This window comes from Streptomyces sp. NPDC001985 (assembly GCF_040296845.1).
GTDB lineage: Bacteria > Actinomycetota > Actinomycetes > Streptomycetales > Streptomycetaceae > Streptomyces.
The window spans coordinates 1-56,526 of record NZ_JBEOYB010000017.1 but is presented as its reverse complement, the minus strand read 5'-3'; the positions used below and the strand labels follow the sequence as shown (position 1 = coordinate 56,526).

49 protein-coding genes, 1 tRNA gene and 5 pseudogenes (1 of these 55 only partly in view) are annotated in these 56,526 nt (G+C 72.1%); 23 read left to right on the top strand and 32 right to left on the bottom strand.

From position 1 onward, the window contains the following. The 6 genes and pseudogenes from ABT122_RS10365 to ABT122_RS10340 all read left to right on the top strand — a co-directional run. Window positions 1-655: pseudogene (locus ABT122_RS10365) on the top strand (glycosyltransferase family 4 protein); its annotated part reaches 512 nt to the left of the window's first position; the annotation flags it as partial. 216 nt (window positions 656-871) lie between these two features. Continuing rightward, window positions 872-1,672, top strand: a complete 801-nt coding sequence (locus ABT122_RS10360) for a class I SAM-dependent methyltransferase (RefSeq protein ID WP_351548307.1) — start codon at window positions 872-874, stop codon at window positions 1,670-1,672. Next, complete coding sequence (locus ABT122_RS10355) at window positions 1,669-6,096, top strand: alpha-(1->3)-arabinofuranosyltransferase domain-containing protein (protein WP_351548432.1); 4,428 nt, start codon at window positions 1,669-1,671, stop codon at window positions 6,094-6,096. The genes ABT122_RS10360 and ABT122_RS10355 overlap by 4 nt, the downstream gene beginning before the upstream one ends. Continuing rightward, window positions 6,093-7,469: a condensation protein gene (locus ABT122_RS10350; protein ID WP_351548304.1), complete on the top strand. Its 1,377-nt coding sequence runs from the start codon at window positions 6,093-6,095 to the stop codon at window positions 7,467-7,469. Before ABT122_RS10355 ends, ABT122_RS10350 begins: the two co-directional genes overlap by 4 nt. Continuing rightward, window positions 7,466-8,284: a class I SAM-dependent methyltransferase gene (locus tag ABT122_RS10345; protein ID WP_351548301.1), complete on the top strand. Its 819-nt coding sequence runs from the start codon at window positions 7,466-7,468 to the stop codon at window positions 8,282-8,284. The genes ABT122_RS10350 and ABT122_RS10345 overlap by 4 nt, the downstream gene beginning before the upstream one ends. Window positions 8,285-8,424: 140 nt before the next feature. Next, window positions 8,425-8,670: a Trm112 family protein gene (locus tag ABT122_RS10340; protein WP_351548299.1), complete on the top strand. Its 246-nt coding sequence runs from the start codon at window positions 8,425-8,427 to the stop codon at window positions 8,668-8,670. 54 nt (window positions 8,671-8,724) lie between these two features. Here the strand turns inward: ABT122_RS10340 and ABT122_RS10335 are convergent, their stop codons facing one another. Continuing rightward, window positions 8,725-9,927, bottom strand: coding sequence for an MFS transporter (locus tag ABT122_RS10335; RefSeq protein ID WP_351548296.1), 1,203 nt, complete (start codon window positions 9,925-9,927; stop codon window positions 8,725-8,727). A gap of 93 nt (window positions 9,928-10,020) precedes the next feature. On the opposite strand from ABT122_RS10335, the gene ABT122_RS10330 reads away from it, so the two are divergent. Further along, window positions 10,021-10,626 (top strand): TetR/AcrR family transcriptional regulator, encoded by a 606-nt coding sequence (locus tag ABT122_RS10330; protein ID WP_351548293.1) that lies wholly within the window; start codon window positions 10,021-10,023, stop codon window positions 10,624-10,626. Between the two features lie 63 nt (window positions 10,627-10,689). On the opposite strand, the gene ABT122_RS10325 is transcribed toward ABT122_RS10330, so the two are convergent. From ABT122_RS10325 to ABT122_RS10255, 15 genes and pseudogenes are all read right to left on the bottom strand, one after another. Then, complete coding sequence (locus ABT122_RS10325; RefSeq protein WP_351548290.1) at window positions 10,690-12,255, bottom strand: carbamoyltransferase C-terminal domain-containing protein; 1,566 nt, start codon at window positions 12,253-12,255, stop codon at window positions 10,690-10,692. Window positions 12,256-12,316: 61 nt separating this feature from the next. After that, entirely contained in the window at window positions 12,317-13,156 is an 840-nt protein-coding gene (gene hisN / locus ABT122_RS10320) for a histidinol-phosphatase (protein ID WP_351548287.1), read from the bottom strand. 78 nt (window positions 13,157-13,234) lie between these two features. Beyond that, a complete protein-coding gene (locus tag ABT122_RS10315) occupies window positions 13,235-13,924 on the bottom strand; it encodes a methyltransferase (protein ID WP_351548285.1) in 690 nt (229 codons plus the stop codon). A 26-nt stretch (window positions 13,925-13,950) separates the two neighbouring features. After that, entirely contained in the window at window positions 13,951-15,240 is a 1,290-nt protein-coding gene (locus tag ABT122_RS10310) for a DegT/DnrJ/EryC1/StrS aminotransferase family protein (RefSeq protein ID WP_351548282.1), read from the bottom strand. 71 nt (window positions 15,241-15,311) lie between these two features. Then, window positions 15,312-16,334: a Gfo/Idh/MocA family protein gene (locus ABT122_RS10305; protein ID WP_351548280.1), complete on the bottom strand. Its 1,023-nt coding sequence runs from the start codon at window positions 16,332-16,334 to the stop codon at window positions 15,312-15,314. Between the two features lie 96 nt (window positions 16,335-16,430). Then, the gene (locus ABT122_RS10300; RefSeq protein WP_351548278.1) at window positions 16,431-16,904 is read right to left on the bottom strand and encodes an NUDIX hydrolase; all 474 of its coding nucleotides are present in this window, start codon (window positions 16,902-16,904) and stop codon (window positions 16,431-16,433) included. A gap of 714 nt (window positions 16,905-17,618) precedes the next feature. Further along, a complete protein-coding gene (locus ABT122_RS10295; protein ID WP_351548276.1) occupies window positions 17,619-18,476 on the bottom strand; it encodes an SAM-dependent methyltransferase in 858 nt (285 codons plus the stop codon). Window positions 18,477-18,932: 456 nt separating this feature from the next. Next, on the bottom strand, window positions 18,933-19,334 hold the full coding sequence (locus ABT122_RS10290) for a peptidase inhibitor family I36 protein (RefSeq protein ID WP_351548274.1): 402 nt from the start codon (window positions 19,332-19,334) through the stop codon (window positions 18,933-18,935). A 13-nt stretch (window positions 19,335-19,347) separates the two neighbouring features. Continuing rightward, complete coding sequence (locus ABT122_RS10285) at window positions 19,348-19,719, bottom strand: beta/gamma crystallin family protein (RefSeq protein ID WP_351548271.1); 372 nt, start codon at window positions 19,717-19,719, stop codon at window positions 19,348-19,350. A 737-nt stretch (window positions 19,720-20,456) separates the two neighbouring features. Then, the gene (locus ABT122_RS10280) at window positions 20,457-22,172 is read right to left on the bottom strand and encodes a sensor histidine kinase (protein WP_351548269.1); all 1,716 of its coding nucleotides are present in this window, start codon (window positions 22,170-22,172) and stop codon (window positions 20,457-20,459) included. Between the two features lie 5 nt (window positions 22,173-22,177). Further along, window positions 22,178-22,987, bottom strand: coding sequence for a response regulator transcription factor (locus ABT122_RS10275; protein ID WP_351548266.1), 810 nt, complete (start codon window positions 22,985-22,987; stop codon window positions 22,178-22,180). Beyond that, window positions 22,984-23,835 (bottom strand): intradiol ring-cleavage dioxygenase, encoded by an 852-nt coding sequence (locus tag ABT122_RS10270; protein WP_351548429.1) that lies wholly within the window; start codon window positions 23,833-23,835, stop codon window positions 22,984-22,986. The genes ABT122_RS10275 and ABT122_RS10270 overlap by 4 nt, the downstream gene beginning before the upstream one ends. A 174-nt stretch (window positions 23,836-24,009) precedes the next feature. Continuing rightward, window positions 24,010-24,720, bottom strand: a pseudogene (locus tag ABT122_RS10265) (FAD:protein FMN transferase); the annotation flags it as partial. Window position 24,721: 1 nt separating this feature from the next. Beyond that, window positions 24,722-25,129 (bottom strand): FMN-binding protein, encoded by a 408-nt coding sequence (locus tag ABT122_RS10260; protein ID WP_351548263.1) that lies wholly within the window; start codon window positions 25,127-25,129, stop codon window positions 24,722-24,724. Window positions 25,130-25,204: 75 nt separating this feature from the next. Continuing rightward, complete coding sequence (locus ABT122_RS10255; protein WP_351548262.1) at window positions 25,205-26,542, bottom strand: ferredoxin reductase family protein; 1,338 nt, start codon at window positions 26,540-26,542, stop codon at window positions 25,205-25,207. A gap of 152 nt (window positions 26,543-26,694) precedes the next feature. On the opposite strand from ABT122_RS10255, the gene ABT122_RS10250 reads away from it, so the two are divergent. Both ABT122_RS10250 and ABT122_RS10245 read left to right on the top strand, forming a co-directional pair. Continuing rightward, window positions 26,695-27,384, top strand: coding sequence for a response regulator transcription factor (locus ABT122_RS10250; RefSeq protein WP_351548259.1), 690 nt, complete (start codon window positions 26,695-26,697; stop codon window positions 27,382-27,384). 44 nt (window positions 27,385-27,428) lie between these two features. Beyond that, a complete protein-coding gene (locus tag ABT122_RS10245) occupies window positions 27,429-28,895 on the top strand; it encodes a sensor histidine kinase (RefSeq protein WP_351548426.1) in 1,467 nt (488 codons plus the stop codon). 68 nt (window positions 28,896-28,963) lie between these two features. Here ABT122_RS10245 and ABT122_RS10240 read toward each other — a convergent pair whose 3' ends face one another. Further along, window positions 28,964-30,103, bottom strand: coding sequence for a PucR family transcriptional regulator (locus ABT122_RS10240; RefSeq protein ID WP_351548256.1), 1,140 nt, complete (start codon window positions 30,101-30,103; stop codon window positions 28,964-28,966). Between the two features lie 87 nt (window positions 30,104-30,190). Between ABT122_RS10240 and ABT122_RS10235 the strand changes: the two genes are divergently transcribed. The 3 genes from ABT122_RS10235 (at window position 30,191) to ABT122_RS10225 (ending at window position 33,297) form a co-directional block, all read left to right on the top strand. After that, entirely contained in the window at window positions 30,191-31,246 is a 1,056-nt protein-coding gene (locus ABT122_RS10235; protein WP_351548253.1) for a ferredoxin reductase, read from the top strand. A gap of 7 nt (window positions 31,247-31,253) precedes the next feature. Further along, window positions 31,254-32,372: a fatty acid desaturase family protein gene (locus ABT122_RS10230; RefSeq protein ID WP_351548250.1), complete on the top strand. Its 1,119-nt coding sequence runs from the start codon at window positions 31,254-31,256 to the stop codon at window positions 32,370-32,372. Window positions 32,373-32,493: 121 nt separating this feature from the next. After that, window positions 32,494-33,297, top strand: coding sequence for an IclR family transcriptional regulator (locus tag ABT122_RS10225; protein WP_351548247.1), 804 nt, complete (start codon window positions 32,494-32,496; stop codon window positions 33,295-33,297). A gap of 218 nt (window positions 33,298-33,515) precedes the next feature. Here ABT122_RS10225 and ABT122_RS10220 read toward each other — a convergent pair whose 3' ends face one another. The 7 genes from ABT122_RS10220 to ABT122_RS10190 form a co-directional block, all read right to left on the bottom strand. Beyond that, a complete protein-coding gene (locus ABT122_RS10220; RefSeq protein ID WP_351548244.1) occupies window positions 33,516-34,742 on the bottom strand; it encodes an NAD(P)/FAD-dependent oxidoreductase in 1,227 nt (408 codons plus the stop codon). Beyond that, window positions 34,742-34,960, bottom strand: coding sequence for a ferredoxin (locus ABT122_RS10215; protein ID WP_351548241.1), 219 nt, complete (start codon window positions 34,958-34,960; stop codon window positions 34,742-34,744). The genes ABT122_RS10220 and ABT122_RS10215 overlap by 1 nt, the downstream gene beginning before the upstream one ends. Window positions 34,961-35,021: 61 nt before the next feature. Next, the gene (locus tag ABT122_RS10210) at window positions 35,022-35,813 is read right to left on the bottom strand and encodes an SDR family NAD(P)-dependent oxidoreductase (RefSeq protein ID WP_351548238.1); all 792 of its coding nucleotides are present in this window, start codon (window positions 35,811-35,813) and stop codon (window positions 35,022-35,024) included. Next, window positions 35,810-36,793, bottom strand: coding sequence for an ornithine cyclodeaminase family protein (locus ABT122_RS10205; protein ID WP_351548235.1), 984 nt, complete (start codon window positions 36,791-36,793; stop codon window positions 35,810-35,812). Before ABT122_RS10205 ends, ABT122_RS10210 begins: the two co-directional genes overlap by 4 nt. 41 nt (window positions 36,794-36,834) lie before the next feature. Beyond that, window positions 36,835-37,182, bottom strand: coding sequence for a hypothetical protein (locus ABT122_RS10200; RefSeq protein ID WP_351548233.1), 348 nt, complete (start codon window positions 37,180-37,182; stop codon window positions 36,835-36,837). Beyond that, window positions 37,183-37,731 (bottom strand): aromatic-ring-hydroxylating dioxygenase subunit beta, encoded by a 549-nt coding sequence (locus ABT122_RS10195; RefSeq protein WP_351548230.1) that lies wholly within the window; start codon window positions 37,729-37,731, stop codon window positions 37,183-37,185. Continuing rightward, entirely contained in the window at window positions 37,728-39,071 is a 1,344-nt protein-coding gene (locus tag ABT122_RS10190; protein ID WP_351548228.1) for an aromatic ring-hydroxylating oxygenase subunit alpha, read from the bottom strand. Before ABT122_RS10190 ends, ABT122_RS10195 begins: the two co-directional genes overlap by 4 nt. A 360-nt stretch (window positions 39,072-39,431) precedes the next feature. On the opposite strand from ABT122_RS10190, the gene ABT122_RS10185 reads away from it, so the two are divergent. The 3 genes from ABT122_RS10185 (at window position 39,432) to ABT122_RS10175 (ending at window position 42,919) form a co-directional block, all read left to right on the top strand. Then, the gene (locus ABT122_RS10185; protein WP_351548225.1) at window positions 39,432-40,448 is read left to right on the top strand and encodes a dihydrodipicolinate synthase family protein; all 1,017 of its coding nucleotides are present in this window, start codon (window positions 39,432-39,434) and stop codon (window positions 40,446-40,448) included. Window positions 40,449-40,482: 34 nt separating this feature from the next. Beyond that, window positions 40,483-41,928, top strand: a complete 1,446-nt coding sequence (locus ABT122_RS10180; protein ID WP_351548222.1) for an NAD-dependent succinate-semialdehyde dehydrogenase — start codon at window positions 40,483-40,485, stop codon at window positions 41,926-41,928. Window positions 41,929-42,019: 91 nt separating this feature from the next. Next, window positions 42,020-42,919 (top strand): VOC family protein, encoded by a 900-nt coding sequence (locus ABT122_RS10175; RefSeq protein ID WP_351548219.1) that lies wholly within the window; start codon window positions 42,020-42,022, stop codon window positions 42,917-42,919. Between the two features lie 223 nt (window positions 42,920-43,142). Here ABT122_RS10175 and ABT122_RS10170 read toward each other — a convergent pair. Then, window positions 43,143-43,370: pseudogene (locus ABT122_RS10170) on the bottom strand (IclR family transcriptional regulator domain-containing protein); the annotation flags it as partial. A gap of 232 nt (window positions 43,371-43,602) precedes the next feature. Here ABT122_RS10170 and ABT122_RS10165 point away from each other — a divergent pair. After that, window positions 43,603-44,466, top strand: coding sequence for a lamin tail domain-containing protein (locus tag ABT122_RS10165; protein ID WP_351548216.1), 864 nt, complete (start codon window positions 43,603-43,605; stop codon window positions 44,464-44,466). Between the two features lie 896 nt (window positions 44,467-45,362). Next, the gene (locus ABT122_RS10160; RefSeq protein WP_351548213.1) at window positions 45,363-45,698 is read left to right on the top strand and encodes a hypothetical protein; all 336 of its coding nucleotides are present in this window, start codon (window positions 45,363-45,365) and stop codon (window positions 45,696-45,698) included. A gap of 235 nt (window positions 45,699-45,933) precedes the next feature. Here ABT122_RS10160 and ABT122_RS10155 read toward each other — a convergent pair. Continuing rightward, window positions 45,934-46,010: transfer RNA gene (locus tag ABT122_RS10155), tRNA-Pro, on the bottom strand. A 124-nt stretch (window positions 46,011-46,134) separates the two neighbouring features. Here ABT122_RS10155 and ABT122_RS10150 point away from each other — a divergent pair. Beyond that, window positions 46,135-46,608 carry a DUF309 domain-containing protein gene (locus ABT122_RS10150; RefSeq protein ID WP_351548210.1) on the top strand — a complete coding sequence of 158 codons (474 nt, stop codon included), beginning with the start codon at window positions 46,135-46,137 and terminating at the stop codon, window positions 46,606-46,608. Between the two features lie 14 nt (window positions 46,609-46,622). On the opposite strand, the gene ABT122_RS10145 is transcribed toward ABT122_RS10150, so the two are convergent. Genes ABT122_RS10145 through ABT122_RS10135 form a run of 3 tightly spaced genes read right to left on the bottom strand, consistent with a single transcriptional unit; the run spans window position 46,623 to window position 49,007 of the window. Next, window positions 46,623-47,390, bottom strand: coding sequence for a sulfite exporter TauE/SafE family protein (locus tag ABT122_RS10145; RefSeq protein WP_351548207.1), 768 nt, complete (start codon window positions 47,388-47,390; stop codon window positions 46,623-46,625). Beyond that, on the bottom strand, window positions 47,387-48,124 hold the full coding sequence (locus tag ABT122_RS10140) for a nucleotidyltransferase domain-containing protein (protein ID WP_351548204.1): 738 nt from the start codon (window positions 48,122-48,124) through the stop codon (window positions 47,387-47,389). The genes ABT122_RS10145 and ABT122_RS10140 overlap by 4 nt, the downstream gene beginning before the upstream one ends. Window positions 48,125-48,179: 55 nt before the next feature. Further along, entirely contained in the window at window positions 48,180-49,007 is an 828-nt protein-coding gene (locus ABT122_RS10135; protein WP_351548201.1) for an SAM-dependent methyltransferase, read from the bottom strand. Window positions 49,008-49,183: 176 nt separating this feature from the next. On the opposite strand from ABT122_RS10135, the gene ABT122_RS10130 reads away from it, so the two are divergent. The 3 genes from ABT122_RS10130 (at window position 49,184) to ABT122_RS10120 (ending at window position 50,872) form a co-directional block, all read left to right on the top strand. Further along, complete coding sequence (locus ABT122_RS10130; RefSeq protein ID WP_351548199.1) at window positions 49,184-49,981, top strand: SMI1/KNR4 family protein; 798 nt, start codon at window positions 49,184-49,186, stop codon at window positions 49,979-49,981. A 254-nt stretch (window positions 49,982-50,235) separates the two neighbouring features. Further along, window positions 50,236-50,574, top strand: coding sequence for an imine reductase family protein (locus ABT122_RS10125; RefSeq protein ID WP_351548196.1), 339 nt, complete (start codon window positions 50,236-50,238; stop codon window positions 50,572-50,574). A 22-nt stretch (window positions 50,575-50,596) separates the two neighbouring features. Next, window positions 50,597-50,872 carry a hypothetical protein gene (locus ABT122_RS10120; protein WP_351548194.1) on the top strand — a complete coding sequence of 92 codons (276 nt, stop codon included), beginning with the start codon at window positions 50,597-50,599 and terminating at the stop codon, window positions 50,870-50,872. Here ABT122_RS10120 and ABT122_RS10115 read toward each other — a convergent pair. From ABT122_RS10115 to ABT122_RS10105, 3 genes and pseudogenes are all read right to left on the bottom strand, one after another. Beyond that, window positions 50,869-51,572: pseudogene (locus ABT122_RS10115) on the bottom strand (Tn3 family transposase). The gene ABT122_RS10120 and the pseudogene ABT122_RS10115 sit on opposite strands and share 4 nt — an antisense overlap. A 52-nt stretch (window positions 51,573-51,624) precedes the next feature. Beyond that, window positions 51,625-53,697, bottom strand: a pseudogene (locus ABT122_RS10110) (DUF4158 domain-containing protein); the annotation flags it as partial. A gap of 206 nt (window positions 53,698-53,903) precedes the next feature. Beyond that, on the bottom strand, window positions 53,904-54,038 hold the full coding sequence (locus tag ABT122_RS10105) for a hypothetical protein (protein WP_351548440.1): 135 nt from the start codon (window positions 54,036-54,038) through the stop codon (window positions 53,904-53,906). Here ABT122_RS10105 and ABT122_RS10100 point away from each other — a divergent pair. Beyond that, window positions 53,995-54,948, top strand: a complete 954-nt coding sequence (locus ABT122_RS10100; protein ID WP_351548191.1) for a hypothetical protein — start codon at window positions 53,995-53,997, stop codon at window positions 54,946-54,948. The genes ABT122_RS10105 and ABT122_RS10100 overlap by 44 nt on opposite strands. A gap of 227 nt (window positions 54,949-55,175) precedes the next feature. Next, the gene (locus tag ABT122_RS10095) at window positions 55,176-56,108 is read left to right on the top strand and encodes a serine hydrolase domain-containing protein (RefSeq protein ID WP_351548189.1); all 933 of its coding nucleotides are present in this window, start codon (window positions 55,176-55,178) and stop codon (window positions 56,106-56,108) included. Window positions 56,109-56,526: the final 418 nt, after the last annotated feature.

The following is a 56,526-nucleotide window of genomic DNA, read 5'->3' as shown; positions in this document are numbered from 1 at the left end:
CGCGGTGTCCCCGTCCACGGCCGGGGCGCTGCGCGGGATCGGAGTCGACCAGGACCGGATACGCGTGGTGCACAACGGTGTCGAGGAGCCCGGGCCCCGGCATCCGCGCTCGCCCCGGCCGCTGTTCGTGGCGCTGGGCCGGCTCGTGGAGTACAAGCGGATCGATCTGCTGCTGCGGCTGTGGGAACGGGTGCGGCCGGTGACCGGCGGCCGGCTCGTCATCGTCGGGGACGGTCCGGAACGGGCCCGGCTGGAGCGGCTCGCGGGCGCCGGTGTGGAGTTCGCGGGCCATGTCACGGAGGCGGAGAAGCACCGGCTGCTCTGCGCCGCCTGGCTGCTGGTGCATCCGTCGGCCGTGGAGGGGTGGGGTCTGGTGGTCACGGAGGCCGCCATCCGGTCGACTCCGGCGGTCGGCTTCGACGTGCCGGGGCTGCGGGACTCGGTGGACGACGGGGTGACCGGGGTGCTGGCCCGGGGCGAGAGTTCGTTCGCCGCCGCCTGGTGCTCGCTGGCGCTCAGCGAGGAGCGCCGGACGGCGATGGGGCGGGCCGCGCGCGAGGCGGCGGCCGGGTACACCTGGGCCAGTACGGTACGGGCGTTCCGCGAGGTCGCCGTGGAGGCGGCCGCCCAGGGCCGGGACCGGGGCCACTCCCCCGGCGGAGACCGGGCCCGCGCCCCGGGCGGGGGCGGCTCCCCCGGCGGAGACCGGGCCCGTCTGTCCACGGTGCCCGAGCCGGGCGCTCCCCCGCCGGGCGCCGTCCCGCCCCTTCCCACCACCACCGCCGGCCGGCCGGGCGGCCGGCGGACCGAACCCCGGGAGAGTCCGCGACCCGCGCGGACCGCCGCGCGCTCCCGGCGGAAGTGAGGATCGATGCCAGCCCCCGCTCCAGGTGTCCGCGCCACCGCGGGCACCCCCGGTGTCCCGCGGACCGACGGCCGCCGCGCGTCACCGAAAGACCCCTCCTTCCGGCGTTCGCTGGCCCTGTTCCGGGCCTTCATGCGGGAACAGGACGACCCCCGGGCGTGCTACACACTGCTGGCCCGGGACGCCGCCGACCAGGTCGAGGCGTACGGCGGGCCGGTCCGCGGGCGTACCGTCGTCGACATCGGCGGCGGGGGCGGGAACTTCACCGAGGAGTTCCGCCGGCGCGGGGCGCACAGCTTCCTCTTCGAGCCGGACGCGCGGGAGCTGGGGCCGAAGCCGCCCGAGGGGGCGGTCGTCGCGGACGGCTATCTGCTGCCGCTCGCGGACGGTTCGGCCGATGTGTGCTTCTCCTCCAACGTCCTGGAGCATGTGGACGATCCCGAGACCTTCCTCAGTGAGATGATCCGCGTCACCCGCCCCGGCGGCCTGATCTATGTCTCGTTCACCAACTGGCTCTCCCCCTGGGGCGGTCACGAGTGGGCGCCCTGGCACTATCTGGGCGCCGCGCGGGCTCGGGCCCGCTACGAGCGGCGCACCGGCCGTCCCGCCAAGCACGTCCTCGGCGAGAACCTCTTCGCCGTGCACATCGGTCCCACCCTGCGCCAGGTACGGGCCAGGACCGACATCACCGTGGTCCGCGCCCGCTCCCGCTACTGGCCGTTCCTGGCCGCCGCGGTCACCCGGGTGCCCGGCCTGCGTGAGTTCGCTACCTGGAATCTCCTCCTCATTCTTCGGCGGTGTCCATGACCAGTACGGCCCCAGCGGCCCAGGCTCCCCCTCCGGCGGCCGTCCGGACCACCGGCACGGCCCAGGACCCTCCCGAGGGGCCACGGTCGCGGCGATGGCTCCTGGCGTTCTGGGCCGTGGTGTTCGTGCTCTTCCTGGCGGTGTCGCCGGGGCGCATGACGTTCGAGACCAAGCTCGGTGTCACCACCGATCCCTGGCGGTTCATGGCCGACCTCGGGACGCTGTGGCGGGACACCGGCGGTTTCGGCGGGCTCACCAACCAGTACATCGGGTACGCGTTCCCGATGCTGCCCTTCCACGGCCTCGCCGATCTGCTCCAGGTGCCGGTGTGGCTGGCGGAGCGGCTGTGGCTGTCGCTGGTGGTGACCACCGCGTTCTGGGGGGCGCTGCGGCTGGCCGAGCGCCTGGCCGTCGGCACCCGTTCGACACGGCTGCTCGGCGCGGTGGCGTACGCGCTGTGGCCGACGTTCACCATCGTCGTCGGCTCCACTTCGGCCGCCGCCCTGCCCGGCGCGCTGCTGCCGTGGGTGCTGCTGCCGCTCACCGACGACCGGTACAGCGCGCGGGTCGCGGCGCTGCGCTCCGCCCTGCTGATCCCCTTCATGGGCGGGGTCAACGCGGCGTCCACCCTGGCGTCCCTGCTGCCGGTGGGGCTGTATCTGCTGTCCCGGCCGAACGGTCCGCGGAAGCTGAGGCTCATTCTGTGGTGGGTGCCGGGGGTCCTGCTGGCGACGCTGTGGTGGGTGATCCCGCTGCTGCTCCTCGCCGTGTACGGGGAGAACTTCCTTCCGTACATCGAGACATCCCAGGTCACCACGGACACGATGGCGGCGACGGAGACCCTGCGGGGCGCCGGCAACTGGGTGGCGTATCTGAACTTCGGTGAGGCGTGGCTGCCCGCCGGGTGGAGTGTCGCGGCGTCGGTCCCGGTCGTCGTGGGTTCGGCGCTGGCCGCCGCGCTGGGGCTCGCCGGGCTCGCCCGGCGGGATCTGCCCGAGCGCCGCTGGCTGGTGCTGACCGTGCTGACGGTCGCGCTGCTCACCCTCGCCGGGTACGCGGGGAAGTTCGGCGCGCCGTTCGCGGGGCCCGTGCGGGATCTGCTGGACGGGCCGCTGGTGCCGTTCCGGAACATCTACAAGTTCCAGCCGGGTCTCGCGCTCGCGCTGGTGCTCGGGCTCGTCCATCTCACCGCCGTCGCGGTGCGGGAGCGCGGGGCGCGGCCGGGGCACGGGGTGCGGTGGGGCCGGCGGTACGCCCCGCTGATCGCGGCGCTGCTGGTGCTGCCCGGGCTCGCCCTGCCGTATGTCAACGGCGCCATTCTCCAGCCGGGTTCGTTCACCAGGCTGCCCACGCACTGGGAGTCCACGGCCGACTGGCTGGAGGAGCACTCGCCGGACAGCCGGGCCCTGGTGGTCCCGGCGACCGCGCACGGCATCTACACCTGGGGCTCGCCCATCGACCAGCCCCTCGACGTGCTCGCCGACTCCCCCTGGGCCCAGCGCGACTATGTGCCGTTCGGTACGGCCGGCAACCGGCGCGCCCTGGACGCCGTGGAGCAGGCCCTCCTCACCGGCGCCGCGATACCGGGGCTGCGGGACTATCTGGGCCGGGCGGGGCTGCACTATGTGGTGGTCCGCAACGACCTGGACCCGGACCAGATCGGCTATGTGCCGACCCCGACCGTGAAGCGGGCGCTGGAGCAGTCCGGCTACCAGCGGGTCAAGGGCATCGGTCCCGTCATGACCGGGGGGCGCATCGCGGACGACACCCCCCTCCAGGTCGAGGGGCTGTACCCGAGGCAGCGGGCGGTGGAGATCTTCGCGCCGGGCGGGGGCACCCCGCCGCCCGGCCGGGCCGCGATCCACGCCGCCGCCGACACCGCCGTGGTCTCCGGCGGACCGGAGTCGCTGCTGCCGCTCGCCGCCGACCCGGCGCTGCGCGGCCGGCCCGCCGTGCTGACCGGGGACGAGCACCCCGGCGTCGACCGGCCGGCGCTCCAGGTCACCGGTGACGGGCTGCGGCGCGCCGACACCCGGTTCGGCCTGGTGAACACCAACACCTCGTACACGTACACCGAGGACGAGCGCAATCACCCCGACAGCGCGCAGGCAGCCGGGGAGGCGCCGCACCAGATCCTGCCGACGAAGGGCATCGAGCGACAGACGGTGGCCGAGCTGCGCGGGGCGCGCGAGGTGACGGCGTCCTCCAGCGGCAACTGGCTGTTCCACCTCCCGCAGTACGATCCGGTGAACGCCTTCGACGGCGACCCCGGCACGGCGTGGGCCGAGGGAGCGCACGACAGCGCGAAGGGGCAGTGGCTGCGGATCGCGTTCGACGGGAAGAAGCGGATGCCGTCGTCGCTGGAGGTGACCCCGCTCCCCCAGGACGGGGTGCGGTCCGCCGCGACGCGGGTGAAGGTGGAGACCGAGCAGGGCAGCGCGGTCAGTCCGCTGGCGACCGGCGGGAAGACCCAGGAGATCACGTCGCCGGCGGGTGGGACGAGGTGGCTGAAGCTCACCATCCTGGACGTGGAGACCGGGCGGCCCGGGCTGATCGGTGCCGGGTTCTCCGAGATCTCGATTCCCGGTGTCACGGTGACCCGGATGCTGAAGCTGCCCGCTGACGGGGCGGGTTCGGACGCGGCGGCCGACATGGTGTCGCTGCACCGGTCGGCCGACCCGGGCGGGCTCTCCCCGGCCGGCACGGAGTCGGGGCTGCACCGCTCCTTCGCCACCGACACGGCCGGAGCGCGGAACATCGAGGTCAGCGCGGTGCCGGTGCCCGGCGCCGAGCTGGACCGGCTGCTGTACCGGGTGGCGCCCGAGCAGGCGGGGCGGATCGTCGCCACAGCCGGCTCCACGGCCAGGCTCGGCGCCGGGCTGTCGGCACGGAATCTGACCGACGGCGATCTGACGACCGCCTGGATCGCGGGGAACAAGCCGGTGATCCATCTGAGCTGGTCCGGCCGGAAGTCCGTGGACTCGCTGGTGCTGGCCGGCGCGGGCGGGCTCTCGGCCCGGCCCACGAAGATCGAGATCAGCTCCCCGCACGGCGCCGCGATCGCGGACGTCGACGACAACGGCTGGGCCCGCTTCGAGCCGATCACCACGGACCGGCTCGACATCACCGTCACCAGGACCGCGCCGGTGACCCTGCACAACCCGCTCGCCGGCGACGATCTCCAGCTCCCCGTGGGCCTCACGGAGCTGCATGTCCCGGCGCTCGCGGACCATCGCACGAAGCAGCCGGCCGGGGACCGTCCGTTCACCCTGAAGTGCGGCGAGGGCCCGGACCTGGCCATCGACGGAACCCTGCACGCGACCGGCGCCAAGGGCACCGTCAGGGACCTGGTCGAGCGGCGTCCCGTCGAGGTGACGCTCTGCCAGCGGGGCAAGGAGCGGCCGACGATGGACCTCGGCGCGGGCACCCATGTGGTGGAGGCCGGGGACGCGGGTCCGCTGGCGATCACCGGGGTGACCCTCACCCGGGGCGAACCGGCGGCGGCAGCCTCCGGCAGCCGGCGGCTCACCGTCGGCGACTGGTCCCCCGACCGCCGTGAGGTGACAGTCGGCCCGGGTGCCACCGCGTATCTGACGACGTACGAGAACGTCAACGACGGCTGGAAGGCCACGCTGAACGGTGAGGAGCTGTCGCCGCTCCGGCTCGACGGCTGGCAGCAGGGCTTCGAGATCCCGGAGGGCGAGGGCGGCGTGGTCAAGCTGTCGTACGAACCCTCCCGGGTGTACGGCATCGGGCTGATCGCCGGTGGTCTCGCCCTGCTGGCGCTGATCGGCCTGACGCTGTTCCGCAGGCGCGAGGAGAACCCCGAGCACGCGGACGGGACCGCCCCGGCGGTGCCGAACGGGCCCGGGACGGTCCTCGGGGTGGTGGCGCTGACCCTGGTGGCCGTGGTGGTCGCGGGCTGGCTCGCGCTGCTGGTCCCGGCGCTCGCGCTGGTCGCTCTCCGGCGTCACGCGCTGCTGGTGCCGATCGCGTTCGCCGCGATGGCGGGGGCGGGGATCGCCGCGGCCACCGGGGCCGGGGAGGCTCCGGCCGCCGGGGAGGGCGCGTTCGGGTACACGGCCCAGCTCCTGGCGTTCATCGCGCTGTTCGCCGCCCTGGTGACGGTGACGGGGTCCGCACGGCGCGGCGGGCGGGTACGGACGGTCGCGTCCGGCCCCGGGTCCGAAGCCGGTGCCGGGTCCGATGCGGGGTCCGATGCCGATGCGGGTGCCGGGTCCGATGCCGGGTCCGGTGCCGGGTCCGGTGCCGGGCGGGGCTTCCGGTTCCGCTTCGGGGCGGGCCGGGGCAGGGCGTCCGGCCCGGACACCCGGCAGACCGCCGGGCCCCCGGCGGACGCCGCCGCTCCCGCGAGCCCGGCGGGTCCCGCGGCTCCCGGCGCCCCCGGAGGTGGCGGGCGGTGACCGCTGTGGATGGTCCCGCGCGCCCGGTGCGGGCCGGGCGGCCCGCCCTCGTGCCGTTCCCCGTGGTCGACGAGATCACCCGGCACTGTCTCCGGGAGGAGGAGCCCGAGACCATCCACATCGAGATCCGGCTGCCGGGGCGGCCCGACCCGGCGCGGCTGCGGCGGGCGTTCACCGGGGCGCTGGACCGCCACCCCCGCGCCCAGGTGCGGCAGGCACCGGGCCCCTGGTACCGGCGCCGCTACTTCTGGGAGCCGACCGGGGAGCCGGAGCCGGGCCTGGAGGTGGTGACGGCTCCGGCGCCGGGGCCCTCGGCGCTGGAGCGGGCCAGGGAACGCTGTCTGGCCTCGGCTCCCCCGCTGTCGGTGTCCCCGCCCGTCCGCCTCGACATCGTCGCGGACCCCGAACGGCCGGGCGGTACGGCCCTGTTCCTCACCGCCAACCACACCGCGCTGGACGCCCCCGCGTGTCTGCGGGTCCTGGCCACGGCCGCCGAGCTGTACGGCGGCCGGGACAGCACCCCGGCGGCGCCCCCGGTCCGTACCGCCCCCGGCGGCCGGGGCGCGCCGGCGGCGGGGCCGTCCCCGTGGACACCGTCGGCCCGGGTGGCGCGCGGCACCCCGTCCGGCCCTCCGGGCAATGGCGTGCTGGTGGCCGGCCTGGCCGTACCGCGCCGCCCGCCGGGCGCCGCGTACACCGTGAACGACCAGCTCATGGTCGCCACCGCGCTGATGATCGCGCGGTGGAACCGGGAGCGCGGCGCCCCGCCGCGCCCGGTGCGGATCACGATGCCGGTGGACGACCGGCCGCGCGGCCCCGGCATGCCCATCGGGAACGGCACCCGGCTCGTCGACGTCCCCTTCACCGTGGCCGAACTGGCGTCCGGCGCGCGGGGCGCCGCCACCGGGGACGCGGAGGCCATGGGTGCGCTGCTGCGCCGGACCGCCGACCGCACCCGCGCCCTCAAGTCCGTGCCCCGGCCGCAGCTCGGGCACGGGGCGGCCCTGCTGACGGCACCGGTGGTGCCGGTGGCATGGCGGGCCGCCGCGGTCCGCGGTCTGCGGCGGGCGGCCGGCCCGTGGTCGTCGACGGCGCTGCTGAGCAATATCGGACGCGTTCCCTACGCCCTGGACTTCGGCGACGCGGGCCGCGCGGACGCCGTGTGGTTCTCCGCGCCCGCGCGGATGCCCCGGGGGCTCAGTGTGACGACGGCGTCCACCGCCGGGCGGCTGCATCTCGTGCTGCGCTGGTCGAGGACGCTGCTCGCCCGGCGGGACGGGGCGAGGCTGCTGGAGCTGTTCGAGCGGTGTCTGGCCGCGACGGAGACCGCCCCGGCCGGGAACGGCGGGGCGGCGGAAGGGGGTACGGGATGACGGCGACCGCCCGGTCGAGCGCGGACCCGAGCACGGACCCGGACACGGGCCCGGGGGCGGACACGGACACCCGGCCCCCGGGCGCGGGCGGCGGTGACGCGCCCCGGGGGCTCCGGGAGTTCTACGAGAATCCCGCCGTGCCCGTCGCGTCCGGGGACGCCCGCACACTGCGGCAGGCCCGGATGCTCGCCGCCGCGCTCGGCCCCGCCGCCGCGCGGCCCGCCGTCGTCCTCGACGTCGGCTGCGGTGACGGCACGGCGGCGGCCACGGCGGCGCCACTGCTCGCCGGACACCGGATCGTCGGCGTGGACTGGTCGCAGGACGCCCTGCGCCGGGCGCGGACCCGGCTCCCCGATGTGGTGCGCGGCGAACTCGGCACCGGGCGGCTGCCGTTCCGGTCCGGTGCGGTGGACGCCGTGCTGTTCAGCGAGGTCATCGAGCATCTGGTGGACCCGGACAGCGCGCTGGACGAGCTGCGGCGCGTACTGCGCCCCGGCGGTCATCTGATGCTGTCCACCCCGAACCTGGCCGCCTGGTACAACCGGGCCCTGCTGCTCGCCGGGGTCCAGCCCGTCTTCTCCGAGGTCAGTCTGCGCGGTATCCACGGCCGTCCCGGCAGCGAGGTCGTCGGCCATCTGCGGCTCTGCACGGCCCGCGCGCTGCGGGAGCTCGTGGCCGCGTCCGGCTTCGAGGTGGTCCGGGTGGCGGGGGCGCCCTTCCACGGGGTGCCGCGCCCGATGCGGCCCCTGGACCGGCTGGCGTGCGCGGCCCCCTCGCTCTCCTCGATCCTGCTGCTGCACGCGCGGAGGAGGTAGGACGTGCGGTGCGGGAGCCCCCTGCCGCGAGCCGCACCCGGGCAGGGCCGCACCCGCCCGCCTCACGTGACCGATCCGCCCGCCGTCCGCCGCCGGTCACGCATCGCCCCCGACCAGAACCGCCCAGGAGCCGACCGCCCATGAACCCCGATGACCCGCTGCTGCGCATCCTCGTCTGCCCGCTCGACAAGGGCCCGCTGCGGCTCGTGCGGTCCGGCGCCGCCCCGGCCGCCGACCCCGCCGACCCCTCCGGCTACGGCTCCGGGGACGCGCTCTACAACCCCCGGCTGCGGCGGCTGTACCCCATCGTGGACGGTGTCCCGAGGTTGCTGCCGGCCTCCGGGGCGCCGGTGTCCGACGAGGAGCACGAGCGGCTGACCCGGTAGGCGGGCGCGCCGCGCCGCCCCCGGCGCGCCGGGGCCGGGACCGGTGGGGCTGGTTCACCGCAGGGCGTCGTTGGTGCGGGCGGTCCGGATCACCAGGGCGGCGAGCAGGGCGCAGGCGCCGCCGAGCCACAGCACGCTCCGGAAGGAGAGGGTGTCCACGATGACGCCGCCGGCCAGCGCGCCGAGGCCGATCGACAGATTGAACACCGCCACCCACAGCGAGGAGGCCGCCTCCACCGCCTGCGGGGCGGACTTGATCATCCAGGTCTGGAGGCCGACGGACACACCGCCGTAGGCCAGGCCCCAGACGGCCAGCAGAAGGGCGCCGCCGACCCCGGTCCTCCCCAGCAGCAGGAAGAGCGGCATCGCGACCGCCAGGGCCACGGACGTGATCAGCACGCTCCGGTACACCTGGCGGGAGAGCGCCGCGCCCGCGGCGAAGTTGCCGATCATCCCGGCCACACCGAACCCGAAGAGCAGCGGACCGACGTAGCGCTCGTCGATCCCCGACAGCCTCTGGAGCACCGGGCTGACGAAGGTGTAGGCGGCGAAGTGGCCGAACACGATGAGCACCGTCGCGATGATGCCGACGCGCACACCCGGGTTGCGGAACTGTTCCATCAGCAGCCCCGGCCGGATCGCCCGGGAGGAGGCCAGCCCCGGCAGCACCGCCAGCAGGGCGGCCAGGGTGACCAGTGCCAGGGCGCTCAGCGAGGCGAAGGCGACGCGCCAGCCGGTGAGATCACCGAGCAGGGTGCCGAGCGGGACGCCGAACACATTCGCCGCTCCGACGCCGCCGAAGATGACCGCCGTGGCCCGGGGCACGTCCTTGGGGGCGACGAGCCGGACGGCCAGGCCGCTGGCGACCGCCCAGAAGCCGCCGATCGCGACACCGACCAGCACCCGGGAGCCCACCAGCACGGCGTAGTTCGGCGCCAGGGCGGTGACCAGGTTGGAGACGGTCATCAGGGTCATCAGTCCGAGCAGCAGGAGGCGCCGGTCCATCGACCCGACGAGCATCGGCACCAGCGGCGCGGATAACGCGGCGACGATGCTGGGCACCGTCACCATCAGCCCCGCCGTCCCCTCGGAGACCGACAGCGCGGACCCCACGGAGGTCAGCAGACCGATCGGCAGCTGCTCGGCAGTCACCAGCAGGAAGGTGCCCAGAGCCACCGCGGAGACCGCCGTCCAGCGGCTCCTCTCCGGGATCTGCGGTCCCCGCGTCCGGGCGGGGGTCTGTTCTGCGGTCGTCAACGGAGTCTCCCTCAGCCATTCGGGAGCGATCGCTCCCATACTGAGGACGGTAGTATGGGAGCGATCGCTCCGCAAGGTGGGAAGGGTGAACACATGGCACGCCCGAGGAAGTTCGACGAGACGGAAGCGGTCACCTCGGCGACCGGACTGTTCTGGCGGCGCGGCTACCACGCCACCTCGGTGCGCGACCTGGGCGACCGGCTCGGGCTCACGCCCAGCAGCCTCTACCGGACGTTCACCGACAAGCACACCCTGTTCCTGCGGGCGCTGGACCACTACCGGGCCACCGAATCGGCCCGGGCCCGGCAGCGGCTGGACGTGTCGGACCGCCCGGTCCGGGAGGTGCTCGGGGAGTGGATGCTGTGGCTGGTCACCTGCCCGCCCGGCGGAGAGTCCGGCCTCGGCTGCCTCGTGGTCAACACCGCCACCGAGCTGGGCACCACCGACGAGACGGCCCGTCAGCGGACCGAGGCCGCGTTCGAGGTCACGCGGCAGGCGCTGCGCTCGGCACTGGCCGAGGGCCGCGACCGGGGCGAACTCTCCGACGGCCTCGACATCGACGGCGCCGTCGAGCTGCTCTTCACCACGGTGCTCGGCCTGCGGGTACGGGAGCGGGCCGGCCACGCGCCCGAGCACCTGGCCACCGCGATCGACCGGGCGCTCCTGACCCTGGGCCCGGCGCCGGCCGGACCCGCCTGAGGAGACCGGCGCCGGCCGATCCCGGCCGGGACACCGGCGGAACCGGCCCGGCGGCGGCGCGCGCTACCGTCGCGGGGTGATGAAGGTGCCATTCACCACATACCCGTCCAGCCCATGCAGTTCGCCGTAGGCGATCAGATCGCTGCTGTGGTTGATGAACCCGCGCCCCGAGTAGTTGAGCGAGGTGTTGCAGAGAACGCTGAATCCGGTCAGTTCACCGAAGGTGGTCAGCAGGGCGGCCATTCCCGGGTTCGCCTCCGGGTCGACGGTCTGGGTGCGAGCCGTTCCGTCGACATGGGTCACCGCCCGCAGCTCGCCCGACTCGACCCGGCTGAAGTACAGCATGTAGGGATCGGGGCCCCCGCCGCCGAACCAGCGGCCCGCGTCCCGCTCCAGGCAGATCGGGGCGATGGGGCGGTAGCTCTCGCGCTGCTTGATCTTGTTGAGCCTGACGGTCGTCTCCTCGGTGAAGGGAGCGGCGAGGATCGACCGGTTCCCGAGCGCACGGGGGCCGATCTCCCAGCGGCCCTGTGCCCAGCCGATGATGTTGCCGTCGCGGAGATAGCGGGCGATCTCGCCGTAGTCCACCGGGCGCGTCTCGTACCGCTGCGGGTCGAACTCCAGGTCCTCGACGAACTCGCCCCCCGCGTAGACGTCCCAGTCCAGGTCGGCCGAGCCGGTGTAGAAGTGCTGGGCGTCGATGGCGGTCCCGATCGCGGAGCCGCTGTCGTTCGGGCACGGCGGGACGAAGACCGCGGGGAAGAGCCCGCACTCGCGCCAGCGGCGGTTCCACTCGCAGTTGAGTCCGCAGCCCCCCGAGATGAGCAGCGGGAGGCCCTCCGTCAAGTGCTCCCGGGCGTAGGCGTGGAACCGGTCGAAGATGGCGTCCGACAGGCGGGCGGCGAAGCTCTTGTACGCGTCCGTCTCCACGCCGATGTTGTGGAAGGGGGAATCGGTCATCCGGTCCTTGAGCCCGCCGGTGATGACATTCCTCTGGCCGAGGATGATGTCGATGACTTCCTGTTCCTCCCGGGTGGCCGCCCGGTCCCCGGCGAATCCGGCCAGGGCCATCTGCTTGCCCGCGTCCTGGAATCGGACGAATTCCTGGTGCGGGCTGAAGCCGGGGTCCGCCAGCGCGAAGCCGTAGGAGTACTTGTTCCCGGGGTGGTTGAGCACCTCCCGGAGATGGGTCACCCTCCCGTGTTCGTCGATGCGGTAGAACGAGCCGATGTTCCCCTCCCAGACCAGGCTGTAGAAGGGCTGGTCCCGGCGGAAGGCCGACATTCCATAGGACGTCATGATGTGGGAGCGTTCGTGCGTGGAGGAGAAGACGCGCACGTTCTTGCCGAAGAACCGGCCGGCCTCGTCCGAGATCGCGGATTCGCCCACACCGAAATACCCGGCACGCGAGGGCTGGTCGGTGGCCTGGGTTCCCTTGATCCAGCCGCTCATGGCGACGACGTCCGGCTGTGCGCCCAGCCGGTCCGCCGCCACGGCGAACACCTCGGCGGTCAGACCGCTGTAGCGGAGGAAGGAGTCCTTCTCCGCCTCCAGGGAGAAGAGCAACCTGCCGTCCTCGACGGCTGCGATCGCCCCGTCATGGCCTTCCTTGAGCGAGAGAATCAGCATGATGGTCCCTTTCTCTGGGGAATTCCGACCGGACAGTGGGACGCCGGGACGCTCATCGGGTTCAGCCCGGTCCGGCGCGGCCGGCTGTGCCGCTCCCGGGGGCCGCGCCGCCCGGCCCGGCCGAGAGGGCCTCCAGGGCGAGCCGGTGCAACCGCGGGTTGGCACTGAGGGCGCCGGTGCCGCTCCGGGGCGAGGCGCCCAGAAGATCGGTGCAGACACCACCGGCCTCCTCCACGAGGATCTGGACAGCGGTGATGTCCCAGGGGTTCACCACCGGTTCGGCCGCGATGTCGAGGGTTCCCTCGGCGACCATGCAGTGCTGGAGGAAGTCCCCGAAGGCACGGTCCTCCCAGCACGCCTCGGCCAGGCGCAGATACGCCGCGCGCGAGTGGAAGACGTCCCAGGTGCGTGTGCTGGTGGTGGACAGATAGGCGTGGGCGAGGGTGGAGTTGCCGGAGACCCGCAGGGGCAGAGGGGCGCTGCCGGCCGGGCCGCGCCGCAGCCACGCGCCCTGTCCGGCCGCCGCCCACCAGCGGCTGTGCAGGGCGGGCGCGCTGATCACACCGACGGTGGGCCGGCCGTCCTCCAGCAGGGCGATCAGGGTGGCCCAGACCGGCACCCCGCGCAGAAAGTTCTTGGTGCCGTCGACGGGGTCGACCATCCAGGTGCGCCCTGCCGTGACGGAACCACCGGTCTCCTCCCCGGCGAAGGCGTCGTCCGGGCGGGCGGAGCCGAGGGCCTCGCGCACGGCCTTCTCGACGGCGGTGTCCGCGTCGGTGACGGGGGTACGGTCCGGTTTCTCCCGGATCTCCAGGTCGCGGGCCTGGAAGCGGCGGCTGGTGATGCCGTCCGCGACATCGGCGAGTCGCAGGGCCAGTTCGAGATCGTCCTGGGGTGACATGGGCGCCTCACTGCACACATCGTGGGTTTCGGGGACGCGGCCCCCGGCGGTCCGCTCGGAGCGCCGAGGACCGCCGGATCACTTGGCGCGCAGTTCGAGCAGGTAGTACTCCATGACCCGTATCTCCTCGATCCGGCGCACCCGGCGGAGCACTTCGCATCGCATGCCGGCCTCCCCGGCGAGGGCGTCGAGCCGTTCGCGGTCCCCGAGGTCGGCCGTGCCCAGCAGCAGCCGGCCGCCGTCGGCGAGATGCGCGTGGCCGCCCGCGATGTACCGGGCCTGGCCCTGGTAACCGGGGTCGAAGACGGCGGAGTGCAGATCGGTGGAGAGGGGGAAGCCGTCCTCCACATAGGTCCAGGGCACATTCCAGAAGATGGTGTCGAAGCGGTCGGTGGGGGCGAGCGCCGTGTACATGTCGCTGTGGAGGACGCGCACCCGGTCGCCCACACCGTGCCGCTCGGCGTTGGCGGCCGTGTTGGCCACCGCCTTCCCGTTGATGTCCAGCGCCGTGACGGAGGCACAGCCGCTCAGCGCGGCGGTCACCGCGATCACGCCCGTGCCGCAGCCGACCTCCAGGAACGAGCCGCCCTTGGGGTAGGGCACCATCGAGGCCATCACCTCGGTGGCGGCGCTCAGGGTGCTGGGGAAGACACCTCGGTGCAGGCTCCACTCCCGCCCCAGCAGGGTGAAGGAGTCCGGTAGGTCGTCGCCCACGAGGGCGTGCCGCAGGACCTGGGCCACGTCCTCGGGGGACTCCTGGTACGTCATGGTCTCTCCCTCTTCGGTGGTGCCGGTCATCGGGACGGGCCGGCCGCGTACCGCACGAGCGCCTCGCGGTGGCGGCCGATCTTGCGGAAGGCCTCGGCGTACTGGTCGATGAGCGGCTTGTCCCCGGGCCAGTCGGTGAAGGTGGGCAGGGACAGCGCGTGCCGCTCGACGTGTTCGGCGTGGGAACCGGCCTCCGGCGCGATGCCCTTCTTCGGCATCCCGGGGAAGAGGGGGTTCTCCGGGCGGGCGTAGAGCGGCAGGGTCGACAGCCGGGGGCCGGACGGGGCGCCCACCTCCATGCCTTCCGCGCGCAGGGCCTCGATGAGCACGGAGCGGGGCACGCCGCCCAGCGCCTCGGGCCGGTAGAGCGGTTTGTAGCCGTACCAGGCACCCATGTCGACATGGCCGGCGACCTGGACCGGCTCCAGATAGCCCACGTCCCCGAGCCGCTCGCCGAGGTGGCGCAGACAGCGGTGCCGGGCCTGTTTGCGCTCCGGGAACGCCGCGAGCGCGTGCCGGGCGACGATGGCGTTGAACGGCGACATGCGCAGCTTGAGCCCGAAGCCGGTGACCCAGTGCGCGCGCAGGTCCTCGTCCTGGACGGTGTCCCGGGAGCGGTCCCGGTAGTGACCGAGGAGGATCGCGCGGTCGTGCACCTGGGCGTCGCTCGTGACGAGGATGCCGCCCTCCCCCGCGAAGACGGCCTTGTTGGCCTGGAGGGAGAAGACGGCGGCGTCGCCGAAGGTGCCGACGGGCCTGCCCTTGTAGCGGCTGCCGTGGGCGTGGGAGCAGTCCTCCAGAACGCGCAGCCCGTGCCGTTCGGCGATCCGCAGGATGGCGTCCATGTCACAGGGGTGGCCCCACTGGTGGACAACCGTGACGACCTTGGTGTGCTCGGTGAGCGCGGCTTCCAGCGCCGTGGGGTCCAGACCCCGGGTGCCGGGGTCGATGTCGGCGAGGACCACGTCGCCGCGGAGCGCGAAGACGGGGCTCAGCGCCGCGTGGTAGGTGAGGGCCGGTCCCACGACGTCCACGCCCTCGCGCACACCGAGCGCGAAGTAGGCGGCGAAGAGGGCGCTGGTACCGGAGTTGAAGGCGACCGCGAAGCGGGCTCCGCCGTCCAGAAAGGCGAGGAAGTCGGCCTCCAGCCGGCCGATGGGGCCGCTGTTGCCCCTGATGGAGATGTCGGTGTTCCGCTGCTCGGCCAGTTCGGACAGCTCCGCCTCGCCGGCGGGGGGCGGCCAGACCTCGTGCGGCAGCGGCTGTTCGATGGCGGGTGCGCCTCCGAGGAGGGCGAGTTGTTCGGCGGTGGTCATGTGTCCTTCCTGCTTTCACGGGTGGGGCCGGCCCGGCCCGTATCGGGTCCGGTCGGCGCGGAAGGGTGTCGTCAGGCGCACCGGCCGGCGAGTTCGTCCCGTTCGCGGGACCGGTCGCGGTAGATCCCGTCGATCGTCCGCACGGCGGCGAGTTGGCGCCGGAGGTGGTCCTGGCGGTAGTAGCGGTCGTCCAGGTGTCCCAGATGGTGGGCGATCATGGAGCGCACGGCGTCGGTCTTGGGGCCTTCCCAGGTGTAGCGCTCCAGCGGAAGCCCGCCGACGGAGTGCAGGGTGGCGACCCCGGGGGCGACGTTCAGCGCGCCCTCCGTGCCGAGGACGCAGAGGTGCTCGCTCTTCTCGTGGCTGTGGCGCGAGATGCGCAGCGAGCCCACCAGACCCGTGGACGGATAGCTGCACATCAGGCTGACGAGATCCTCCAGCCTGCGGTCCCGCGTCTCCTGGTACTGGTGCACGAAGGCGGAGTGCACCCGCGGGGGTTCGGGTTCGGGGAACATTCCGCTGATCACATCGATGAGGTGGTAGCCCATGTCGAGGAGGACACCGCCCATCGCCTGCTCCCTGGAGGCGCGCCAGCCCGTGGTCGGATGGGCCAGGTTGAGGTGGTAGTCGTAGGAGAACCAGTAGGGCTCCCCTATCCGCGCGAGGTTCTCCCGGGCGAACTGGAACACGGGGTTGAAGTTCCGTTGCAGCAGGGTGAAGACGCTGCGGTCGGCCCGTTGCGCCAGGTGTATCAGTTGCCGGGCTTCCCGCTCGGTGACGGCGAACGGCTTCTCCTTGATGACGTGTCTGCCGTGGGCCAGGAGTTTCGCGGAGACCGCGAAGTGCTCACTGTGCGGCACGGTGACCACCGCGGCGTCGAATGCGGCTCCTTCGAGCGCGTCGGCGAGGACGCCGTAGTGCGGGAATCCCCACTCGTCGGCGAGTGACGAGGCCGCCGGGGCGGGGTCGACACCGCCGACGATGTCCGCGCTCTCCCGGACGATCGGCAGATACTCCTTTCCTTGATGTCCAGCAAATCCGACCATCAATACTCTCAGTCGCGGACGCATGTTCTTCAACCTGTCGCTGGGCATGCGGAATATCCCCTCACGGAACATCGCTGGAGGATGGAGGCGGGGCGGCCGGCGAAGGCTCGCGGAGATCGGGACCGGACTCTCGGCCGCAGGCGTTCAGAGAGGTCTGCGGCTCTTCCCGGAAGCGTCGGCGAGCCAGGTGTGCGCCGCGTTCACCACGTCCTTGATAAAGGTGCTTCCGCTGCGCTGTGTGTTCTCGTCGAGCAGCGAGATTCCCTCGGCCGCTATCCAGGCGAACTCGGTGTGCTTGTCCCGTTCGAGCGCGGGCGACGAGAGGTCCCCGTCCACCTCGACGACATAGTCCGACTCGATGTGCCGCACTCCGTCCGCCGTCCACTCCTCGCGCGCCACCCGGGCGAGAACGCGGCGCAGCCGCCAGCCGGTCTCCTCCGCTATCTCGCGGTGGAGCGCGTCCAGGAGGGACTCCCCTTCCTCCACGGCTCCGCCGACGACGTCCCAGCACCCGGGGAAGAGGCGCCGGCCGGCCGAGCGGCGCTGGACGAAGATCCGATCGTGCGGGTCGCGGATCAGCGCGCCCACCACCTGTCGGGCCGCGGTCACCTCGGTCACGTCAGCCGTTCACCGCGCACACGCGATGGCGCGTGTGGCGGCCGGGAGCGCGGGGAGAGGTGGCCGGGGAGTATCGCCGCCCCGTGACCGGACCGCGCCGCCATCCGTCCCGCGGCGAGAGGGAATCGCGCGGCCGGCGCGGCCGGGGCGGCGGAGGCCGGAAAGGGATACCGGAGGAACCGAGCGCGGAATATGATCCTGATCATTATTCCCTCGTTTCACCTGCATATCGCAAGCGCCACACACGGGGCAGATTATATGCAGATTCGAACAGCCCGAACGGCGGGATGGAAGCGGCCGAATCAACACCGGGTCGGGACAGTTGACCGGACCCTGCGCTTCCGCCCTGAACAGTACCCGGCATCCCCGGGTTCGCGTGGCCTCGCGGAAATCTTCGGACGCCTGAACTTGTTCTTGACACAGAATCAACTCCCATGGTGCGTGGTCCGGTCCGGCGGGAACCGCGCATCCGTCAGGGGGCGGGCGCCCGGGCGCCCCGCACCGATCCGCGGGCCGCTTTCCTCGCGGCGCACCCGCTCCGAGGGAAAAGGCTCTCCGCATCGCACTCCTCTCAAACGATTGATTTTTCTGCCACCGTCAACGGATTCACGGTCGAATATGTTGGCTGGATCGACCACTCATCGTGACTCGGGAACACCTCCCGCCGACCGCGTCGGCACCCGGGGGACGACGCGGGAGGGGCGGGTCTCCCGTTCACCGACGGCGGGCGACCAGGAGGACGTATCCGATCTGCGGGAGCGCGCCGAACCGGGGAAGGGAGCGGGTGGAGGTGAAGAACTCGCGATGAGGGTCGTCGGCGGAGGGTTCCACATCGCCGAAGGCGTCGGCGAACGCCTGGTAGGTGCGGCGGACATGCTCTCCGATGTCGTGGAACTCCAGCAGCTCCATACCGGCGCGTTCGAGGGCCGTGCGAAGCTCCTCCGGTTCGGGCAGCGCCGGGGACCCGAACGCCCGGCACGCCTGGCGGACCGTCTCCGCGGAGTCCCCGGTCACCGGCGACCGGAGCAGCACATCGGTGATCACCAGGGGGCTGCCGGGACGCAGGGTCCGGGCGATCTCGGTCAGGACGGCGGTCCGGTCGCGGATGTGCATCATGGACTCGATCGCCCAGGCACCGTCGAAGGACGCGGCTTCGAAGGGCAGGGCGCGGGCGTCCGCGTACCGGAAGTCCACCCGGTCCGCGAGCGCGGCGGCGTGCGCCCGGGTGCGGGCGAGCGCGATGTCCGGGTCGCTGACCGAGATTCCCGACACCCGGGCGCCGGTGGCCCGGGCGATGCGCAGGGCGGGCCGTCCGGTTCCGCAGCCGACGTCCAGCAGGCGCGGGCCGGGTGCGGTGGCCAGCCGCTCCGCCACGAGGTCGGTGAGCCGGTCGGTGGCCTGGTCGAGCGTGCGCCGGTCCGCCGCGCCGTCCCAGTAGCCGACATGGATGTTCCCGTCGACGGCCGCGCCGTCGCCGGTGCCGGTCCCGGTCCCGGCCCGCCCGTCACCGGGCCGGTCTGCGTCCCGTGGCGAGGGGACGGTGGTGTGGTGCGCGGATGGGTCGTTGTCCATCGGGTCTCCCGAGCGTGAGAGCGGAGTCAGCCGGCGGCCGGGGTGTCGTGGGCCCGCCGCCCCGGCTGTGCCCGGCCGGCCCCTTCGCTGAGGGCGGGTCCACCGCCGCCGGCGTCGCCCGGGTGCCCGGGTGCCCGGGTGCCCGGGTGCCCGGGTGCCCGGCAGGCTGCCTCGGCGCGAGGGAGCGGGGGAGGGTTCCCGGCGTCACGGGGTGTGGGTGCCGAGGAGACAGGGGGCAGCCGTGGGCGTCCGCCGCGGACCCGCTCCCGGAGGCGGTCCGACGGTGGTGGTGGGCATCGGGTGAAGTCTCCCGGAGCGCGCACACCCCGTCCAGGGTGCCTCTGCCGCCCCGGGTCCGCCGGCCGGGCCCCGCCTCCCGGCGCCGCCGGGCCGGGTGAGCCCCCGTGACCACATCCGGCCACGGGAGACCACACCGTACGAGCCGATTCCGCGTCCTCAGCAGGGGCGGAAGGAACTGATCCTGTCGTTGATCCACGCGGGAAGGGCGGACCACCACTCCCAGGGGCCGATCCTGAACTCCAGACCGCCGTAACCGGGGTGCTCGTAGAAGCAGATCGAGTAGTGCGAGTCGTTGACGATGGAGGAGACCTGGTCCTGGTACTGCCCGAGGTTCGAGTGGACGTTGGGCATGTTGAAGGGGAGGGACCAGCCCCCGTAGTTGTCGTGCTGCCGGAGGCACAGGCTGCGCCCGTTCCCCATGCAGCCGGCGGCCTCGGCGGGGGCCGCGTTCGCGAGAACACCGGCCGAGGCGGCGAGGGTGACGCCGGCGCAGAGAAGCGCCAGCCGGCCCCTGGCGTGCGTGAGAACGGAGATCCTGCCGTCGACGCTGGAACGCATGGCTGCCTTTCTGTCAGCAGGGCCGGTAGGACGAGATCCTGTCGTTGATCCACCCGGGGAGCGTGGCCCACCACTCGCCGGGGCCGATCCTGAACTCGAGGCCGCCGTAGTTCCCGTGCTCGTAGAAGCACATGCGGAGGTCCGTGCTGTTGCCTATGGAGGAGGTGCTGTCCTGCGCGGGGCCGCTGAGATTCGCGACCTGCACAGGCGCGCCGCTGGGGTACACCGGGATCGAGTAGTTGGGGTTGGCGTAGATGAAGACGCCGGCCAGGGCGCTGGTCGGAGCGGCGGCGGCCGAGGGGGCGGTGGCCACCGGACCCGCCGCCAGGGCTCCCACGGCAGCCGCCACGGCCAGACGCCGGCCGGTCTTCCTCGACAACGACATGGGCTTGTCCTTTCCTTGCGGGAAAGAGCCCGAGGTCACAGCACATCGGGCCCAGGGACTGAGGCACGTCATGACGCGATGCTGCAAATTCTTTCTGCAAGCAGCTGAAAGAATTTTCTCAAGGTGGACCGCCGAAGACAAGAGGTCGGTCCGCAGGGGGACATGGCCAGGGAGAGGACGCCCGGTCCGGACGGTCCCGGCGCCCGGGGCACACGACCCCGCGCCCCGGCTGACGCCGTTCCCGGCCGACCGGGCGCGGGAGCGCGGGGGCAGGGCAGTGGCGGCCGGTGGCCCGGCCGGGCCCGGGGAACTCCCGGACGGAGTACGACGACGGATGACGCCCGCCGGCCGTCCGGCGGCGCGCGCGGATCGGCCCCCGGGTTCCCGGCTGACGGTGTGCCGGCTCAGCGCACGGGCCGGCCCCGCTGTGGTCCGCCCGCAACGGACACTCTCACCGTCTCCCTCCCGTCTCTCGCCGAGCCGTCGGGGCCCTCGCACCCGGCACCCGGCACCCGGCATGAGGGCAACCGCCCTCCGGGAGGTTCACCCGGGACCGGCGGCCCTGTACCAGCCTCCGCCCATCGGCCCGGTCGCGTCCAATACACCGTCGTGATGCCAGGGATCACGATCGCTGATCACACCGCCGGCCCCGCGGGCACGCGGAGAGCGGAGCGCGGAGCGGACGGCCCGGCCCGCGCATGTCCCGGCCGCGCATGTCCCGGCCGCGCATGTCCCGGTCACCGGCGCGGCCCCGCCGGGGCGGGCCGGGCCGCAGGGGCGGCGGGGCCTGGTTCCCCCGCGGTCGGCGGGATCGGCAGCACGACCCGGAAGGTGCAGCCCCGCCCGCTCCGCGTATCCAGCTCCAGCCGCCCTCCGTGCCCCTGGGTGATCGTCGCCGCGATGGACAGACCCAGGCCGTTACCGCCCCGGTCGCGGGAGCGGGAGGGGTCCGCGCGGTAGAAGCGGTCGAAGATCCGACGGGCCTCCCCGGGCGGCAGGCCCGCGCCCTCGTCGGCGACCTCCAGGACACAGACGGGAACGCCGGGCGGCAGAGGCGGGGTGGGGCTGGCGCGGTGCGGGGTGTTGACACCACCCGTGTCCGGAGCGGTCGTCGTGGTGCCCACCCGGACCTCGATCGGGGTGGCCGGCGGAGTGTGCCGGCATGCGTTGGACAGCAGGTTGTCGATGACCTGGCGGAGGCGGTGGGGGTCACCGGGCGCCTCCACCACCTCCAACTCACCCTCCGGGACCAGGGGGTTGAGACGGATGTCGCGCGACGGTGAGCCCACGGCCGTCGCGCTGACCGCGTCCGCGGCGAGGGAGAGCAGATCGACCGGCTCGGCGCGGTACGTCGGCTGCCGGTCCAGTTCGGCCAGGAGTTGCATGTCGTCCACCAGCAGGCTCATGCGTGCCGCGTTCTGGGTGATGAGCCGATTGGCCTCCGCCGACCGCCGCTCATGGCGCAGCGCGAGTTCGGCGAAGCCCTGGACCGCGGTCAGCGGGGTACGCAGTTCATGGCCCAGGTCGCCGAGGAAGCGGCGCAGCCGCGCCTCGGACGCCTCGCGCTCCCGCAGGGCGTTCTGGAGCCGGTCCAGCATCGTGTTGAGCACGGCGCCCAGACGGCCCGTCTCCGTGCGGCTGTCCGTGTCCGGCAGGCGCAGGCCCGGATCGCCCACGGTGATCCGCTGGGCGGTGCGCTCCATCCGGGTCAGTGGCGCCAGCCCCAGTCGCACCACCCACCGGGCGCCCGTGAAGGCGCCCGCCACCGTCAGAGCGAGCAGGGCGACGTCTGCCAGCAGCATGGTGCGGAGGGTGCTCCGCACCGAGTCCAGCGGCAGGCTCACCACGGCCCGCATGCCGTCCGGGCCGGGCCGTACGATCGTCCGCCACGCTCCGTCCCCGGAGGCGGCGGGCACCGAGACCACCTTCTCCGTTCCGGTCCCCGTCGCCGCTTCCGCCGCGGGGAGGGTGTCCGCGGTGGGCGGCAGCGACGGGCCGGGAGCCGTTCCCTCCGCGATCGCGTCGCTCAGCAGACGGCCGTCGGTGCCGTAGAAGTGAATCCGGAAGTCCGCCGGCAGAACGCCGGGAGATGTCACGTACGACGGGAAGCCCTGGCCCGACGCCGCGTCCCGGAAGGCCCGCTCCGGCGGGCAGAAACTGGTCAGGGAGCGGTCGACGCTCTCCAGCAGCCAGTAGCGGAGGCCCACGAGAGTGATCGCCTCCACCGCCAGCACCGCCGCCGTGGCCAGCAGCGTCACGCCCCAGGTGAGCCTGCGGTGCAGGGAGGCCGGGCGGCGCCGGCCCGGTGCGCTGCCCGGAGGGTTCGCCGCGCTCCCGGGGTTCGCCTCGGTCGCCTTGTTCCCCGGGTTCGCCTCGGTCGCCGGGTCCGCCGGGTCCGCCGGGTTCACGGTGTTCACGGCGTTCGTCGTGTTCTCCGCGGTCACCGCGGTCACGGTGTTCACTGTGGTGTCCGTGGTGTCCGTGGTGTCCGTGGTGTCCGTGGTGTCCGTGGTGTCCGTGGTGTCCGTGGGTCCGGGACGCCCCGGTCGCGCGGCAGCCGCAGGGTGTACCCGACCCCCCGCACCGTGTGGATCAGCGGCGGCTCGAACCGGTCGATCTTGCGGCGCAGATACTTGACGTATGTCTCGATGATCCGGGTGTCACCGGCGAAGTCGTAGTGCCAGACATGCTCGACGATCTGCGTCCTGCGCACCACTCGGCCCGCGTTGGTCATCAGATAGGCGAGCAGATTGAACTCGGTGGGAGACAGCGGGATGTACTCGCCCGCCCGGTGCGCCTCGTGCCGGGCCGTGTCCAGCCGCAGATCCGCGAAGAGCAGGACGTCGTCGGCCTTCTCCCGCGTCCTCCCGTCCGGCGTCCGGTGCGGTCCCTCAGCGGTACGGCGCAGGATCGCGGCGACCCTGAGCAGCACCTCCTCGATGCCGAACGGCTTGGTGACGTAGTCGTCCCCGCCGGCGCGCAGGCCCGTCACCGTGTCATCGACGCGCGCGGTCAGGAACAGCACCGGTGTCCCGTTGCCCGCCGCGCGCAGGCTGCGGGTCACCTCGAAGCCGTCGAGGTCGGGCAGCATCACATCCAGCACCACCAGATCCGGTGTGAACCGTTCCAGTTCCAGCAGCGCGGCCCTGCCGGAGCCCACGCTCAGCACCGTGTAACCGGTGAGGCCGAGCACCGACTCCAGCAGGGCGCGGATGCTGTCGTCGTCCTCGACGACCAGCAGCCGGTACGGCGCGGAGGCGGCGGTCACGTGCCGGGCCGGACCGGGCCGGGTGGCGGGTTGCCCCGCCGTCCCGGGTTGATCGCGTCCAGGTCGACGGCGGTCCTGATGGACGCCCGGATCGGCCTGGTCGCGTCGGCGCGGTCCCACTCCACGGTGAGCAGGCCGTCGGACGCCGTGTCACCGGAGTAGAAGGGGTCCGTGCTGTTGGTGGTGCGGGGGAGGTCGTTCCGGGTGTACGGCCGCACCCTGCTGACCGCCGAGGTGAGGTCCTCGGGGAAGAAGACCTGTCCGGTGTGCACGGTGACGCCCTGGGCGTACGCCCGGTCCAGCAGGACACCCCGGGTGTGCACCTTGGCGTGGATGTGCACGGTCCGCCCGGTGTACCAGCCGGGGAAGACGGTGCGGAAGCGCACCCAGCCGTCGCGGCCGGTCATCTGGAAGCCGCGCAGGTAGGTGGTGCTGCTGTCCGGCGGCAGCTTCGGGATCGGGCCGTCGAACACCAGCTCGCCCTCGTTCATGGCCTCCGAGGTCTCCTCGTACCCGGAGTAGATGCCGAGCGCGTCGCACTGCCAGATGTCGACCGACGCCTCGGGCACCGGTTTGCCGTTCTTCGCGTTCAGCACCTGGATGCGCAGCTCCAGCGGTGTGCCGGGCCTGCCCTCGGTGATGTCGACGCGGTGTTTGTCGTAGTCGAGGTAGTACGGGCCCTCGGTGGTCTCCTTGACCAGGGGCAGCAGGTCCGGCGCGGAGGGGGAGCCCGCGGGGGCGGGCGCGGTGGCCGCGGCCTCCGCGTTCGCGCCGGCGAGGTGGACACCGCTCAGCCCGATGGCGGTGACGCCCGCGCCGCCCGCGGCGAGGAGGGAACGACGGCTCATGCGAGGTGTGTGGTCTGTCATGGCCCGCAAGCTAGTGGCCGTTCCTGGGAGAACGCGGGGAGGCGTGGGCGGTGGGGCGGGTTTCGGACCGGCGGGCGGGCCCTCGGGGAGCGCGGGGGCGGTCGCCGGTCGTGGCCGCCGGGCCCGCCGGGAATCCCCGTCCCGGACGGAGTGGGGCCATCCGGCGCTCGTCCGGACCCGTCGCTCCCCGTCGACGGCGAACACCTCGCACCCGTCCCGCCCGGCGGCCCAGGCGATGCCCTCGGCACCGAGGGCGAAGGCGGCGGTCGCCGTCACATCCGCCTCGGTGAGGGTGGGGGCGAGAACCGTCAGACTCAGCAGACCCGTCGCGGGCAGACCCGTACGTCCGTCGACGATGTGGTCCCCCCTCTCGTACCGTGCCGATGTGGCCACCGCCCCGTCGCTGAGCGCCAGCACGGCGCACACCTGATCCGCGCGTTCGGGATGCCGCACCCCCACCCGCCAGGGACCTCCCCCGACGACCACGTCACCACCGGCGTTCAGACAGAATCTCCGTACCCCCGCCGCTCGCAGAAGCCGTGCCGCCCGCTGCGCGGACCACCCCTTCACCACCGCGCAGGGGTCGAGCCCCCGCCCCGGCAGCCGTACGTCGAAGGCGCCCCCCGTCTCGGCCCGGTACCGCTCCGCCAGGGCCAGCACCTCCCGCAGATCCGCGCTGACGCCGTCCGGCCCGATCTCCCCCCGGTCGAGCCGGCACACCTCGCTGTCCGGGAGGAACGGACTGAACCGCGCGTCCGCCTCCCTCAGCCACCCGAACACCGCGTCCGTGAGCCCTGCGGGCACGTCGTCGTCGTCGATCCTCAGCGAGACGGGGAATCCCATCACATGCTCGACCCGGCGCATGTCAGTTGCCCTTCGCGTCGATCGCGGCCTGGAGGGACGTCCGGTAGGCGTCGCTGGTGACGGTCGCCCCGGACACCGTGTCGATATCGGCCCCCTGCGCCCGCAGGGTGTCCTCGATGAGCGTCGGCACCGCCGCGTGGGTCTGCGGATGGTCCGGCTGCCGGAGCATCCGTACCGCACTGATCGTGTCGCCCCGGAAGGCGACCTCGACCTGCACGGGACCCTTCTCCGTGTCGATCGTGGGCCCGGTGAGGACGACATCGCGGGTGCCGGAGGCCCCGGCCGCCGGCGAGGGCGCGGGCGGCGGGGCCGCGACGGCGGTGGAGCCGCCGCCGTGGGAGGGCGCGTAGCGCCACACCGGGATCACACCGATCACGGTGAGGGCGAGAACGGGCAGTACTCGCTTCACAGTCGCTTCCTTGTCGCTCGAGTGGCCGCTTCCGCGCGGGCCGTGGGCAGGGGCCGGGGACGGTCCGTCACCGCGTCAGCCGGCCAGGCTGAACCGCTCGCAATGGATCTGGGGTTTGGGTACGCCCAGTTCGCCCAGGCTGCGGAGGACCGCGGTGGTCATGCCGGGCGGGCCGCAGACGTACACGTCCCGGTCGGCGATGTCCGGCACCAGACAGGACAGGGCCCCCGGGGCGAGGGGGTCCGGCTCGATCGGGCCGACGACCAGCCGCAGTTCGGCGCCCCGGGCGAGGGCCAGTTCGCGCATCTCCTGGTGGAGGACGGCGTCCTTGTCGCTGCCGACGCGGTAGAGGACGACGGCGTGGCCGTGCAGCTCCTCCAGCAGCGCGCGGATCGGGGTGACTCCGACACCGCCCGCGATCAGCAGGGCGTCCGGGCGGGTGCGGTGCAGGGTGGTGAAGGCGCCGTAGGGGCCCTCGGCGAAGACCCGGGTGCCCGGGGCGACATGGCGCAGGGCGGCACTCCCGGCACCGACGGCCTTGGCGGTCAGCCGGAGCGTGCGGCCGTCGGGCGCGGCCGACAGGGAGAACGGGTTGGCCTGCCACCAGCGGTCGCGGGTGAGGAACCGCCACAGGAAGAACTGCCCGGCGCGGGCCGGCAGCCGGTCCAGGTCACGGCCGGTGAGATGGATGGAGACGACGTTGTCGGACTCCGGCACCACGTCGGTGACGACCAGTCGGTGCCGCCAGTTGCGCCACAGCGGCAACAGCACGCGGCCGACGGCCACCGCGCCGAGCGCGCTGCCCCACAGCGCGTACCAGTAGGCCGTGGCGAGGCGGGAGGAGGCGAAGGTGGTACCGGCCGCGACCTGGTGGGTGAAGGCCAGCACCACGGCGACATAGGTGTAGAGGTGGATGAAGTGCCAGGTCTCGTACGCCAGCCGGCGCCGGGCGAAGCGGGCGGAGACCGCGCCGACCACGAGGATCAGCGCCAGCGCGACCACGGCACGCAGCACACCCTCGACGGTCCCGGCGAGACCGGCGATCTGATCGACCGGGTTCGCGCCCGTGGGCCGGGCGTATCCGAACACGATGAAGACCGCGTGGCCGAGCAGCAGCCACAGCAGGAGGAAGCCGTTCCAGCGGTGCCAGTTGGCGAGCCGGTCCATGCCGATCCGGCGGTCGAGCCAGGGCAGCCGGGCCACCAGAAGCAGCTGGAAGGCCATCAGCAGCGCGGCGTACAGACCGGTCACCCGGCCCAGCACGATCAGGGTGTTGGAGGCGAATCCGGCCTGGACGAAGAAGTACGCGACGATGGCCGCGTTCACGAGGAGACCGGTGTACAGACCGGTGCGGGCCACCACTTTCGGCCGTAGGACCCGGACGGGGCCGGGGCGTGATGCGACAGTCGTCACGGGCGGACGCTCCTTGGTGGGGGATCGGTGCGTCCGAGCTTGGCGGCCCGCTGCTGTCGAAACCCTGTCATCCGGCTTCCAAGTGCCTGTCGATCCGGGCCGGTTCTCCGGCGGGGTCCGGCGCGAGCGGCGCCGTGCCGCAGTATGGACGGGTGGACAGAGTTCGAGTGCTGGTCGTGGACGACGACCCACCCATCGCCGACCTCGTCGCGACCGTCGCCCGCTACGAGGGCTGGGACGCGATGACGGCGAACACCGGCGATGAGGCGCTGCGGCTCGCGGCCGAGTTCCCTCCGGACATCGTGGTGCTGGACGTGATGCTGCCGGATGTGGACGGCTTCGGGGTGCTGGACCGGCTGCGGCGTTCCGGAACGATGGTGCCGGTGGTCTTCCTCACCGCCCGGGACGGCGTCGCGGACCGGGTGGCGGGGCTGACCCGGGGCGGGGACGACTATCTGGTCAAGCCGTTCGCGGTGGAGGAGCTGATGGCCCGGCTGCGGACCGTGCTGCGGCGCAGCGCGGGGCCCGGTTTCCAGCGCTCGGTGCTCCGGGTGGGCGACCTCTCCATGGACGAGGACACCCGCGAAGTGCGCCGCGCGGGCGTGTTCCTCACCCTCACCCCCACCGAGTACGAGGTGCTGCGCTATCTGATGCGCCGTTCCCCGGCCGTGCTGACCAAGGCCCAGATCCTGGACCATGTGTGGGAGTACGGCTTCGGAGGGCGGTCGAACGTCGTGGAACTGGTGGTGAGCAGGCTCCGCCGCAAGCTGGACGAGACCGGTGAGCCGCTGATCCGCACGGTCCGCGGCTTCGGGTACGTCATCCGGCAGGCCGCCGAGTGAGGCGGGCGCCGGGCGGTTTGCGGCACACCCGCGGCAGGCTGCGCATGGGCACCCGGCTGGCGCTCGGGCTCGGAGCGCTGTCGCTGATCGTGTTCGCGGTCGTCGGCACCGCGCTGACCGCGTACATGCGCGACTATCTGGAGCGGCAGCTCAGCGATCGGATGAAGTCGGCCCAGGTGGTCCAGGCGAAGGACGCCATCGAGCACGGCGCGGTCCGGCGGGAGACGTACCTGGGCTGGTACCAGGCGGTGTACGACATCTCCGGCGGTGAGCCGCGGCTGCGGCGGCCGGCCGCCCTGCCCGAGGACAGCACGGTGTTCGCCTCGCTCGCCGAGCGGCTGGCCCGCTCGCGCGCCAACGACCTCTTCGACACCCGGCCTCTGGGCGGAAGGGGCACCTACCGGCTGCGGGCCTGCGAGGTGAGGCCCGGGGTGGTGCTGGTGACGGCGGCGCCGACGAACGACATCGAGAGCACCGTCACCCGGCTGATCACGGTCCAGGTGATCGCCTTCGCGCTGGCACTGCTGGCGCTGGTGGTGTTCGGCCGGCGAACGCTGCGGCGCGGGCTGGGGCCGCTGAGCGACATGGCGCACACCGCGCACAGCATCACCTCGCACGATCTGACCGATCCGGCGGCCCGGCTGCCCCTGCGCGCCGGCCCCCGGGGCGGCGGACCGGAGATGGAGGAACTGCGCACCGCGTTCAACACCATGCTGGAGCACATCGACGCCTCCCTGGCGGTGCGCGCGGAGGCCGAGCAGCGGCTCCGCCGGTTCGTCGCGGACGCCTCGCACGAGCTGCGCACCCCGCTGATGTCGGTGCGCGGCTACGCGGACCTGTTCCAGTACGCGGCGGCGAACGCGCCGGAGGAGCGCGACAGGCATCTGTCCCGGCTGCGCGCGGAGGCGGCCCGGATGGGCTTCCTCCTGGACGATCTGCTGCTCCTCGCCCGGCTGGACGCCTCCGAGGCGGAGACCCCGCTGCGGCTGGCGGAGACGGACCTGGTGGAGCTGGCGCACCAGGCGGCGGACGCGTTCCGGGCGAGCCACCCCGGCCATCCGCTGCGGATGACGACCGGACCGACCGCGGTGTGTCCGGCGGCGGACCCGCGGCGTCTGCGCCAGGTACTGGACAACCTGCTGGCCAACGCGGCCGTGCACACCCCGCCGGGCACCGGGGTGTCGGTCTCCGTCGCGGTGACGGGCGGCGAGGCCCTGATGGCGGTGGCCGACAACGGCCCCGGCATCCCGCCCGCCGACCGCGCACGTGTCTTCGACCGCTTCTACCGCGTGGACAGGGCCCGCACCCGCGATCGCGGTGGCAGCGGCCTGGGCCTGTCGGTCGCGGACTCCCTGATCCGCGCCCACGGCGGCACCATCGAACTGACGAGCGGCCCGGGCGGGACGGTGTTCACGGTCCGGCTGCCCCTGCGACAGGGCACACGGCCCACGGGGTCCCCGGCCGTCGGCCCGGGCGCGGTGGGGGAACCGGGCACCGGCAGGACCGCGTGACGCGTCGGTCCGGCGCGGGACAGGGGCGGCGGGGCCCCCTGGGCGGCGCGGAACGGTCCGCGCAGCGGTCAGCCGGCCCGGAGGCCGACCGCCAGCGTCAGTTCGAGGACCCGGTGCGGCGACGCGAGATCCGGGAACAGCTCCCGCAGCTGCGCCATCCGGTACCGGACGGTCTGGGGGTGGACGAACAGCGCCGCCGCCACCTCGTCCCGTCGGCCCTGGTGCAGCAGCCACGCCCGCAACGTCTCCTCCAGCCGCCGTGCCGTGGCGACAGGCAGCGTCCGCAGCGGTGCGAGAGCGCGGGCACGCAGGTCCGCGAGCGCGTCCGCGTCGGCGCTCAGCACCAGCTCGGGCAGGTGGTCCTCGGTGTCGCGGACATCCGAGGAGAGGGAGCGCGCGCGTACGGCTCGTGCGTACGAGGCGGACACGCGTGTCCAGGGCCGGGCCGGGCCGACCACGGCGGTGCGTTCGGCCAGCTGGGCCAGGAGGCGTGACCGGTCGGTGTCGGGGACGAGCAGCACACCGGTGGCGTCCGGCAGATCGTCGAGGACCAGGGTGCCCGGGTCGAGCGCGCGGTAGGAGGGCCGGGCCTGGGCGGCGGGCAGCAGGACCGCGGTCAGGGAGACCGGCGGCTGCCACCCGGCCCGTTGCGCGGAGGCCAGCAGTACGTCCGGGCTCGCGCCGGTGATGAGGTCGTGGGCCAGGTGTTCCAGGTGGAGCTCGTGGGCCCGGCCCCGGGCGGCCAGTTCGTCGGCGTGGCCCGCGGCGCTCGCGGCGGACAGCTCGTCGATGTAGGCGAAGGTCAGCTCGGCGAACTTGGCGACGTCGGCGGCGGGCAGACCCGCGGGTACGGCGCCCGCCGCCAGGCACCGCCAGGCGACGCGGGCGCCGACGCGGTAGGCGCTGAGCAGGGCGTCCATCGAACGGCCGTCGCGCACCTCGCCCCGGCCCAGCTCGTAGGCCGCGTCACCGGCGTCGCCGCCCGTGGCGTTCCCGCTCGCGAGGTCCAGATAGTGCCCCAGGGCGGTGCGGACGGATCGGCGGATGGTGCCGCCCATGCGGCCCGAGAGAGCGTTGGCGTAGGGAGGGACCTCGTCGATGATCGCCTGGACGACCTCGTCGGCGGTGCTCTTCAGCGCGGCGCGAAGCGCGGTGACCGTCGTCACATCCAGGGCCAGTTCGGTGGCCCTCCGGATCGCATGCCCCATCTTTTTGTTCCCTGCGCATAATTCAGCCGACCAGATTCACGTCCTACGGGTAAGACTTTACGCCCTGAGGCGCATCAAGCTGGAGTCATGACGAGTGCAGCCCTCCGCAGCAGGGCGTGGAAACTGCTGGAGATGGTCACGACGCCGCTGTTGCCGTCGGACTACCTCGACCTGGTCAGTCCGCTGCGCGCGGGCGCTGACCTGCGTGGACGCATCGAGGCCGTGCACCCCGAGACGGGTGACGCCGCGACCATCGTGATCAGGCCGGGCCGGGGCTGGCGCGGCCACACCGCCGGTCAGTATGTGCGGATCGGGGTCGATGTCGACGGGGTGCGCCTGTGGCGCGCCTACTCCATCACCTCGCCGACCGGCCGCCAGGACGGCCGCGTCGCGATCACCGTGAAGGCGATCCCGGACGGCAAGGTCAGCAACCACCTGGTCCGCAGGGCACAACCCGGCACACTGATCCAGCTCGACCAGGCGACCGGTGACTTCGTGCTGCCGGAGGCCAAGCCCGCCAAGGTGCTCTATCTGACGGCCGGCAGCGGCATCACGCCGGTCATGGGCATGCTGCGCGACACCGCGTTCGACGACGCCGTCATGGTCCACTGCGCGCCCCGGCCGCAGGACGTGATCTTCCGCCAGGAGCTGCACGAGCTGGTCGCGGACAGGAAGCTGCGTCTCACCGAGGTGCACACCGACACCGACGGCACGCTCGATGTCGCCCGTCTCGACGCGCTCGTGCCCGACTGGGCCGAGCGCGAGACCTGGGCGTGCGGGCCCGCGGGCCTGCTCGACGCCGCTGAGGAGCACTGGGCGGAGCACGGGGTACCGGAGCGCCTGCACACCGAGCGCTTCCGCCCCGGGGTCGCCGTCGTCGGCGACGGTGGCGAGGTCACGTTCAGCACCACCGGAAGGACCGTCGACGCGGACGGCGCCACGCCCTTGCTCGACGTCGGCGAGGAGGCGGGCGTCCTCATGCCCTCCGGCTGCCGCATGGGCATCTGCTTCGGCTGTGTCACACCGCTGAAGGCGGGCGCCGTCCGCGACCTGCGCACCGGCGAGATCACCGAGGCCGAGCCGGGCGTCCTCATCCAGACCTGTGTGTCCGCCGCGGCGGGCCCCTGCGACATCGAACGGTAGGAGCACCGTGACCGCCATCGACCCCACCGCCCACCTGACCGCGGAGCAGATCGAGGAGCTCGGCCGCGAGCTGGACGCGATCCGCGACGAGGTGATCGCCGACCGCGGCGAGAAGGACGCGGCGTACATCCGCAAGGTCATCTCGGTGCAGCGCAGGCTCGAACTGGTCAGCCGGGGCGTACTGCTGTTCTCGTTCTTCCCGCCCGCGTGGCTGATCGGCACCGCCGGTCTGTCCGTGGCGAAGATCATGGACAATATGGAGATCGGCCACAACATCCTCCACGGCCAGTGGGACTGGATGCGGGACCCGAAGATCCACTCCACCACCTGGGAGTGGGATCACGTCTCGCCGGCCGAGCAGTGGAAGCACTCGCACAACGAGCTGCACCACACGTACACCAATGTGATCGGCAAGGACAACGACCTCGGCTACGGCATCATGCGCGTCGACGAGGACCAGAGGTGGCACCCGTTCCACCTCGGCCAGCCGCTGTGGAACTTCATCAACGCCTGCTTCTTCGAGTACGGCATCGCGGCGTACGACCTGGAGCTCGGCAAGAACCTGCACAAGCGCCGCCGCAAGAACCCGGAGTTCCGCGCGCGGGCCAGGGCTGTGGGCCGCAAGATCCGCAAGCAGGTGCTGAAGGACTATGTGATCCACCCGCTGCTGTCGGGCCCGTCGTTCCTCACCACGCTCGCCGCCACGTTCACCGCGAACCTGATCCGCAACCTCTGGACGCACTCGGTCATCATGTGCGGGCACTTCCCCGAAGGCGTGCAGGTCTTCGAGCGCCGGTCGATCAAGGGCGAGACGCGCGGCCAGTGGTACCTGCGCCAGATGATGGGCTCGGCGAACATCAGCGGCAGCAGGGCCATGCACTTCATGACCGGCAATCTGTCGCACCAGATCGAGCACCATCTGTTCCCGGACCTGCCGAGCAACCGGTACGCCGAGGTCGCGGTGAAGGTGCGCGCGCTGTTCGACAAGTACGAGCTGGAGTACGTCACCGGGCCGCTGCCCAAGCAGGTGTTCTCCGCGTGGCACAAGGTCTTCCGGCTCTCGCTGCCGAACAAGAAGCCGAAGGCCGGGACGCCGGGCCGCGAGCGGGAGCTGATCGCGACCTGATCCCGGCGCTGGTGAGGGTCATTCGGCGGTACGCGCGGGCGTGATCGGGGCGGCGAACCCCGCGGATGAGGACGGCGCATGGGCTGATCAGGGGCGATCTGGAGCGTGGTAGATTCTGGCGATGTTCGAAAGTGGCGATTCGGCTCGCGCGTCCACATCCAGCTCGATGCAGAGCATGCACAGGGCTATGCGGATGCTTGAACATCTCGCCGAAAAACCGATGCGCGCGACAGAACTCGCGGAACGCACATCCTCGAAATGGGCGACGGCCCACCGCACGCTCGCCTACCTCCGCGAACACGGATTCGTGCACCGGGACGAGGCGACCGGACTGCACTACGTCGGTCGCCGGCTCTTCGCGATCGGCTCCTCGTATCTGAGCGAGCACCCCCTTTTCCACACGGGCGAACCGCTCATGCGGAATGCCGCTGACCGTGTGGGCGGATTTGTTCAGATCGCCGAGCGCGAGGCGTACGCGTCGATCGCGATCGCGAGTGTCGAACCGCGCGATCCGGTCGCCAGTCTCTCGTACGGGAATACCTATCGGCCGTACCCGCTGCACATCGGTGCCCGGGGGCTGGTTCTCCTGGCTTTCGCCCCGGCCGAATTCAGCGATGCCTACATCAGCCATTTCGCGTCGGTGGAGGATGATGAGACCGGCATCGGCGACCCCGCCGCGCTGCGCTCCCTCCTGGAGGACGCGAGGAACGCGGGTTCGGTGACCACGGACCACGACATCACGGCGGCGACGACCGCGACCGCCGCTCCCGTACGCAATGCCGAAGGCGTGGTGGTGGCGTCCGCGTCCGTGGTGAAGGGGCGCGGGGACGGTCACGATCCCGGCGGGGTGCGGGAAGTGACGCTCGGTCTGGCCGTGTCGCTGTCGCAGCTGCTGGGGTGGCGGGGAAGAGTGGCGCCTCGTTGACCGGGCGGGGGCGCCGGGGCACGTGGTTCGGCGTCCTCACCGAGGGGACGCCGACAGCGCACCGCCCCGGCGGCGGGTGTGCCCCCGTGGGTGGCCCTTGAGGGAATGGCTTCCGGTGGGGGCCACCCACGGGCTGTGCCCTTCGCGGTGGAGCGGCACTCCGGCCGGCGGACGGCCGGGTCCGTCCATGGCCGCCGGCCGGTGAGCGGGCACCCGGGTCAGAGGGCGCCGTTCGCGCGGGGCCAGGGAGCGCCGTCGGCCACGAGTGCCCGGTGGCGGATGAGGGCGCGGGGCGCGTCGACGGCCAGGGCGGCCGTGGCCCGCCCGTCCCGGGTGTAGAGGGCGACCAGACCGGACTCCCCGGGTGCGCCGGCGAGGATGTCGACGTCGTCCCCGGGGCCCGGGGCCCCCACCAGCTGGGTGCGCGTACCGAACTGGTCCGTCCAGAAGGAGGGCAGCGCGTCGAGTCGTGACACCGCCTCACCGCCGGCGGCGACAGCACCGGCGACGATGTTCTCGGCCACGACGGTCGCCTGCGGGCTGACGTGGTTCCAGTGCTCCGACCGCAGGGGGCGGCCGTGCCGGGGGGAGTGCCACCTGGCCGCGTCCCCGAGGGCGAGCACCCCGGCGACGGACGTGCGCCCCGCGTCGTCGCAGACCACCCCGTTGTCCACGTCCACGCCCGACCCCCGCAGCCACGCGGTCTCGGGGACTCCGCCGAATCCGATGACCACCAGATCCGCGTCGAGGACGCGGCCGTCGGTCAGCCGTACGCCGGTGACGTGATCGTCGCCGACCAGACCCGCCACTCCCGTGCCGAGTTCCAGCACGGTGCCCCGGGCCCGGTGCAGTCGGGCGAAGTGGTCTCCGACGACGGGGCCCAGAACCGTGCACATCGGGGCCGGCTGGAGATCGACGACGGTCACCCGGCGGCCGAGGGAGCGGGCGCTCGCCGCGACCTCGCAGCCGATGAAGCCGGCCCCCAGGACGACGACGTCCGCCGCGGTGGCCAGGCCGGTGCGGACCGCGAGGGCGTCGTTCAGCGTGCGCAGAACGTGGACACCGGCCAGATCGGCCGGAAACGGCGGGCGGCGGGCGGCGGAGCCCGTGGCGATCACGACGACGTCCGCCTCGGCCGGCGATCCGTCGTCGACGGTCACGCTCTTCCTTCCGGTGGCGACGCTCAGCCCGGTGGCCCGGCACCCGGTGCGCAGGTCGAGCGCGAGGCCGGCCACCTCGTCCTCGGTCATCAGATACAGCGCGTCGGGTTCGGTGAGACCGGTGAGCAGGTCCTTGGAGAGCTGGGTGCGGTCGTAGTGGGCACGAGTCCTCTCGGCCCCGATCACCGTCACCCCGCCGTCGTAGCCGAGCCGGCGCAGCTCCTGTGCGACGGACATGCCTCCGAGGGAGCCGCCGACGATCGTCACGTTCTCGGGCCGGGCCATCAGCCGGTCACCTGAAGGGCGCGGGCGGGGCAGGACCGCACGGCACGCTCGGTCCTGGCACGCAGCTCGTCACCGGGCTCGTCGTCGAGCACGACGACCCGGTTCTCGTCCTCGTCCAGGTCGAAGACCGCGGGGGCCTCCAGCACGCAGCTGCCGTAGCCGCGGCATTTGTCGAGACGGGCGATCACTTTCATGGCAGTACCTCTGATCTTTCGCATACACCGGCACTCCTTCGGACGCGCCGGGACATCGGGGACGATGTGAGGGGAGCCGGCCTCGTCAGCCGAGGAGATAGCCGCCGTCGATCGGCAGGACGGTCCCGGTGATGTAGCGGGACCGGTCGTCGGCGAGGAAGACGATCCCGTCGGCGACCTCGTCCACCGTGCCGGGCCGCCGCATGGGGACTCCGCCGCCGACGGGCGGCGGCTCGTCCGGGATGTCCCCCGACCGGGCGCCGGCACGCAGTGCGGCCGCGCTGGTCTCGAAGAGCCGGGTCGGTATCCAGCCGGGTGCGACCGCGTTGACGCGCACCCCGTGGGCCGCGACCTCGGCGGCCACCTTCCGGGTGAGGCCCACCACGGCGTGTTTGGACGCGATGTACGCGGCGCCGCCGCCCCGGGGGACGAGCCCGGCGGACGACGCCACCGTGATGACGCTCCCCCGCCCCCGCCCGACCAGGGCGGGAAGCGCGGCGCGCAGGACATTGACGGTCCCCTGGACGTTCACCCGGATCACCGACTCCCAGACGGCGTCAGTGAGTTCCGCGAACGGCAGGTTCTGGTCGAAGATGCCGGCGGCGTGCACCACCACCTCCAAGGGACCCAGTTCGTCCTCCGCGGCGCGGACCGCGTCCGCGACGGCGGTGCCGTCCGTGACGTCCACCGCGCGGGCCGCGGCTGCCGTGCCGCAGGACCGGATCTCGTCCGCGGTCTCCCGCGCCCCGGCCCCGGACAGGTCCACGGCCGCCACGGCGAACCCGGCGCGGCCGAGCGCGCGGGCGGTGGCGGCTCCGATCCCGCTGGCGGCTCCGGTGACCAGCGCCGTGCGCCCACGGGTGACGGGCGCGCTCATGACCCGGCCGGCTTCTTGACGCACAGGAGGCCGAACTCGGTCCCGGTGCCGGTGGCGCGGGCGGCCCCGTACACCGCGCGGGCCGCGACGAGATCCTGCAGCGCCGTCCCCACGGACTTGTAGACCACGATGTCCGCGGGGTTCTCACGGCCCGCTCCCCCGACGGCGAGTTCCGCGAGCGATCGCATCTTGCCGTCGAGCACCCCGGCGCCGTCCGCGGCGATCAGGTCACCGGACTCGCCACGGGCCTGTTCGGGGGCGTCGCTGACGACGAGGGCGGAGCGGGCGATCACCTCGACGTCGAGCTCGCGCAGGGCGGGCATCGTGGAGCCGATCGACAGGACCGTCGCACCGGGTGCGAGCCAGTCCCCGCGCAGGGCCACCCGTCCGGTGCCCATTCCGGTGTTCGTCGCCACGACCACCACCGGGGCCGAGGCGGCCCGCTCGGCCGCGTCCACCGGGGCGACGGCGATGCCGAGCCGTTCGGCCATGCGCGCGGCGAACCGCTCGCGCCGCTCCGTGTGGGGGCTGAACACCGAGACCCTGGCCACCTCGATGGCCGCGCAGACGCCTTCGAGGTTGGTCTCGGCCTCCAGTCCGGAGCCGATCAGCCCGACCTCGACCGGGCCGGCGGGGCCGAGCAGACCCGCCGCCACCCCGGTCGCGGCGCCCGTCCGGGCGGCGGTGAGGTAGGCGCCGTCCAACTGGGCGAGCAGTTCGCCCGACGTCTCGTCGTAGAGACCGATGAGGTACTGGACGCCGCCGGCGGCGACCTGGTTGAACACTTTGAAGCCCATCACGCCGGCGCCGCCGACGATCCCGGGCATGAGGCGGAAGAATCCGGGGGGCGCGTCCAGGTTGACACGGTCGGGGAGCTGGACCCCGCCTCGGGCCTCGACCCGGTATCCGTCGCGCAACGCGTCGACGAGCTGGTCCATCCGGAGGGAGGCGCGGACCTGGTCGTCCGTCAGAAGAAGCATGTTCGACACCTTTCTCGATCGCGGCCGTGCCGCTTGTCGGGTCAGAGGGGGGACGGGTCCGGCTCGGGCCCGAAGGGCTGGTCCGGCTCGGGCCCGAAGGGCTGGTCCGGCTCGGGCCCGAAGGGCTGGTCCGGCTCGGGCCCGAAGGGCTGGTCGAGGAAGTGGGAGAACACGTCCGGCGACTGCCAGCTGATGCTTTCGAGGCCGAGGGGATCGAGGCGTACGCGATGGCCCAGACGCAGCGACCGGATCTCGGCCCGGTGGCCGTTCGGGGTCCTGATCTTGCTGATCCGCACGGCCGTGAATTCGTTGATCACGGTGAACTCGGCCTCGACGACGCTGTCGTCGCCGGGGGGAGCGACCGCGTGGGGCAGGTCGCCGCCCGGCACTCAGATCACCATCCGCAGATGCGGCAGCCGGATGACACTCTCGTCGAAGACGGTGGTGCGGCTCACCAGGCCCCAGCCGTCCGGGCGGCGCCGTACGAGGTCACGTCGTCCCGCCGGGGCGATGACGGCGGGGTGCGACTGGTGGACGACGCTCACCAACACATTGCTGTCGATCATGTACTCGCCCTCCCGCTCCCCGGGCTCCGCGACAACATTGGTGACGAAGCGGCGGATTCGGTGCAGCGGCACCTCGCCCCAGGCGAAGTCGATGTGGTCCGGTTCGAAGCGGCGCGCCCACAGCGAGGCCAGCGAGTCCCGTGACTCGTCCACCAGATACGCGCCGGGGAAGACCGGCGCCAGCGACGGGTCATCGCGGGTGACGGTGACCGGGACGCGGTAGACGAACTCGTCCTCCAGGAGGGGAAGCCAGTTCGGGTAGTCGTAGGCGTCCAGCAGTCGCGCTTCGATGTCGTAGAAGTGGCGCAGCGAGCCCGACGTCTCGGCGTCCACGGCCCGGAACCGGGCGGGCCGGGCGGTACGTGCGCTCATCGGGCCGCCCTCCGGCCCGCTCCGGTGGAGGCGAACGTCTCGTCGTTCATCAGCTCTGCCCAGCGGCGGTACAGCTCCCGCTGGTTCGTCTCGGAGTGATCGATGTCGTAGACGTCCCCGGGCCAGGTCTTCTCCGTGTCCTTCGGCGCGGAGAGGCCGCCCTCGTAGACGAAGTCCGTCGCGCGTGCGACCGAGCCGCGGCTCATGTCCGCGACACTCGTCCAGTTCTGCAGATCGTCGGTGTCGAAGATGCCGGCCAGGCCGACCATCCGCAGGTTGGCCCGGAGCGAGTGCGCGCGCTGCTCGTCGTCGTACCACCGCGGCACGAGCGCCCAGAGCATCAGCTCGCTGTGCATGCTGTCGATCGGCTGCCACACGCGGAACTGGACGTACGACACGGCCGGCGTGTCGTCCCCGGAGCTGAGGGAAGCGGCGTCGATGAGCGACAGGTTCGGGAAGATGTTGCCGTGGAAGACGGACTGGCGTGACATCAGGTCGATCTGGCCGGGCTCCAGCCCCTCCGCCATCTCCTGCCACCTGTCGGGCGGATAGCCGAAGAACATCGGCTCGGTCCCGGGCAGGTCGTAGTGCTGGACACGGAACGCGTGGCCGTTTCCGGCGACGACGCACCGGCCCCGCATATCGGCCATCGAGACACCTTCCAGCTGGGGGAAGGCCTCGGTGTTGAGGTAGGTGCCCAGTTCGATCGGGCTCTGATGGGTGGTCGCGAGGTGGTATCCGTCTCCGGCGAAGTTCTCCGAACCGAGCTTCCAGTTGGTCCGGACCCGGGCGCGGGCCGGCGGGCCGAGCGCCACCAGGTCGCCGGCCTTGTCGAGGACTCCCCTGAGGTACCACGCGGCCGGCCCGAGTTCCTCGGCGAGGGGCGGCGCGCCGGGGTTCCAGCTCGCGAACACGAGCCCGTGGAAGCTCTCCACATGAGGGACGCGGACCAGGCCGAACGCCGACTTGTCGAAGGACGGCTCGAAGACCTGCTTGCGTTCCGGAACCCCTTTGAGGTCACCGGAGTTGGAGAAGGTCCAGCCGTGGTAGCTGCACCGGAAGTGCGAGGAATTGCCGAGGTCGGCACGGCACAGCTGGGTTCCCCGGTGAGTGCACGAGTTGAGGAACGCCCGGATCTCCCCCTGTTCGTCGCGGGTCACGATGACGTCCTCGCCACCCAGGTTCCGCGTGACGTAGTCACCGGGTTCGGCGATCTCGCTCTCGTGCGCCACGAAGAGCCAGCACCGGCGGAAGATGCGCTCCATCTCCAGCCGGAACTCGTCGTCACCCCAGTACGACTGCCGGCTCACACGGGTGTCGGTCGTTGTCGCCCTGATCATCTGCAGACTCCTGTCGTCCAGCGCGGCACAGGTCTTATCCACATAGTGGATACATCATCCATTTAGTGGGTGCGGTGAAGCTACAACCGCGATTGACGGGTGTCAACGCCCGCGGGAACGCCCGGAAAAGCCCCGCTTCACCCCTCCGGACCCCCGGGCCACGACGGCACCGGATCGGGAGCGAGTGGCGTGCGACAGGGCCGGCCCGGGGCGGGCCGAGCAGCCCGCCACCGAACCATTGACCCCGTCCGGAGTGATTGCTAGCCTCCGCAATCATCCACAGAGTGGGCGCTGTATCCACTATATGGATATTCATAGGCGCTGCGGATTCGCGCCGACCCGTACGAACGGAGTCCGTCCATGAGCTACTCACGCCTCGAAGCCCGCGACTGGGCCAAGCAGAACATGACCGGCATCTGCGGCTGCGTGATGCCGACCTTCACCGGAGATCTGGCCGGGATCAACGAACGTGCCGTCCGGCACGACATCGGCATGGAGAAGAACATGGGCATGTCCAGCACGCTCATCGTGTCGGAGTGCGGCACCTCCTTCGAGGAGCTTCTCCAGGTCACCGAGATCGCGATCGACGAGGCCGGGGACGAGCTGCAGACCGTGGTCCACGCCGCGCTGCCGACCCTGGAGGACAACATCCGCCTGGTCCGGGAGTCGGAGAGGCGGGGGGCGACCTTCGTCCTCCTGTCCTACCCGCTGACCTTCTACCCGGCCACGGAGCAGGAGGTCTTCGACTACACCAAGGCCGTGGCCGACAGCACCAATCTCGGCGTCATCATCTTCGCGATGCACCTGTGGAACTTCCGCCGGCTGCACCCGAGTCACTTCTCACCGCGGCTGATCGGCCGGATGATCGAAGAGATCCCGAACGTCGTCGCGGTGAAGAGCGAGGTCGGCGGTCCGGGGGTCGGCGGCATCGCCGAGATCTTCCACAGGTACCGGGACCAGGTCATCGTCATGGACCCGATCGAGTCCAACTCCCCCGCATGGCACTCGATGTACGGGATGCAGTGGATGGGCACATCGAACTACGAGGCGTACGGGCCCTGGGTCGCCCGCTACTTCGCCCTCATGCGCGAGGGGAGGTTCGACGACGCGATGGAGATCTACTGGAGGATTCACCCGGTGCGCGAGGCGGACTCCGCCGCCGTCGGGCAGGCCGTGGCCGGCACCGCCATGGTCCACCGCTACCTGTGGAAGTACCAGGGGTGGCTCAATGGCTTCAACGGCGGACCCATGCGCGCACCGCTGTCGCGCATCAACGACGGGCAGATGGCACAGCTCCGCGCCGCTGCCGTGGCCGCCGGACTCGACGTCACGGACTCCCCGGACAGCGAGTTCTTCGCCGGCCGCAACCCGGCCTGACGGTCTCCCGCGACACGCAGCGAAGGAATCCCCGATGACGACATCCCTGCCCTCGCCGTACTCCGATCTCATCATCGGCACGGCGCCCCCGAACCGCCGGCGCGACACGATCGCCGTGCTCGACCCCTCCTCCGGCGAGCTGCTGAGCAGCGTCCCCGACGGCACCGTCGACGACGGGCTCGCCGCTGTCGACGCGGCGGCGAAGGCCTTCCGTTCCTGGCGGGCGACCAGTCCGCGGGGGCGGGCCGAGATCCTCCGCCGCTGCTGGGAGGCGATGACCGAGCGCAGGGACGAGATCGCCCGGCTCATCTCGCTGGAGAACGGCAAGACGCTCTCCGACGCCCTGGGCGAGGTCGACTACGCGGCGGAGTTCTTCCGGTGGTACGCGGAGGAGACGGTACGGACGACGGGCCAGCTCGGCACCTCGCCGAACGGGGCCAACCAGATCATGGTCTCCTACGAGCCGATCGGGGTCGCCGTGCTGATCACCCCGTGGAACTTCCCGGCGGCCATGGCCACCCGGAAGATCGCGCCCGCGCTGGCCGCCGGTTGCCCGGTCGTCCTCAAGCCCGCATCGGAGACCCCGCTCACCAGCTACCTCATCGCACGCATCTGCGCGGAGGCGGGGGTTCCGGACGGTGTCATCAATGTCGTCACCACGAGCCGTTCCGGCGAGGTGGTGAGCGCGATGCTCCACGACCCCCGCGTGCGGGCCCTGTCGTTCACCGGCTCCACCGAGGTGGGGCGCGTCCTGCTGCGCGAGGCGGCTGACACGGTCCTCAAGTCCAGCATGGAACTGGGCGGAAACGCGCCCTTCATCGTGCTCGACGACGCCGACCCGGACCAGGCCGTCGACGGCCTGATGACCGCGAAGATGCGCAACGGCGGACAGGCGTGCACCGCGGCCAACCGTATCTATGTGCACCGCTCACTGGTCGGAGAGGTCTCCCGGCTGCTGGCCGGCCGGTTCGCCGAGCTGGTCGTCGGCCCGGGGACCGACCCGGCGACCGGGTGCGGCCCGCTGATCAACGACCGCGCCGTCGACAAGGTCGCCTCCCTGGTCGAGTCGGCGGTGGCCGCCGGTGCGCGGGTCCTCGTCGGCGGCGAACGGCCCGCGCGTGCGGGTTCGTTCTACGCGCCCACGGTCCTGGTCGACGTCCCGCCCCGGGCCGACATCGTGCGCACGGAGATCTTCGGCCCGGTCGCGGCCATCATCGCCTTCGACTCCGACGACGAGGCCGTCCGCGCCGCCAACGACACCCACCTCGGACTCGCGGCCTACGTCTACACCTCCGACCTGCGCCGCGGCCTGCGGATGGCCGGCGAACTCGAAGCCGGCATGGTCGCCGTCAATCGCGGGCTGCTCTCCGATCCCGCGGCACCGTTCGGCGGCGTCAAGGAGAGCGGTCTCGGCCGTGAGGGCGGTTCCGAGGGAATGCTCGAATTCATGGAATCGAAGTACATCGCCACCTCCTGGTGACCTCGGTCGCCTCGCCGGGCGACCGCGGCCGGCCTTTCGGCAAGAAAGCGAGAATCACATGCGCCTTCCCGTCCCCCATCCGATCACGAGCGTGCGATCCGTCGCGATAGCCGTCGAGAATCTGCCCGTCGCCAGGGGCTTCTACCGCGACCTCTGGCAACTCGATCTGGTCACCGAGGAGCAGGGCAGGAGCTACTTCGGGTCCGGATGCCCCAGCAACTACATCATCAAGCTGCGCGAGAACGATGTCGCCGGCATCGAACTCACCACGTTCGACGTCCGGGACCGGGCCGGAGTGGACCAATTGTTCGAGCGGGTCGCGCGGAGCGGCACGAAGATCATTCGCGAACCGGGTGACCGTGCCGAATTCGGCGGCGGCTACGCGTGCGCCTTCTTCGACTGCGACGGCCGGGCCATCGAACTCGCCACCGAGGTCGAGCAGCGTGCCCACCGCCCGGTCGAGCGCGGCGAGTCGAGGCCGAAGTTCATCAGCCATGCCGTCTTCAACACCACCGATGTGAACCGGGCGGTCGCCTGGTACGGCGAGGTCCTCGGCTTCAAGGTCTCGGACTGGCTCCAGGACTTCTTCTGCTTTCTGCGCACCGGAAGCTGGCACCACATCCTGGCGTTCGCCCATTCCCGGCACACGAGCCTGAACCATGTGTCCTTCGAACTCAACGGGATCGACGAGTTCATGCGCGGAACAGGACGACTGATGCGCGCGGGCGTCCAGCCGCTGTGGGGCCCCGGACGGCACGGCGCCGGGGACAACACCTACTCGTACTTCCAGGAGCCGTCCAGCGGTTTCGTCATGGAGTACACGACCGAGCTGATCCAGATCGACGAAGAGCACGGCTGGACCCCCAAAGTCTGGGGCACCACCCCCGAGGAGCAGGACCAGTGGGGAACCGCCAACGCCTTCGACGAACTGATCCTCGCGAAGATGTCACCGGCGAACGACCCCGTCCTGTGGACGCCGCCGAGCCTCTGACGGCGCATCCCCTCCGCCCCGCTCGGCCCCGGTGCTGTTCCCGGGGCCGAGCGAGCCCAAGGGGCCCCGCCGGGACGGGCCGCCGGCCCCTGGCCCGGCCCCAGTCCAGCCGCCAGCCCAGCGCGTGGGACAACGACCGGGCCGGCTCGACGACGCCCCGGAGCGTCGCGGCCGAGTGCCCGCCGTCCTCGTGGTAACCGATGGCCGCGGCCGAGGCCACAACCTCTCCGTGCCGGTCACGGATCGGAGCCGCCACCGACGCGCTCCACACCGTCACGTCCTGCGCCGTCACGGCCCAGCCATTCCGCCTCGTCGTCTCGAGGCGCTCGCGCAACTCCTGACGATCCGTGATCGAGAACCTGGTGAGCGGCGCCAGGGGTGACGCGAGGTACTCGTGCTGGTCACCGAAGCGATCGAGACGGCCGTGGCCGCCCGTGGCGGCCGGGTCCACGGCGTCGCCTTCCACACCGACAGGGGCGCCCGATACAGCGCTGACGCCTTCGCCGAGGTCTGCAACCGGCACGGCATCCGGCGCGGTATGGGCCAGGGCGGCGGGGTAATTTACCGGACCGTCCGCCCGGGTGCCCGGATTTTCCGATAGTCGGCATGGTTTGGAGGTCTGCCGACTACGTTCGGTCGGCGGATGCCTGGGATGGCCAGGTGGGGACAAGGGAGTTCAGGACATGCACACAGCCACGTCGACAGCCCATTGGCTGGACTTTGTGATGCTTCCGCCCGCGCCCCACGCCGGCGGGCTCGGCACGGGACAGCTGACCTGGGGGTTACCGCCGGAGGGCGGCGCACCCAACTCCCTCACCTTCCAGGGTGCCACCGGTGAGATCCCCACGGACGGCTCGGAGTTCGTCGTGGGAACCCTGACCCACGCGAACCGCCCCACCGGGGCCGGCCCCGGCTTCATCGCCCGGCTGGCACTGACCCTCACGTTCCCCGACGGCCGTTCTCTGCAGAACGGCTACGCGATCCGCCACCAGGAGACCCCGGACCTGGGCGGCCCCGTCGACGACGTGATCGACTTCCTCGGCGGCTGGGGCCCCGGGATCGACCTCGACGGCACCACCTACGTGGCCCACGTCACCAGGTTCGCGGCCCCGGGCCGGGAAACCACGCCGAGCCCGCTGGTGAACCCCTCCTTCGCCAGCCCGGAGAACAGTGACACCGCCGTCTCCGTGATGGCGGTCATGGTCCGCACCGACGCCCCGGACCTGCGGATCACCACCGTGCACCAGGGCAACATCGCACGCACCCAGTCGGACGAGTACGTGGAGATCCTCAACCGCAGCGTGTACCAGGTCAACCTCGACGGCTGGACCGTGGACGCGGGAGACGAGGGCCAGAATCTCGCCCTGCCGTCCGCGATCCTCTGGCCCGGACGGCGCATCCGGATTCACACCAACGAGATCCATCCGGAATGGGGCGGCTTCTCCTTCCACAGCAAGCGTGCGATCTGGAACGACAAGGGCGACACCGCCACCCTGCGCACCCCCTCGGGCACCGTCGCCTCCGAATACCGTTACGGCAGGGCCTGACCGACCACCGATCACCGGTCCCCGCCGCCGGGGACTGGTGAACACTCTCCACAGAGGCCCGGCCCCGTTGCGGTGTGGCACGCGCACAGCACGGTCCGGCAGGCAGGAGCACCGGCTCCACACCGCCGCCGATAAAGCCGATGCGGGCCGGGACGACCTACAGCAGAGGGCAGCGCCCGACGGAATCAATCCCGTCGAGCGCTGCCACACAGCCGGACCAGCTCGCGAACACCGTTCGGCCAAGCGGCTGCCGATGCCGATAGGCGGCGGGTGGGGGCATCTGCTCTCGGTTCTGCTCTTGCCGACTCGGCTGTTGTCGTAGGCGTGTGCCAGGATCTCTTTCAGCACTTGGAGGGCACCTGATGGCCATTGACTGGGACCGGATCGGGCAGCCGTCCTTCGACCGCGCCGGAAATGGAGACGGTTCTCGGCAGTGAACCCGAGGCCTTCGGCTTACGTCACCGAACTTCGAAATCACGATCGATAATTGGACCCTGGACATCGGGACCGTCCACTACTTCCATCACCGAATCGTCGCCACCAGTGGTGACGAAGCGCTGAGTGCCCTGCGAAGCGGACAGGCCGCGGGAAGGAAAGTGCTCCCGTGCCCCCCTACCGATGGTGAGCACTACCGCGTGCTTCTAGGCGGCGCTCCTGATGACGGTCTGTCCCTCATCCCCACACCGCTCGATCTACCAGGCTTTCCTGAACCTCGTTAGTCCCCGCCTGAAGAAGTCTCGGCGGCCGACTGCGCGGTCGGCCGTCCGCGTACATCGCAACCCGATCGACAGGCTGCTCTGTTGCTTCGGTGCCATAAGAACTCCTCACGGAATGACCCGCTTGGCTTCTTCACGGGCCCGGTGATGGGTGACGCATGTGGTTGCTACTGTCCGGGCGTGACCCTCACCGACCTCAGCAACGGCTTCCGTGACGACGAACAGAGACGGCGTGTCCGGGCGGTCATTCATGATCGCCTGGCAGACGACCGTGCCCCGCAGGAGTGTCGCTACCTCATGCGGTTCTGGTGGCAGCTGAGCATGCCGTATCGCGAGCTGTCGATGCAGGATCTGAGGTTGAACGTCCACCAGCCGAAGCTTGACGTGGTGGAGGAACTGATCAACGCCATCAGGTCGTCCCATGCTCAGATCGATGCCTGGGCTGCGGATGCCGAGCATGCCTTCCCGGTTGTTGAAGATCGTGGCTTTCGGGGTTCCTCGGGCAGCGAGAGCTAGGACGTCGGCAGGCTTCTCAATCGTCTCTCACCACCCAGCGCTACCTCCACCCAGACATGTCTCAGATCACTGGTGCCGGGACCGCCTTCACCGCCCACCTCAACCCCGTCCGCGCGCCCCTCGGCCCGGCCGTCCAGCCCGCCCCCGGAAGGCGCCGCTGGGCCGCGTGGTCCCCCAGAACAACGGAAAGGCGGCACCGGATTTCTCCGATACCGCCTGCGACCTGCGAAAACGCTGGTCGGGACGACAGGATTTGAACCTGCGACCCCTTGACCCCCAGTCAAGTGCGCTACCAAGCTGCGCCACGTCCCGTTCGCGCGCCCTGGTGGGCCGAGGCCCGGCGCGCAGGGACAACATTACCCCACTCTCCGGGCGGACCCGACCCGCCCGATCACGGTCGGTGCGGCACTCGCGGGACTCGGTGAGAATCGGGGGCATGACCAGCGCACCGCGAGACCGGGACACCGAAGGGCGCGCCCGCAGCGCGCGCCCCCGTGACGGGCTGGGGCGACCGCTGCCGTACGGCGCTCCGGGGGTGGAGCGGCAGCCCGAGGGGGTGGTGCGCTCGCCCGGGGGGACGCTGGCGGAGGCGCAGGCGCTACTGGACGAGGGGAAGCCGTTCCACGCCCACGAGGTCTTCGAGGACGCCTGGAAGTCCGGGCCACAGGAGGAGCGCGAGCTGTGGCGGGGGCTGGCGCAGCTCGCGGTCGGGCTGACCCACGCGGCGCGCGGAAACGCCCGGGGCGGGGCGCGGCTGCTGCTGCGCGGGGCGGACCGGATCGCCGGGTTCCGCGATCCCCACGGCATCGATGTGGCGGGGCTCGTGCTCTGGGCGCGGGAACTGGTGGCCCGGGTGGAGGCGGGTGCCGGGGCCGACGCCCGCGCCGAGGCTCCCCGCCTGACGCGCTGACCGGGGCGCCCCGCTCAACCCGAGGGCGGGACGAGCAGCAGATGGAGCGCGCCGAGCACCGTCGCCCCGATGACCAGCCGGTCGAAGAGGAGTTGATCGATCCGGTCGGCGCACCGCTTCCCCAGCCAGGCCCCCGGCAGCACCAGGAGCACCAGGGCCGCGTCCAGCAGCAGCGAGCGCCGGTCGATGAGACCGAGCCCGACACTGAAGGGCACCTTCGAGGTGTTCACAATGAGGAAGAACCAGGCGGATGTGCCCAGGAAGCCCAGCTTCCGGAAGCCGGCGGAGAGCAGATAGAGGGACATCACCGGCCCGCCCGCGTTGGCCACCATGGTGGTGAAGCCGCCGAGCACGCCATAGGAGCGGGCCTTCAGCCGGCCCGGGTCCCCCTCCCCCGCTGTCGGGGCCTCCCCGGTGCCGGGCCGGTGCCGCCACCCGGTGACCCCGGCCATCAGCAGCAGGATCGCGCCGATGGAGACGCGTACCGCCCGGTCGTCGGCCCAGAACAGAAAGCCGGTGCCGGCCACGACCCCGGCGGCGACGGCGGGGAAGAGCCTCAGCAGGGTCGGCCAGTGGGTGTGGTGGCGGTAGACGGCGACGGCGACCAGATCGCCCGCGATCAGGATCGGCAGCAGGACCCCGGTCGACTCCCGGGCGGGCAGCACGGCCGCGAAGATCGCGAGGCTGATGGTGTTGGCGCCGCTGACGGCCGTCTTGGAGAAGCCGACCAGCACAGCGGCGAAGGCGAGCGCGGCGCATTCCCAGCCCCCGAGGGCGGTCATGCCGCGGCGCGCCCCACGAGCCCGGCGAGCGTGGGCCCCAGGCGGGCGGCGAGGGCGGGGTCGGTCTGCTCCAGCTCGCCGGTGAGCGCGGTGACGGCGGCCTCCAGGGCGCGGCGCAGCTCCGGCTCGGTCAGCGAGCGGACCAGGGCCGGCTCCAGTGCGGCGGCCGTGGCGGCGGGGAGCAGATGCGCGCCCCTGCCGTTCGCGGCGGGCAGCCCGAGCCGCAGACAGGCGAGGGTGATCACCACGGCGCGCAGGGAGCCGATCCAGTGCTCGCACTGCCACCAGTGGCGCCGCTCCAGGCAGTTGCGGGCGTGCAGAGCGTGGTGCCAGGCGCGACCGGCGAGGGCGCGGGTGTCCGGAGGGGGAAAGGGGGCCTGGGGCAGCTCGCGCCCGAAGAGGGTCCGCCACTGCGGTCCCCGGGCACCGAACCGCTCCTCGGGCGTGAAGTTGAGATCGGCCTCGTACGGGCCGGGCAGCAGGAAGATCCGGATGATCCGGTCGTCCGACGGCAGGTCCCAGTGGTGCAGCGCGCCGAACTCCTCGTACAGACGGCGTGTCCAGCGGCCGGCCGGCGCGGCGAGGTCACCGCGGACCGCGAGTGCGAGGTCGATGTCCGACCAGCGGTCGGCGTCCCCGGTGGCGAGGGAGCCGGTGAGCGCCGCCCCGGTGATGGTGTCGTCGGTACGGGCGAGGTCGAGCAGCCCGGCGGCTATGCGGTCCCTGTCGTCCATGGGGGTCATTATCCGCGCCGGGCGCCCGGGGGCCGGGGCTTGTCGGGGGCGGGGGTCAGGGTTTGCGGCCCACACCGCAGTAGGCGTCGACCTGCTCGGCGCCGCCGGGGAGCGGCGCGGCGCCGTCCGGGCGCCAGTGGGTGACGCGGACGATGCCGGGTTCCACCAGTTCCAGCCCGTCGAAGAATCCGGCGATCTCGGCGACGGGGCGCACGTGGTAGGGGATGGCGCCGCTGGCGTTGTACGCCTCGGAGGCGGCGATCATGCCGGGGCTGGTGGCGGTGGAGTCGCAGATCACCAGATGCGAGCCGGAGGGCAGTTGCTCCATGAACCGGCGGACCAGCTCGCGCGCCCGCCCGTGGTCGCCGACGTGCCCCAGGACGTTGAGGAGCATCAGGGCCACCGGCTGCGAGGTGTCCAGGACCCGTACCGCCTGCTCCATCACGGCCTCGGGCTCATGGAGATCGGCGTCGATGTACGCGGTCCTGCCCTCGGGTGTGCTGGTGAGCAGCGCGCGGGCGTGGGCCAGGACCAGCGGGTCGTTGTCGACGTACACGACATGGGCGCCGGGCGTGATCCGCTGGGCGACCTCATGGGTGTTGTCGGCGGTCGGCAGGCCGGTGCCGATGTCCAGGAAGTGGCGGACGCCCTGCTCCCCGGCGAGATACCCGACCGCCCGGCCGAGGAATTCGCGGCTGGTGCGCGCCACGTCGACGAGCCCGGGGAAGATCTGCTTGATCTGGTCCCCGAGCACCCGGTCGACCTCGTAGTTGTCCTTGCCCCCGACGAAGTAGTTCCAGAAGCGGGCCGAGTGGGGTGTCCTGGTGTCGATCCGGGCGCGGACACCCTCGGCACGGGAGAGGCTGACATCGGGTTCGGTCACGGAAAAGCCTTCTGCGGACGGTTGTTGACAGTTGTACGGGTCCCCAACCTAGACGAAGCCCCCAGGCCACGCCCACCACATGGGGGAGAAAGGCGCGCCGCGCAGGGGCGGGCGGGCCGGGGCGGCGCCCGGGGCCCAGGGGCCGCCGGGCGAACCGTCCTGGCAGACTCGGTCCGGTGAGACCTGATCTGTCGCAGCTCCGGCATCTGATCGAGGCGTCCCCCGGATTCGGCCGCGCCCCGGCCGCCGCCCTCCCGGAGCCGGCGCTCCGCGCGGCCGAGGCCCGCACCGGCCCGCTGCCGGTGTCGTACCGCTGGTGGCTGAGCGCGTTCGGCCACGGCCGGGCCGGAGGAGCGGAGATCGCGACCCTCGCACCGGAGACCGACACCGACACCGACGAGCTGTACGAGGACATCACCGCCGGGTGGCGGCGGACCGGCACCCGGCTGTGTTTCGCGGTCGAACCGGACTGCGGTGAAAGCTACTTCTTCGCCCTCGACCGGCGCGGGGATGCCGGTGACGGGGAACACCCGGTGGTGCGCCGCGACGGGCTCGACGGTGAGGAGTACCCGGTGGCGGAGTCCTTCGCCGGGTTCCTGGCCGTCGCGGCGGCCCGCTCGCGCGGACTCGGCGACGGGCCCAACCCGACGGTCGCCCGGCTGTGGCGGTCGACGCCGGGCGCCCTGCTCGGCAACGGCGTGCTGATCTACGGTCCGCACCTCGTCCAGGAGCGCAACAGGACCTTCGGCATGGCGCGGCGCGCGCCCGGCTGGGTGTTGATCGGGGACGACGGCGAGGGCGGCGGACTCCTCATGCGCCACCACGGCCGCGACCGGACCACGGTGTACCGACAGGATCTCGGCACGCTCGGCGACCGTATCGGCCCACCCGGCACAGGAGCCGAGCCGCTGACGGACGATCTCATCGGCTGGATGGACGCGGCCCGGTCCGGGAGCACCCCCGCCGGGGCGTGACCCAGCGCTCCGCCGGAGCGGGCCGGTCCGTCAGCCCGCCGGAGAAGGGGGAGGTCGGCGGGGGCGGCAGGGCACGGACGTCCTCGGTGGCCGGCGAGGTGCCGCGGTCGAAGGCCGCGGTGCGGGCGGCGGGCCCGAGGGCCGCGCGGGCGGCGTGGGAGATCCGGTCCGCGTCGCCGCGTTCCGCCGGGGGCAGCGGCGCGCCGGCGCGGTGGACACGGTGCCGCGGACCATCGGCACCCCCGGAGGCGTTCGTGCTCCACGCGGGCGACCGCGCCGCCTTCGAGGCGAACCGCGCCGCGCTGGGCCTCCTCGGCCCGAGCGGCTTCGCCGGGGACGACGCGGGGCCGGCGGCGGTGTACGGCATCGCCGTCCTCAGCGGGACGCACGGCATGTTCTCCGGCTTCCTCCAGGCGGTGGCCCTCGCCCGCTCGGAGGGGATCACCGCGGCGGAGGTCACGGCCCGCCCGGTGCCCTGGCTCAAGGCGGCGGCCGGCGCCCTTCGCCCAGGGGCACGCGCGGGAGAGCCTGGGGTCCGAGTAGGAACGGCCCAGGAAACCGGTGTTGCTGTCAGAAGTTTTGACAGCCGGTGATCCGGGTGGTCAGGGTGTCGGGGTGAGCGATGACTCGACGATCGGTTTCCTGAAGGCGGACGTGGCGCGGTTCTGCGCCGGTCTGGACGAGCTGGCTCCCGCGATCCGGCTGCGGCTCGTGACTCAGCTGCGGCAGGCGCTGGGGGAGGTGACGGACACGGCCCTGGACAAGGGGATGGCCGCGGCGAGGGCGGAGGGCTGGGGACTGCGGCAGATCGGCGCGCAGGTGGGTCTGTCGCATGAGAAGGTCCGGTACCGGCTCGCCCGGGTGTCGGACGAGCCGGAGGGGTCTTCCTAGAGCACGGTGCTGGCGGTTTCGGGCTTGCGGGTGGAGCGGAGCTGTCCGCCTTCGACCTCGGCGGGCAGGGCGAGGCTGTAGCGGCCGTGGAAGTTGATGTGGGCGTACTTCAGCGGGGAGAGGCGGGCGATGTCCTCGTCCCGGATGTGGATGCCCTCGGCGCGCATCTCGGCGATGATCTGCTGCAAGTAGACGGTGTTCCACAGGATGACGATGTTGAGCATCAGCCCCAGGGCCCGAGCTGATCCTCCTGGCCCTCCCTGTACGAGCGCCGGAGTTCGCCCTTCTGGCCGTGGAAGATCTTCCGGGCAAGGCTGTGGCGGGACTCCTGCCGGTTGAGCTGGGTGTTGATGCGCCGCCGCAGCAGCTCGTCGGTGAAGTACGAGGACAGGTAGGCGCTGCGGTCCAGGCGGCCGATCTCCATGATGGCCTTGCCGGTCGGGGTGGGCTTGCCGCCCGGGGCGAGGACGCGCAGGACCTCGGAGGCTTTGATCGTGCCGGAGTGGAGGGAGCCGGCGACGCGCAGGACGTCGTCCCAGTGGCTGGTGATCTGCTTGAGGTTGACCCGGTCGCGGGTGAGCGGGTTGAGCGGGCCGTAGTCGGCGTCCGGGTCGGCCCGGTAGAGGGTGGCGCTGCCGGAGTCGGCCAGGCGGGGGGGGGAGAACTGGTAGCCCAGGAGGCGGAAGAGGCCGAAGACAATCTCGGAGGAGCCGTGGGTGTCCGAGGTGACCTCGACGGGGGCGCAGGGCGGTCGCCTGTTCGAGGAGGCCGTCGAGGATGTAGAAGGAGTCGCGCTGGGTGCCGGGGATCAGGATGCCGTGGAGGCCGCTGAACTGGTCCGAGAGGAAGTTGTAGAAGGTCACTCCGCGCCGGCGGGTGCCGAAGTATTTCGGGTTCGGTCCGGAGTTCAGGGTGCGGATCGGGGTGATGAAGCGCAGGCCGTCGGCGGAGGCCAGCTCGCCGCCGACGTTGGTGGCCTCGGCGGTGAGGACGGCGGCCATGGAGAGTTCGAGGTCGTCCATCCGTGAGTTGGCTTCGGAGACGTGGGTGAAGTCGCTCAGGTAGGGGGTCCAGGAGTTGACCTCCAGGACCATCTCGGGCAGGTCGACGGCCGGGAGGCGGGCTTCGACCTCGCGGTGGAGTTCGCGCAGGGAGAGGGGTTCGTCCAGGCGGTCCAGGCCGGTGAGGATGATCCGGTCCCGGCCGCCCTGCTGCTCGATCCGTACGGCGGGGTTGGCGGCCAGGCCGTCGGCGAACGCCTGGTGGGCGGCGTCGAGGCGGCCGGTCCAGTTGGCGAGGAGTGTGTCCGGCTGCGGGTCGAGGTCGAGTTCCTCGCAGACGCGCAAGCGGGCGGCCTCCCATGCGGTGTCGTTGAGCAGCCGGGCGTTGGGGTCGCCCCATTTGCGCAGGCCCGGAACGTAGACCTCGTGCCGGTGGAGGGCGGTGCGCAGGGCCTCGGTGGAGGCGACGACCAGGGCGCGTTTCTCGACGCTGCCCACGGGCATCGGCGGGGGCGGGAAGACCAGGCGCCGCCACGCGGGGGTGAGGAACCGGGCGGGGACCTCCCATCCCTGAATGGGGCGGCGCCTGCCCTTGAGGGACTTCACGAACGCGAGCGCGTCGAGCACCGGCTCGCCCGCCGGGCTCGCCTCGAACGCGAACGTCTTCAGCAGGTCGGGGAGGAAGCGGGCGATGGTGTTGTAGCGGGCGGCCAGCATCTGCTCGGCGCCGTCGTCGGGCTCCTGGGCCAGCACCTCGACCGTCTCCGCGGCGGTATGGAACGGGGACACGTCCATGGCGTCGAGGACGGCACGGATATCGCCGTCCGGGTCGGCGGCAGCCGAGGACACGGTGATCCAGGCCGTGCGCAGCAGGATCGCCGCGGCGTCCAGGCCCTTGAGCGTCCGCAGCCGCTGTCGGGTCATCTTGGTGCTGGAGGAGCGGATCAGGTCGCCCATCACCAGGTCGAACACCTCGATCGCCTCGTCGGCGGCGATCTGCGGCATCACTGCGGCGAACGCCACCAGGGTGGCCAGGCGCCGCTCGCCGGCGAGGTCGGAAACCGCCTGGGCGCGGGCCGCCCGAGCGAAGCGCACCAGCGACTGGAGCCGCCCCGGGGGTATCGCGGACAGATCCCACCCGTCCCCGCCGAACGCGCGCAGTGCCTCGTACCGCTCAAGAGCCTTGCCCACCCCGCGGGCGGTGATGTCCCTCGGCGAGCGGCGCAGCCGGTCCAGCTCGGACAGCCGCTTCCCCGCAGGGACGACGACCAGGTGCTGGAGTCCGCCCGCCTGCCGGGCACTCGGGGCCGCGGCGAGCGTCGCCCACAGGCGCTTCTCGGCCCGCTCACGCGTGCCGGAGACCAGGCGTTCCAGCACGGTCACCCCAGGCAGCACCACCTTCCGGTCGACCAGCCGTTTCGTGGCCAGGTCGAACAGCAGGGTCGGGCGCTCGGACCCGATCCACGCCCGCTGGTACAGCCACCGGGCCAGGCCGAACCACTGGTCGAAGCCGAACTTCACGTACCCGTACGCGCTGCGGATCTGCTCCTGGTGGTCCCAGCGGGCCTCCCGGGAGCCGTACCCGGCGAACGAGGTGGGGTCCAGTCCGAGCTGTTCGGCGACCTAGTCGACCACCACGCCGGGGACGTCCTCCGGGTTGTCGAGGAAGGTCCCCAGGTAACGGACGGTTCCGAGCTGAACGGCGAGGCCGATCCGGTTCCGGGCGCCCTTGGCGGCCATCGCCCGGCGCCGCGCGGTCCGGTCCAGGAGGAACGACCCCGCGAGCTGGCCCTCGTCCGGGTCTCCGGCGAACCGGCCGAACCGGCGGCGCTTGCTCCTCGATCAGAAAGCTGGTGGGCACCTGCGCGCTCCTCGATCTTGGGGCCTGCTCTCGCGCGTGACGCTTCCAGCGGCCCGGACCGGTGGTGCGGCGATTTCCTGTTCCGGCCCGGCCGGGCGGCGCCTTCTGGTACGGGACGGGCGGGTGGATGGTGGGCCAGGTGGTGGAGGTTCGCGGACCGGCCGGGTGATCACACCGCCGTGCGGGCGGCCGGCTGATCGGCCCCGTCGGGAACATGGACAACAGTCTGGTTGCCGAGGGAGGGCGGATCTGTCGTGGAGGTGTCCGGGACACGGTCCCTGGTACGCAGGATGTGGGTGCTCAACCCGCCGATGGTCGCCACGGTGGTGGTCGCGGGCTTGTTCCTGGCGACCGCTCTGGTGGGGCTGGTCGTGGACGGGCGGGAGATCACGGGGCAGCCGGCGTGGGCGAAGCCCGCCCGGTTCGCGTTCTCCTTCGGCCTGTTCGCCGTCACGCTGATCTGGCTGATGTCCTTCGTCCGGGGCCATGTCCGTCTGGTGAGCGTGATGTCCTGGACAGCGGTGGTGTGCGTGGCCGTCGAGGGCGCGGGCGGCACCTGGGCGGTGGCGGAGGGGACCACCAGCCACTTCAACTTCACCAGCGTTGTCAGCGTCGTGAGGATCATGACCATGCTGGCGGCGTCGCTGGTGCTGCTGGTGATCGGTCTGGTGACCGTGTTCCTGCTGCTACGGGGACGGGTCGAGCCGCCGGCCCTGGCCTGGGCCCTGCGGCTGGGGATGGTGGTGGTCACCGTGAGCATGGTCGCCGTCTACCTCATGGTGCAGGCCACGCCCGCGCAGGAGGCCGCCGCCGACCTGGGGCGCGGTATGCCATACATCGGCGCGCACACGGTCGGCCCGCCCGACGGCGGCCCGGGGTGGCCGGTCACCAACTTCAGCACCGTCGGCGGGGACTGGCGCGTCCCGCACTTCGTGGGCGTCCACTCCCTCCAGGCCCTGATTCTGCTGGGCCTGCTCCTCACCCTCGGCCCCCGGCTCCTCGGTCCCCGGCACCGTACCGCCCTGGTCTGGATCGCCGCCGCCTGCTGCCTCGGCCTGACGGGGATCCTCACCTGGCAGGCCCACCGGGGGCAGCCCGTCACCTCCCCGGACAGTGCCACCGGCCTCGCGCTGGCGGCCCTGGCTGTCGCCACCGCGGCGGCCACCACCGTGGTCTTCCTCCACTCACGCACCACGCAGCAGCACCCCGCCTGAAAACGATCGCCCAGGTCGGAAGAAGCATCCAGAGGGGCGGGGAGGCCGAGGCGGCATGCTGGGAACGGGACTGAGGGCCGGACTGGCCGCCGCTTGTCCGTCACCGCGCCCAAGACCCGTGCCCGGGTCGTCGCCCGCTGTCTCCGATCCACCCTCGCCTCCTCCGGGGCGGATGTCCCCATGAGCAGCTTCCACCATATTTCATCCGTATATGTTTGGCTTGCGTCATGACGCTGACCGGAGCGGTGCTGGTGACCCGTGGCAGCACCATCGTGTACGAGGCGTACACGGATACCGCCGGGCCGGGGACACGCTTTCAGATCGCCTCCCTCAGCAAGCAGTTCACGGCCGCCGCCGCTCTTCTCCTCGCCGGGGACGGGCTCCTGTCCCTCTCCGACCCGATGGCCCACCGGCTGCCGGGCAGCCCGGCAGCGTGGGCCGGTATCACTGCGCACCATCTGCTGACGCACACCTCCGGACTGCCCCACTGGGATGCTGCTACCGGGTCCGGACCCCGCGTGCCGCTCTCCCGCGCGGACACCGCCGCCCGCGTGATGCGCCTGCTCCCGCTCACCGCCCCGGGCCGGCGCTGGCGCTACAGCAGCCCCGGCTACGTCCTGGCCGCCCTGCTGATCGAGTACGTCACCGGGCACCCGTACCAGGACATCCTGCGTGACCGGGTCCTTGACCCACTGAGCCTCCACCACACCGGCACCGGCGACGGTACGGGCTCCGGGGCGACGGACCCCTCGTGCCTCCCGGGCGCCGGGGACCTGTGGTCCACCGCCCGGGACCTCGCCCGCTGGGCCCGGGCGCTGGAACAGGGACGGCTCCTGGGCCCCGGTCCCCTCCACCTCATGTTCACCGCCCACGCCGTCCCCGAGCCTCACGGCCACACACCGCTGACCGCCACCGGATACGGCTACGGAGTCTTCCTCGGCACGCTGTCCGGGCACCCGGCCCGTTTCCACCACGGCGACAACCCCGGCCACCGCTCTCTCCTCGTCCGGCTCCCCCACCTGGACACCGGCATCGTCATCCTGTCCCGAGGCAACGACACCGACCCGTACACGACCCTGACCACTCTGCTCACCACACCCACACTCCGCCCTCTCCACTCCCGCCACCCGCCGAAGACCCGGCCGCCCGGCGACAGCTGACCCCGACAGCCGCCGGACACCCGGCTCTGCCGAGCCGAGGGGCCGTCCACAGCCGACACGGGGACCGCCCCGGCGGGCCCGCTCTGTGCGCGCCGGGGCGGTGCCCGGCGCCGGGCACCGGGGTTCTTTCGCTGCCGGAGTGCGGGACGTGTGGGTGTACGGATCGGCAACCGCCAGGTCACCGGAAGAGCGGCGGCGGGAGCGGGCGGTACAGGCGGCGGTGGCGCGTGCGGCGGTGACCGGGCGGTGCTCTTCGCCGGTGGAGCCCGGTCAGCCGGTGCAGCCGGGCACCGGTGCGGTGGAGCCGGTGCAGTTGTTCGGGAGGTTGTCCGTGACCGGTGACCGCGAGGTGGTGGCGGTGCCGCCGTTGAGGATGCCGCCGGCGGTCTCGGCGGCCTGGTTGCCGGTGACGGCGGTG

What these genes read in the sequence shown, in the direction of transcription:
- ABT122_RS10360 (WP_351548307.1), top strand. Translation starts at nt 872, where the DNA reads ATGCCAGCCCCCGCTCCAGGTGTCCGCGCCACCGCGGGCACCCCCGGT.
- ABT122_RS10355 (WP_351548432.1), top strand. Translation starts at nt 1,669, where the DNA reads ATGACCAGTACGGCCCCAGCGGCCCAGGCTCCCCCTCCGGCGGCCGTC.
- ABT122_RS10345 (WP_351548301.1), top strand. Translation starts at nt 7,466, where the DNA reads ATGACGGCGACCGCCCGGTCGAGCGCGGACCCGAGCACGGACCCGGAC.
- ABT122_RS10340 (WP_351548299.1), top strand. Translation starts at nt 8,425, where the DNA reads ATGAACCCCGATGACCCGCTGCTGCGCATCCTCGTCTGCCCGCTCGAC.
- ABT122_RS10330 (WP_351548293.1), top strand. Translation starts at nt 10,021, where the DNA reads ATGGCACGCCCGAGGAAGTTCGACGAGACGGAAGCGGTCACCTCGGCG.
- ABT122_RS10325 (WP_351548290.1), bottom strand. Translation starts at nt 12,255, where the DNA reads ATGCTGATTCTCTCGCTCAAGGAAGGCCATGACGGGGCGATCGCAGCC.
- hisN (WP_351548287.1), bottom strand. Translation starts at nt 13,156, where the DNA reads ATGTCACCCCAGGACGATCTCGAACTGGCCCTGCGACTCGCCGATGTC.
- ABT122_RS10315 (WP_351548285.1), bottom strand. Translation starts at nt 13,924, where the DNA reads ATGACGTACCAGGAGTCCCCCGAGGACGTGGCCCAGGTCCTGCGGCAC.
- ABT122_RS10310 (WP_351548282.1), bottom strand. Translation starts at nt 15,240, where the DNA reads ATGACCACCGCCGAACAACTCGCCCTCCTCGGAGGCGCACCCGCCATC.
- ABT122_RS10305 (WP_351548280.1), bottom strand. Translation starts at nt 16,334, where the DNA reads ATGCCCAGCGACAGGTTGAAGAACATGCGTCCGCGACTGAGAGTATTG.
- ABT122_RS10295 (WP_351548276.1), bottom strand. Translation starts at nt 18,476, where the DNA reads ATGGACAACGACCCATCCGCGCACCACACCACCGTCCCCTCGCCACGG.
- ABT122_RS10290 (WP_351548274.1), bottom strand. Translation starts at nt 19,334, where the DNA reads ATGCGTTCCAGCGTCGACGGCAGGATCTCCGTTCTCACGCACGCCAGG.
- ABT122_RS10285 (WP_351548271.1), bottom strand. Translation starts at nt 19,719, where the DNA reads ATGTCGTTGTCGAGGAAGACCGGCCGGCGTCTGGCCGTGGCGGCTGCC.
- ABT122_RS10270 (WP_351548429.1), bottom strand. Translation starts at nt 23,835, where the DNA reads ATGAGCCGTCGTTCCCTCCTCGCCGCGGGCGGCGCGGGCGTCACCGCC.
- ABT122_RS10245 (WP_351548426.1), top strand. Translation starts at nt 27,429, where the DNA reads ATGGGCACCCGGCTGGCGCTCGGGCTCGGAGCGCTGTCGCTGATCGTG.
- ABT122_RS10240 (WP_351548256.1), bottom strand. Translation starts at nt 30,103, where the DNA reads ATGGGGCATGCGATCCGGAGGGCCACCGAACTGGCCCTGGATGTGACG.
- ABT122_RS10235 (WP_351548253.1), top strand. Translation starts at nt 30,191, where the DNA reads ATGACGAGTGCAGCCCTCCGCAGCAGGGCGTGGAAACTGCTGGAGATG.
- ABT122_RS10225 (WP_351548247.1), top strand. Translation starts at nt 32,494, where the DNA reads ATGTTCGAAAGTGGCGATTCGGCTCGCGCGTCCACATCCAGCTCGATG.
- ABT122_RS10220 (WP_351548244.1), bottom strand. Translation starts at nt 34,742, where the DNA reads ATGGCCCGGCCCGAGAACGTGACGATCGTCGGCGGCTCCCTCGGAGGC.
- ABT122_RS10215 (WP_351548241.1), bottom strand. Translation starts at nt 34,960, where the DNA reads ATGCGAAAGATCAGAGGTACTGCCATGAAAGTGATCGCCCGTCTCGAC.
- ABT122_RS10210 (WP_351548238.1), bottom strand. Translation starts at nt 35,813, where the DNA reads ATGAGCGCGCCCGTCACCCGTGGGCGCACGGCGCTGGTCACCGGAGCC.
- ABT122_RS10205 (WP_351548235.1), bottom strand. Translation starts at nt 36,793, where the DNA reads ATGCTTCTTCTGACGGACGACCAGGTCCGCGCCTCCCTCCGGATGGAC.
- ABT122_RS10195 (WP_351548230.1), bottom strand. Translation starts at nt 37,731, where the DNA reads ATGAGCGCACGTACCGCCCGGCCCGCCCGGTTCCGGGCCGTGGACGCC.
- ABT122_RS10190 (WP_351548228.1), bottom strand. Translation starts at nt 39,071, where the DNA reads ATGATCAGGGCGACAACGACCGACACCCGTGTGAGCCGGCAGTCGTAC.
- ABT122_RS10185 (WP_351548225.1), top strand. Translation starts at nt 39,432, where the DNA reads ATGAGCTACTCACGCCTCGAAGCCCGCGACTGGGCCAAGCAGAACATG.
- ABT122_RS10180 (WP_351548222.1), top strand. Translation starts at nt 40,483, where the DNA reads ATGACGACATCCCTGCCCTCGCCGTACTCCGATCTCATCATCGGCACG.
- ABT122_RS10165 (WP_351548216.1), top strand. Translation starts at nt 43,603, where the DNA reads ATGCACACAGCCACGTCGACAGCCCATTGGCTGGACTTTGTGATGCTT.
- ABT122_RS10150 (WP_351548210.1), top strand. Translation starts at nt 46,135, where the DNA reads ATGACCAGCGCACCGCGAGACCGGGACACCGAAGGGCGCGCCCGCAGC.
- ABT122_RS10145 (WP_351548207.1), bottom strand. Translation starts at nt 47,390, where the DNA reads ATGACCGCCCTCGGGGGCTGGGAATGCGCCGCGCTCGCCTTCGCCGCT.
- ABT122_RS10140 (WP_351548204.1), bottom strand. Translation starts at nt 48,124, where the DNA reads ATGGACGACAGGGACCGCATAGCCGCCGGGCTGCTCGACCTCGCCCGT.
- ABT122_RS10095 (WP_351548189.1), top strand. Translation starts at nt 55,176, where the DNA reads ATGACGCTGACCGGAGCGGTGCTGGTGACCCGTGGCAGCACCATCGTG.